Here is a 56,805-nt window from a genome sequence, read left to right as displayed (position 1 = left end):
TTGTTGGTCTGACGCGTGTAGCCGGCTTCCGGCCGGTGCCGTATGGTTTGCCCGTGCACGCCGATTGCCAGTACGTTTTCCGGCCCGACTTTCGCTTCGCGCAACAGTGTACTTACGCATTCCGCATAGTATTCGGCCAACTGATGGGCCGCCAGGGCTTCGCGATGGATTTCATCCGGCCCTGCAGTTTGCAGGGCCATCAGTTCGGCGCGCAAAGAGTCTGAAAACGCGACGTAGGCAGCGGCCAGAGTTTGTTGCGGCATGCCATCGGGGGAAAATGCTGTCAGTACGCCATCGACGCCATCGAGGCTGGTGCCGGACATCAAGCCGATGAAAAGAGCGGGGCGGGTATCAGGAGTGGACATAAAAAAACCGTTCGTCGAGGAAAAGTGATTTTAAGTCACTCTGCACCGAACGAACGGTTTTTTGCTGCAGTTTTACGCAGTGGGAGTGTTTTGCTTACTTCGCCGCCAGTCGGGTATTGCTGTTTTCCGGAACCAGCAGCGCAAAGCGGTGCGACATATCGCCAGCGACGTTGCGGAAACGCTGCATTTGCGCCGCAGTCAAAGGCGCCGCATTCGGGATATCAACCGACATGGGGTCGCGTGCCTCGTTGTTGACGCGGAATTCATAATGCAAATGCGGGCCGGTCGACCAGCCGGTGGTGCCAACATAGCCGATTACCTGCCCCTGGCTGACTTTGGTGCCTTTGCGCATATTGGCGGCGAAGCGGCTCATGTGGGCGTAGGCGGTGGAATATTTCGACCAGTGCTTGATAACGACCACATTGCCGTAGCCGCCCTGTTTGCCGGCGAAATCGATGACGCCATCGCCGGAAGCGCGGATGGCGGTGCCAGTCGCGGCGGCGAAATCAACGCCCTTATGTGCTTTCCACTTGCCGGAAATCGGATGTTTGCGCAGCGAGAAGCCGGATGAGATACGCGAAAATTCAAGCGGCGATTTCAGGAAAGCTTTTTTCAATGATTTGCCGTCGAAGCTGTAATAGCCGCCGCTTTGCGTGTTGCCTGGCTCTTCAAACCAGACCGATTGATACGTTGCCGGGCCGTTCATGAATTCGCCCGCCAGCACGCGGCCGGCGTGTACGTACTCGCCGTTTTGCCAAAAGGTTTCATAGACCACGTTGAAGCGGTCGCCGCGGCGCAGATCGGAACCGAAGTCGATGTTGGTGGAAAACATGTCAACGATTTGCGATGCAATGTTGTCGGGAATTTGCGCAGCATCGGTCGCGGCAAACAGCGAGGAGCGGATGGTGCCGGAGCGCATCTCGATGCGCTTTTCCATCGCGACCGGCATTTCGGCTGCCTTGAGGCGATTGCCTTCGCGCGTGATCACGATATTCGTGAGCGCTTCGTTGCGGCCGCCGGAAACCGTGCTGCTGAGCCAGTTCAATTCACCGTTTGCGTCGGTTTGCGCCTGCACGCGTTTGCCGGCTTTCAACTGCATGACGCTGCGGGCAATCGGGTCTGACTTGATGAAGGCGGCGGCCTCGTTGTCGTCTACACCCAGGCGATCGAGCAAGGTGGCCAACGTATCGCCGGAACGCACCCGTTCTTCGCTGATATAGTTTTGCGGCTTGGCTTCCAGCGCAGCAATTTGCTCGGCCAGATGCGGCAAGGCTAATTCCTGCGTAATGGATTTGATCGGCAAATCGTCTGCGTCGGGCGCCATAGGCGCCACGCCTGCGGCGCCAAAAGCGCATACTGCCAGCACCAGTGCGGAGCCGGAAATGACGCGTGTCTTGCGAGAGGAGCCGAGTAAAAGACTTTTGTAACGGGAGCTTGCGCTCAGGAATTTATTTAATGTGAACATGCAATAAGTTAAAATCTGCCGCTTGTTCAGTGCTCTTGCTTTTATTGTTGATGAACGGCAAGGTTATAAGTGCCTGAAAATCATATCGAAAAGCATTGTAACCACTTCTGCTTTTCTTACCTCTATTTCTTACACTTTTTTTCCAAAACATGGACGTTTCTTCAAGTAGCAAAGCGACACTATTGCCTCTCTCCGACGCAGTGCAGGAGGCCTTGACGGTCGCCAAGCGCGGTGTTGAAGAATTGTTAATCGAGACCGAGTTCGCGCAAAAACTGGCGCGCTCCGAACAGAGCGGCAAGCCTTTGCGCATCAAACTCGGTCTGGACCCTACCGCACCGGATTTGCACCTTGGGCACACTGTCGTGCTGAACAAGATGCGTCAGTTGCAGGATCTGGGCCATCAGGTGATCTTTTTGATCGGCGATTTTACCTCGATGATAGGTGACCCGTCCGGGCGCAATATCACGCGTCCGCCATTGACGAAAGAGCAGATCAGCGAGAACGCGAAAACCTATTTTGCACAAGCCAGCCTGGTGCTGGACCCGGCGCGCACCGAGATCCGTTACAACTCCGAATGGTGCGATCCGCTGGGCGCACGCGGAATGATTGAGCTGTCGGCGAAATACACGGTGGCGCGAATACTGGAGCGCGAAGATTTCACCAAGCGTTTTCAGTCGAATACGCCGATTTCACTGCATGAATTCCTGTACCCGCTGATGCAGGGCTACGATTCGGTGGCGCTGAAGTCGGATCTGGAACTGGGCGGCACCGATCAGAAATTCAATTTGCTGGTCGGTCGCGAATTGCAAAAGAGTTACGGTCAGGAGCAGCAATGCATTTTGACCATGCCTTTGCTGGAAGGTCTGGACGGCGTCGAAAAGATGTCCAAATCGAAAGGCAATTACATCGGCATCACCGAGCCGGGCAACACGATGTTCGCCAAGCTGATGAGTATTTCTGATGTGATGATGTGGCGTTATTACGAGTTGTTGTCCTTCCGTTCGCTGGCTGAGATTGCGCAGTTCAAGCAGGAAGTCGAGGGCGGCCGCAATCCGCGCGATATCAAGGTCTTGCTGGCGCAGGAAATCGTTGCGCGCTTCCACTCGGTGCAGGCCGCTGAAGATGCGCTGGCCGATTTCGTCAATCGCTCCAAGGGCGGTATTCCGGACGATATTCCCGAGCTGGCTTTGAGTGGTGCGCCGCTCGGTATCGGCCAATTGCTGAAGCAGGCGAATCTGTGCGCTTCGACGTCGGAAGCCTTGCGCATGGTCGAGCAGGGTGGTGTGCGTATCGATGGCACGGTGATTAGCGACAAGGCCTTGAAAGTGGAAGCGGGCACCGTCGTGGTGCAAGTTGGCAAGCGTAAATTTGCGCGCGTTACCTTGTCGTAATCAAACAGGTGTTCATGAACTGCTTTTGTAAAGATTCTGCATGATTGCCTTGTTGCAGCGGGTGACGTGCGCCAGCGTCGTGGTGAATGACGCCACGATAGGCGCCATCGATGCGGGTTTGATGGTGTTGCTATGCGCAGAGCGCGGCGACACGCAGAAGGAGGCAGATGCCTTGCTGGGCAAGTTGTTGGCGTATCGCGTGTTTGCCGACGATGCCGGCAAGATGAATCGCAGTGTGATGGATGTTGCCGGCGGTTTGCTGCTGGTGCCGCAATTCACACTGGCCGCCGACACCTGCTCCGGCACGCGCCCGTCTTTCACGCCGGCAGCCGCGCCGGAACTGGCGCGCAAGCTGTTTGATTATTTCGTTGCGCAGGCCGCACAAAGACATGCGCAGGTCGCGACCGGAGAGTTCGGCGCCGACATGCAGGTATCATTGACCAACGATGGGCCGGTGACATTCTGGTTGCAGGTCAAGCCGGCGATTTGACTTGCCGCTGTGTTGATGCAGCGGCCGGTAAAATAGCGTCACAGAAAACAGGTGGGCACATGATGAAGTTATGGAGTGATGATTTTGAGGACGGCGCTGCGATTCCTGGTGAGTACGCATTTTGCGTGATCGATCCGGTGACGCATGTCGCCTTGTCCACCAATAAAAATCCGCATCTGGCGTGGAGTGATGTGCCCGCTGGTACAAAATCGCTGACCTTGATCGTGCACGATCCCGATGTGCCTTCGCGCGGCGACGACGTTAATCAGGAAGGCAAAACCGTGCCGGCCGATTTGCCGCGTGTCGATTTCTTTCACTGGGTGCTGGTCGATGTGCCGCCCGGTATTGCGCAGATTGACGCCGCGTCATTCAGTGACGGCGTCACGCCGCGCGGCAAATCCGGCCCGGCGATTACTGCCTCGCCGATAGACGGCGCGCAGATTAATCCACGTCAGGGCCTCAACGATTACACCGGCTGGTTTGCGCAGGATGCACAAATGGCGGGCGATTATTTTGGTTATGATGGCCCGTGCCCGCCGTGGAACGATGCGATCGTGCATCGTTATGTATTCACCTTGTACGCACTGGATATTGCACAGGTTCCAGTCGATGGTAAGTTCACGGGTGCGCAAGTACGCGATGCGATTGCCGGACACGTGCTGGCGCAGGCCAGCCTCTGCGGATGGTATGGATTGAATCCGGCTGTGTTGCCGACAACGAAATAAAACATGACTGAAATACTGTTGATTCGCCACGGCGAAACCGATTGGAATGTCGAGAAGCGGCTGCAGGGGCATACCGATATCGATTTGAATCGTGAAGGTGTGCGGCAAGTTGCGGCGCTTGGCCGTGCTTTGCTGGATGAACCCTTGGATGCCATTTTTTCCAGCGACTTGAAACGCGCATTGGGTACGGCGCAGGGAATTGCGATACCGCGCGGCATGAGTGTGCAACTGCACAAGGATTTGCGCGAGCGCTGTTTTGGCGCCCTGGAAGGTTTGTTGCATCCGGAAATCCATGCGCGCTATCCGGACGAATATACGGCCTGGAAAGGACGCGATATCGATGCGCGTTATCCGCCAGGTGAGTTTCATGCAGAAACGCTGCGTGAATTTTCAACGCGTGCCATTGCAGCCATTGCCGGCCTGGCTAATACGCCCGGCTACCGGAAAATTGCCATCGTCACGCATGGTGGCGTGCTGGATTCCGTTTATCGTCATGCAAAGAGCATGGGTTACGAACATCCGCGCGATTTCGATGTACTTAATGCCAGCATCAATCGCGTCAGTTGGGATGGTGCGCATTTTCAGATACTGAAATGGGCTGATGTTGCACATCTTGCGCATGCCACGCTGGACGAAAGCGATAACGCGGCATAAGCAGATTGATAACAAAAGCGCCATGAAATACAACGTTTGCCCTATTTCATTGCTTTTAATCTAAAACGCGACTGGCCCGCTGGCAGATGCAGATAAAATAGCGCTTTCTCCCACTGTCAGCCTGCGTCGTGAACATCGGCCCTTATTCCCTACCGAACAATGTGTTTGTCGCCCCGATGGCGGGGGTGACCGATAGACCGTTTCGCCAATTGTGCAAGCAACTGGGCGCCGGTTATGCGGTGTCCGAGATGGCGGCCTCCAATCCGCGTTTGTGGGCGACCGACAAATCCACGCGCCGGACGAATCACGATGGCGAAGTGGAGCCGAAGGCGGTGCAGATCGCCGGTGCCGATCCGCTGATGCTGGCTGAATGTGCAAAATTCAACGTCGATCGCGGTGCGCAAATTATCGACATCAATATGGGTTGTCCGGTCAAGAAAGTCTGCAACAGCTGGTGCGGTTCTGCCTTGTTGCAACACGAATCGCTGGTGGCGGACATTCTCGAAGCCGTGGTTGCCGCAGTCGATGTACCGGTCACGCTGAAGTTTCGCACCGGTTGGGATAGGGCGCACAAGAATGCATTGAACATTGCACGTATTGCCGAGCAGAGCGGTATTGCGATGTTGACTTTGCATGGTCGCACGCGTGCCGATGGTTACAGTGGCGAAGCAGAGTACGAGATGATTACTGCGGTCAAGGCAGCGGTATCGATCCCCGTTGTGGCAAACGGCGACATTACGACGCCGGAGAAGGCGAAGTTCGTGCTGGAGGCCACGGGTGCCGATGCGATTATGATAGGTCGCGCTGCACAGGGGCGACCGTGGATATTTCGCGAGATCGTGCATTACCTGCATACAGGCACGTATTTGCCGGCGCCGCTGATTTCTGAAGTGCGGTCCCTGATGGATGAGCATTTGCGCGCACACTATGCTTTTTACGGCGAGTATCTGGGCGTACGTACGGCGCGCAAGCACATAGGCTGGTATGTGCGCGAGCTGATAGGCGGTGAAGCATTTCGCCAGCAGATGAACCGCCTGGAAGACTGTGAACAGCAACTGGCGGCCGTGAATGAATTTTTTGAGTTGCAGCTGACCCATGGCGAACGGTTACAATATCGTCCGACTGAAGAAAAGTTGGCCGCCTGATAACCGGTCCGTTATTGTCATTGACATGGCGATAGCCGGCTCCGGAAATTTATAAAAACGATTATAAAAACGCGCAATCAACGAACACATGAGCAAAGATAATATTCAAGACGTCGTCAAGAAAAGCCTGGAAAAATATTTCAGGGATCTGGGCGAGCAAATGCCATCGAATGTTTACGAGATGGTGGTATTTACTGTCGAAAAGCCGATACTGGAAGCAGTCATGGAGCGTGCCGAAGGTAATCAGTCGCACGCCGCCGACATGCTGGGCATCAATCGCAACACCCTGCGCAAGAAGTTGCAACAGCACGACATGCTGTAAGGCGCGGGTAGAATTCATTGTCAAAGTAGTGCAAACGTCTGCTGCAATACCTTTCTTCCTGTTATTCGCGCAGGAAGTAAATAAGGCAAGGGCAACAAGCCCGCGAAGATAGATTGCCTTGCGCCTTTACCTTATTTAAATTAGTCCACCTATCCCATCATGATCAAACAAGCTCTCATCTCAGTTTCCGACAAAACAGGCGTACTCGATTTTGCACGCGCCTTGTCCGCCATGGGCGTTAACATTCTGTCGACCGGCGGCACTGCAAAATTGCTGGCGGAAAACGGTATCAGCGTGACGGAAGTTGCCGATTACACCGGCTTCCCGGAAATGCTGGACGGCCGCGTCAAGACGCTGCATCCGAAAGTGCATGGCGGCATTCTGGCGCGCCGCGATTTCCCCGAGCATGTTGCTGCGCTGAGCAAACACGACATTCCCACCATCGATATGGTGGTCGTCAATCTGTATCCATTCCAGCAAACTGTTGCGCGGGCCGAATGCTCGCTGGAAGATGCAATTGAAAATATCGATATCGGCGGCCCCGCCATGCTGCGTTCGTCCGCCAAGAATCACAAGGATGTGATCGTCATTTGCGATCCTTCCGATTACAGCCTGGTGTTGCATGAATTGAACACCAACAACGGTGAAGCAACGTACGAAACCAAATTCGCGCTGGCGAAAAAAGTGTTCGCGCATACTGCGCAATACGATGGTGCGATCACCAACTATTTCACTTCGCTGGGTGCGGACAAGCAGCACGCAACGCGCAGTTCCTATCCGGCTACGCTGAACCTGCATTTTGAAAAAGTGCAGGAAATGCGCTATGGCGAAAACCCGCATCAGTCGGCAGCCTTCTATCGCGAAAGCAATCCGCAGGTCGGCGCACTGGCGAACTACACGCAATTGCAGGGCAAGGAACTGTCGTACAACAATATCGCCGATGCAGATGCTGCATGGGAATGCGTGAAGACTTTTGATGAAGCAGCTTGCGTCATCATCAAGCACGCTAATCCTTGTGGCGTGGCAGTCGGCATTACGCCGTTCGAGGCTTACAGCAAGGCATTGCAAACCGATCCGACTTCAGCCTTTGGCGGCATCATCGCCTTCAATCGCGAAGTCGATGGCAATGCGGCGGAAGCGGTTGCCAAGCAATTTGTCGAAGTGCTGATTGCGCCATCATTTACCGAACAGGCGAAGAAAATATTCGCCGCGAAACAAAACGTCCGCTTGCTGGAAATCCCGCTCGGCGATGCAGTCAACAGTCACGACTTCAAACGCGTAGGCGGCGGCTTGCTGGTGCAATCGCCGGATGCGAAAAATGTCGCGCTGGCCGAATTGAAAATCGTCAGCAAGAAGCAACCGACGCCGCAGCAATTGCAGGATCTGATGTTCGCGTGGCGCGTTGCCAAGTTCGTCAAATCGAATGCGATCGTGTTCTGCGCCAATGGCATGACGATGGGCGTGGGCGCTGGCCAGATGAGCCGTATTGATTCGGCGCGCATCGCAGCGATCAAGGCGCAAAATGCAGGTTTGTCGCTGGTCGGCACCGCTGTTGCGTCGGATGCATTCTTCCCGTTCCGCGATGGTCTGGATGTCGTGGTTGAAGCGGGTGCAACCTCGGTGATCCATCCGGGCGGTTCGATGCGCGATCAGGAAGTCATCGACGCAGCTGACGAACACGGCATCGTGATGATGCTGACCGGTACCCGGCATTTCCGTCACTAAACAATAAATTAAGCAAAAAGCTTGATGCGACCAAGGTCGCATCAACCTAACTCTACCCATATATCCCATGAAAATTCTCGGCATCGATCCCGGCTTGCGTACTACCGGTTTCGGCGTGATCGAGAAGCAGGGCAACAAGCTCAGCTACATTGCCTCGGGCACCATCAAGACGCCGGATGCCGATTTGCCGCAGCGTCTCAAAACCATACTTGTCAGTGTTGCGGAAGTAATCGCAACCTACAAACCGGATTGCGCGGCGATAGAAAAAGTTTTCGTCAACGTCAATCCCCAATCGACTCTCTTGCTTGGACAGGCACGTGGTGCTGCGATTTGCGCATTAGTGGGCGCTGACTTATTTGTGGCCGAGTACACGGCCTTGCAGGTCAAGCAGGCGGTGGTGGGGCAGGGCAAGGCGCAAAAAGCGCAGGTGCAGGATATGGTGCAACGCTTGTTGAAGCTATCCGGTTTGCCCGGCACCGATGCGGCCGATGCGCTGGGCGTGGCAATCTGTCATGCGCATAGCGGTGAAACTCTGAGTATGCTGGGCGCTCTGGCGCCGGAGCTGGCGAAAAAAGGCTTGCGCGTGCGCGGCGGCCGCCTGGTCGGATAATGCACGCTTACGCATTTAGCAATTTACAACCCTTATTACCAAGGTCGTCACGATGATAGGTCGTCTCTCTGGAACTCTGCTCGAGAAAAATCCGCCGCAATTGCTGGTTGATTGCAATGGTGTTGGTTATGAAGTCAACGTGCCTATGAGCACCTTCTACAATCTGCCCGGCCTGGGTGAAAAAGTCGCCCTGCTGACGCATCTGACGGTACGCGAAGATGCGCACATTCTGTTCGGCTTCGGCACTGCGGAAGAACGCAATGTGTTCAAACAACTGGTCAAGATCACCGGCATAGGCGCACGTACCGCCTTGTCGATTTTGTCCGGCATGTCGGTGGCCGATTTGTCGAATGCCATCACCTTGCAGGAAGCCGGACGCCTGACCAAAATTCCCGGTATAGGCAAGAAAACTGCGGAACGTCTGCTGCTGGAATTGAAAGGCAAACTCGGCGCCGATCTGGGCGCCGCCGGCGGTGCGATTCACAGCGATGCTACATCCGATATTCTGAATGCACTGCTGGCGCTGGGTTACTCCGACAAGGAAGCGCTGCTGGCGATGAAGCAGGTGCCGGCCGGTAGTGGTGTTTCCGACGGCATCAAGCTGGCGCTGAAGGCACTGTCAAAAGCCTGAGTGCAAATGCTCTGTGACTAAATTCCGCTGCCCTCACGCTACAATGCGACCATGAGTATTCAAACCGACGATTTCAGCGAACAACGCATCATTGCCGCCACGCCCGCTTCCGCCAATGAAGAGGCGATCGAGCGCGCACTGCGCCCCAAACACCTGGACGAATATGTGGGGCAGGAAAAAATCCGCGGCCAGTTGGAGATATTCATTACCGCCGCGCGGCAACGGCGCGAAGCGCTGGACCACACCTTGCTGTTCGGCCCGCCGGGTTTGGGCAAGACCACATTGGCGCACATCATCGCGCGCGAAATGGGCGTCAATCTGCGCCAGACTTCCGGCCCGGTGCTGGAACGCGCCGGCGATCTGGCTGCGCTGCTGACCAATCTCGAAGCCAACGACGTGCTGTTCATCGACGAAATCCATCGCCTGTCGCCGGTGGTCGAAGAAATTTTGTATCCTGCGCTTGAGGACTATCAGATTGACATCATGATAGGCGAAGGTCCGGCAGCTCGATCGGTGCGACTCGACCTGCAACCATTCACATTAGTCGGCGCCACGACGCGTGCCGGCATGCTGACCAATCCCTTGCGCGATCGTTTCGGCATCGTGGCGCGGCTGGAGTTTTACACGCCGCTGGAATTGACCAAGATCGTCACACGCAGCTCGTCATTGTTGAATGCACCTATCGATGAAGACGGTGCATTCGAGATCGCCAAGCGCAGTCGCGGCACGCCGCGTATTGCGAATCGCCTGCTGCGCCGCGTGCGTGATTATGCGGAAGTCAAAGGCAATGGCGACATTACCAAGGCCATGGCCGATGCTGCGCTGGTGATGCTGGATGTCGATCCGGTCGGTTTCGATGTGATGGATCGCAAGTTGCTGGAAGCGGTGCTGTTCAAATTCAACGGCGGTCCGGTCGGTCTCGACAATCTGGCTGCCGCAATCGGCGAAGAGCGCGATACCATCGAAGACGTACTGGAGCCGTATCTGATCCAGCAAGGCTTTTTGCAACGTACGCCGCGCGGCCGCATCGCAACGCCAGTGGCCTACGCGCATTTCGGTGTCACGGCGCCGCAAACCGGCCCTAACGGTGAGTTGTGGGGCGGGCAATAAGCCCGCATAGCAGCCATTCCATCTGAAAGAATTCCATGCAAATCTGGGTTGATGCCGACGCCTGTCCCAGTGTGATCAAGGATGTGCTTTTTCGCGTTGCTGACCGGCTGGAAGTGCAGGTCACACTGGTGGCGAATAAACTATTGCGCACGCCGCCCTCGCGTTTCATCCGGGCGATACAGGTACCGGCCGGCTTCGATGTGGCCGACAATGAAATCGTGCGTCTGGTGCAGGAAGGCGATCTGGTCATTACCGGCGATATCCCGCTGGCTGCCGATGTGCTGGAAAAAGGCGGCTTGCCACTGAATCCGCGCGGCGAGTTTTATACCAAGGACACGATTCAGCAACAACTGACAATGCGTACCTTTATGGATGAATTACGCAGCAGTGGCGTCGACACTGGTGGCCCGGCTGCGTTCAGCCAGAGTGACACGCGCAATTTTGCCAACCAGCTGGATCGTTTTTTGACCCGAATAGGAAAGTAATTCCTGTCGACTGGTCGAAATGGCAATATATTGCCGCCGGTATTGTTCAATGCCAGGCGCTTCCGGCAATCCCATTTTTTTATACTTGCAGATAGCTTGCAGCTTTGCAGGAGATGAACCTTATGTAAGAATGTTGCGTCGAATGCAATTCGTTTGCTTCATTTATTTCTCTGCGCGAGCCCCTCATGTTGATGTCTACCCAAGCCAACCGCTACGCGCACCAGTTACTGGCCGCCCGAGCGAGTTCGCAGCAAATTCCCTGTATCAGCAAGGAAACCGCCTTGTCGATTGCCGACGGTTACGATATTGCCAAATGCATAGTCGATATTCGCATTGCGCAGGGTGAAACGCCGATCGGTCGCAAGATCGGTTTCACCAATCGCAAAATCTGGCCCAAGTACGGTGAACAAGAACCCATCAAGGCACCGATCTGGGCGCACATCTATGACGATACCGTGCGTTATGCCGACAACAATCAGGGCGTGCAAAGTCTGACGGGAGCCGTACAGCCGCGCATCGAACCGGAGATCGTATTCAAACTGCGCCGGGCGCCGAAGAAAAATGCGACGCTGAACGATATCGCCGATTGCATAGAATGGATGGCGCATGGCTTTGAACTGGTTGACTGCCCGTTTCCCAACTGGAAATTTGAAGCCGCCGATGCCGTTGCCGCTTTCGGCTTTCACGGCAGTCTGATCGTCGGCGAACCGCATATGCTGTCAGCGGCGACGCGACGCAACCTGGCGGACATCCTGACCGCAGCCAGCGTTTCCCTGTCGTACAGCGAGGGCGCAGAGTTCACTTTGCATAGCGCGGGTTACGGCAGCAATGTACTGGATAGCCCGCTGCATGCACTGTTGAACCTGCATGAAACCCTGAAGATGCAAGCGCAGTTTGCGCCGCTGGCGGCAGGTGAAATCATTGCCACCGGCACACTGACGGATGCATATCCAGTCAAGCCCGGACAAACCTGGTCGACCGCTTTTTCCGGCGTTGCCTTGCCTGGCATGACGCTTTCGTTTGTGTAATGCATGTAGATGGATTCTTGAGATAGCGCCGTTCATTCAGCGCGCTGAATAATAAAAAACGCCTGACTTCTTTGACGAAGTCAGGCGTTTTTTCTTGCCGGTTAAATTGGCCGGCAACGTGCAGCTTGCGCGTTACAGCTTGGCAAATTGTTCGCGCAGTTTTTCCAGTGTGGCGGAGAAGTTGGCAACGCGTTCCTTCTCTTGCGCCACCACTTGCGCCGGTGCGCGGGCAACGAAACTTTCATTGCCGAGCTTGCTGTTGGCTTTGGTGATTTCGCCATCCAGACGTGCAATCTCCTTGCTCAGGCGTTCGCGTTCGGCGGCCACATCGATTTCCACTTTCAGCATCAGCTTGGCAGCACCGACGATGGACACTGGCGCCGGCGATTCCGGCAACTGCTCGGCAACATTGACTTCCGACAGTTTCGCCAATGCCTGCAGATACGGTGCGAACGATTGCAGACGCGCAGCCTGTGCGGGATCGCCGGCTTCCATGATCAGCGGCACGCGCAAGGCCGGCGACAACTGCATTTCGCCGCGCAGATTGCGGCAGGCGTCGGTCATGGATTTCAATTCCGCCATCCAGCTTTCCGCCTGCTCATCCAGCTTGCCGGGCTGTGCTTCCGGATAAGGCTGCATCATGATGGAATCACCCGCCGGATTCATTTTGTGACCGGCCAGCGGTGCCACGGTTTGCCACAGCTGTTCGGTGATGAATGGAATGATCGGATGCGCCAGACGCAAGATGGTTTCCAGTACGCGCAATAGCGTACGGCGTGTCGCGCGTTGCTGCGCTTCGGTGCCGGTCTGGATCTGCACTTTCGCCACTTCCAGATACCAGTCGCAATATTCATCCCAGATGAACTGGTACAGCGATGACGCAATATTGTCGAAGCGATAGTCGGCAAAGCCCTTGGCGATATCCGCCTCGGTGCGTTGCAGCTTGGAGACGATCCAGCGATCCGCTTGCGAGAAATCGGTATAGCCGCCCGCTTCTCCGTTCGTTGGGCAATCGCCGGGTGCGCATGGTCCCGCTTTGTCGAAGCCGCAATCCTGGCCTTCGCAATTCATCAGCACGAAGCGGGTGGCATTCCACAGCTTGTTGCAGAAATTGCGATAGCCTTCGCAGCGATGCAAATCGAAATTGATGTTGCGACCCAGCGAGGCATAGCTCGCCATCGTGAAGCGCAGTGCATCGGTGCCGTAGGCGGCAATGCCGTTCGGATATTCCTTGCGCGTGGCTTTTTCGATACTCGCAGCCTGCTTCGGATTCATCAGGCCGACCGTGCGTTTGGCGACCAGGTCTTCGACGCTGATGCCGTCGATCAGATCGATAGGATCGAGCGTGTTGCCTTTCGACTTCGACATTTTCTGCCCGCTGCTGTCGCGGATCAGGCCATGCACATACACGGTGTTGAATGGCACCTTGCCGGTGAAGTGCGTGGTCATCATGACCATGCGTGCAACCCAGAAGAAAATGATGTCGAAACCGGTGACAAGTACCGACGATGGCAGGAAGTTTTTGAAGTCCGGCGTTTCTTCCGGCCAGCCCAGTGTGGAAAACGGCACCAGTGCGGAAGAGAACCAGGTATCGAGTACGTCTTCGTCGCGTGTCAGCGGGCCGTTATAGCCCAGTGCTGCAGCCTTGGCCTTGGCTTCTTCTTCATTGCGTGCGACGTAGACTTTTCCTTCGCTGTCGTACCATGCCGGGATCTGATGGCCCCACCACAATTGTCGTGAAATACACCAGTCCTGAATATTGTTGAGCCACTGGTTGTAGGTATTGGCCCAGTTTTCCGGCAGCAGTTTTACTTCGCCGCTGGCGACTTTTTCCAGTGCCACTTCTGTAATCGATTTGCCCGGGAAGTGCGTGCCTTCCGGTGCGGGTTTGCTCATCGCCACAAACCATTGATCGGTCAGCATTGGTTCGATCACGGCATTCGTGCGATCGCCGCGCGGCACCATCAGTTTGTGCGGCTTGACCAGCTCCAGCAAACCTTGCGCATCGAGATCGGCGACGATCTGTTTGCGTGCGACGTAACGGTCCATGCCTTGATACGCGACTGGTGCGAATTCATTGATCTTGGCATCCAGCGTCAGGATGCCGATCTTGTCGAGGTTGTGGCGCTGGCCGACAGCGTAATCGTTGAAGTCATGCGCAGGCGTGATCTTCACGCAGCCGGTGCCGAATTCCTTGTCGACGTAATCGTCGGCAATGATGGGAATGGCGCGATCGCACAGCGGCAAGGTCAGCAGCTTGCCGACCAGATGTGTATAACGTTCGTCGTCAGGATCAACGGCAACCGCGACGTCGCCCAGCATTGTTTCCGGACGCGTGGTGGCGACGACGATGAAGTTGCGTTCTTCCCATTCGGTCGCATTGCCGGCTTCGTCGTATGCAATCGGGAACTTGTAGCTGGAACCGTCCGCCAATGGATAGCGGATATTCCACATATGGCCGTCTTCTTCTTCCGAGATGACTTCCAGATCCGAGACGGCAGTGCCGAGCACCGGATCCCAGTTGACCAGACGTTTGCCGCGATAGATCAAGCCTTGTTCGACCAGACGCACGAATACTTCCGTCACCACTTTCGAGCGCGGTTCATCCATCGTGAAGTATTCACGGCTCCAGTCCGGCGAGGTGCCGAGGCGGCGCATCTGGCCGGTAATGATGGAGCCTGATTTTTCCTTCCACTCCCAGACTTTCTCGATGAATTTTTCGCGGCCCAGATCGTGGCGCGTAATTTTTTGTGCATCGAGCTGGCGTTCCACCACGATTTGCGTGGCGATGCCGGCATGATCCGTGCCGGGTATCCATGCCGTGTTGAAGTTGCGCATGCGATGGTAGCGCGTCAAACCATCCATGATGGTCTGATTGAAACCGTGCCCCAGATGCAGGGTGCCGGTTACGTTAGGCGGCGGTAACTGTATGCTGAAGGATGGTTTGTCGGCGTCGGTGGTGGCGGTGTAATATCCGCGTTTTTCCCATTCTGTGCGCCAGAACGCTTCTATATCGGCAGGATCGAAAGACTTGGCTAATTCCATGATTTTGAAAGAATTGAATCGAATCAAGCATTATAAGTGACGATGCGCCATGCATCGCCCGGGATGCAGGTAAATGGTAGAATTCTGACTCCTCCGATGGATACCAGCCTTGATTTTTATGCAAGAGATGGCTGTTCCTGCAGGATGGCGATTGCCCTGCAAGGCAAAACGGGCGGCGCAGACGGACATTGCGGACGTTGCTGTGCGGCGGAATACAATTTTTTGCTCCGATTTGTTTCAAGTCAGGCGAGCAGCATGCACCCCATTGGAAATAGTGAAGCGATGATGGAAATCGAACTAAACGGAGCTGCGCATCAGTTGCCAGCGAACCAGAACGTGGAAGAGTTGATTGCCGGCTTGTCGCTGGCCGGTAAGGCTGTGGCGGTAGCGATCAACCGTGAAATCGTGCCACGCAGCGCCTGGGCGCAACGACAGTTGCAGGCAGCCGATCGCGTCGATGTTGTACGCGCTATCGGTGGCGGTTGATTGCATGGGCGCAGTCCAGGGTTTTCATCCGCGCTGAAATGAATATGGGGAACAACTGTTCCTGCAATATTTAAGATTGTTTACTTTAATTTGAATGCGGTTTGCGTCGCTCTGCACGACGCTCGACCGCCTCGGCATCCCGATATCAGAAATCCCCATGACCACATCAACATTCACTGACGCACCATTCGTCATCGCCGGCACCACCTATCGCTCACGCCTGCTGGTCGGCAGCGGCAAATACAAAGACCTGACGCAAACGCGTGAAGCCAGTCTGGCCAGCGGTGCACAAATCGTCACCGTCGCGATCCGTCGCGTCAATATCGGGCAAGACCCAAATGCACCGAGTTTGCTCGATGTCTTGCCGCCATCCGAATTCACCCTGTTGCCCAACTCTGCCGGCTGCTACAACGCCGCCGATGCGGTCTATACACTGCAACTGGGCCGTGAAATCCTCGGCGGTCACAAACTCTGCAAGCTGGAAGTGCTGGGCGATGAAAAGACTTTATTCCCGAACATGCCGGAAACCCTGAAAGCGGCAGAAACGCTGGTCAAGGATGGCTTCGACGTGATGGTCTATTGCAGCGACGATCCGATCCAGGCCCGCATGCTGGAAGACATAGGCTGTGCCGCCATCATGCCGCTGGCTTCGCTGATCGGCTCCGGCATGGGCATACTCAATCCGTGGAATCTGTCGCTGATCATCGAACAATCCAAGGTGCCTGTCATCGTCGATGCCGGCGTCGGTACCGCATCAGATGCGGCGATCGCCATGGAGCTGGGTTGCGATGGCGTCTTGATGAACACCGCGATTGCCGGTGCGCAAGATCCGGTACGCATGGCGCATGCGATGAAGCTGGGTATCGATGCCGGCCGCAACGCCTATCTGGCGGGCCGTATCGCCAAACGCTTTTCTGCTTCGCCGTCCTCGCCTATGGCGGGACGCGTGGTTAAGTAAACATTCAATAGAATTCATCAGGAAGAATAGTATGCAAGGTTTGTATCTCGTCACCCCGGATTGGGACGACACCCGCAAGTTGCTGGAAATCACCGAACTGGCGCTGAAAGGCGGCGTCACGCTGCTGCAATATCGCCATAAAACGGCCGATGCCGTTTTGCGTCGTGAACAGGCTGAATGTCTGCAGGCACTCGCGAAAAGTTATCAATGCCCGTTCATCATCAATGACTATATCGATCTGTGCATGGAGCTCGATGCCGACGGCATCCATGTCGGCGGTACCGATATGGCGGTGGCCGATGTACGCAAGGCGATCGGCCCGCAAAAGATACTCGGCGCATCCTGTTACGGCAGCCTCGAAATGGCGCATGCAGCAGAAGCGGCAGGCGCCAGCTATGTGGCTTTCGGCGGCTTCTATCCATCGAAAGTGAAGAAATATCCGGTCACGACAGACCCCATGATCGTCGCGCACTGGAAAGAGCAAGGCAAGGTGCCTAGTTGCGTGATTGGCGGCATGACGAAAGAAAATGCGGCACCGCTGGTCAAGAATGGTGCGGATATGGTGGCCGCCATCAGCAGCATCTATCTCGCTGGCGATCCGCAGGCTGCGGCGCGCGCTTTCGTCAATTTATTTGCCGAGTAATTTTTATCTCCGTGCGCATGCGTCGCACGGCAAGCATGCAGATTGCCGGTCTTTCTTCGACATAGTGTGTCGGTTGAGGGGCCGGCAATTTTTTTGCGTCAAGAATGTTGCTTGTCTGCAGAGTGAGTGCGTTATTACTAACAGTGTGACTGCATGTAATCAGCGGCGCATCAGCACCTCGCGACAGCTATAATCGACAGATGCAAAATCTTCTTCACAATCTCAATCCCGAACAACTCGCCGCTGTTACCTTACCCGCTCAACCCGCTCTGATTCTGGCCGGTGCCGGATCGGGCAAGACGCGCGTACTGACGACGCGTATCGCATGGCTGATTCAAACCGGGCAGGTATCGCCAGCCGGCATACTCGCGGTGACTTTTACCAACAAGGCGGCGAAGGAAATGATGACGCGCCTGTCGGCAATGATGCCGATCAACACGCGCGGCATGTGGATAGGGACGTTTCACGGTTTGTGCAATCGCCTGTTGCGCGCGCATTACCGCGATGCGGCTTTGCCGCAGACTTTCCAGATTCTGGATTCGCAGGATCAACTGTCGATGATCAAGCGTTTGCTGAAGGCGAACAATATCGACGATGAAAAATATCCGCCGCGCAATCTGATGTACTTCATCAATGGTGCCAAGGATAACGGCTTGCGTGCGCAGGATGTCGAAGCGCACGACGATTACAACCGCAAGATGGTCGAGTTGTATGAGATCTACGATCAGCAATGCCAGCGCGAAGGCGTGGTCGATTTTGCCGAACTGTTGTTGCGCACCTATGAATTGCTGAGCCGGAATCAGCCCTTGCGCGAACATTATCAGTCGCGCTTCAAGCATATTCTGGTCGATGAATTTCAGGATACGAATAACCTGCAATACAACTGGCTCAAGTTGATGGCCGGCACGCAAGGCGCAGTGTTTGCCGTCGGTGACGACGATCAAAGCATCTACGCTTTCCGCGGTGCGAACGTGGGCAATATGAGTGCCTTCGAGCGCGAGTTCAAGGTGGAAAACCTGATCAAGCTGGAGCAGAACTATCGCTCGCACGGTCATATACTCGATACCGCCAATACGCTGATCGCCAACAACACCAAGCGCCTGGGCAAGAATCTGCATACCGATGCAGGTCATGGCGAACAGGTAAGAATTTTTGAGTCCACCAGCGATCTGCAGGAAGCGCAATGGATCATCGAAGAAACGAAAAGCCTGATTGCAGAAGGCGGCACGCGTAGCGAGATTGCCGTGCTGTATCGCTCGAATGCGCAATCGCGCGTGATCGAGCATGCATTGTTCTCGGCCGGCATTCCGTATCGCGTATATGGCGGGCAGCGCTTTTTCGAGCGTGCCGAAGTCAAGCATGCGATCGCGTATCTGCAGTTGATGGACAATCTGCACAACGACTCTGCTTTTTTGCGTGTGGTGAACTTTCCGACCCGGGGTATAGGCTTGCGTTCGCTGGAGCAATTGCAGGATGCGTCCAAGCAGTATGGCATTTCACTGTATGCCGCCGTGCCGTATGTCTCGGGCAAGGCGGGCACTTCGCTCGGCGCCTTCGTTAAATTGATAGAGGGCGCGCGCTTTGAAACGCAGCATCTACCCTTGCCGGAAATGGTGCAGGTGGTGCTCGATGCCAGCGGCTTGATCACGCATTATCAGAAGGAAAAAGAAGGTGCCGACCGGATAGAAAATCTGGAGCAGCTGGTCAGCGCGGCAACCTTGTTTGTTTCGGAAGAAGGTTTCGGTCACGATGCGCCCGCATTGATGGGGCCGACCAGCGAACAGATGGCTGGTCCGGCCATTACCACGCAGGACGACATTGAAGTACTGGATGCGGATGCGCCCTTGCCGGCGGTGATGTCGCCTTTGTCGGCCTTCCTCTCGCATGCGTCGCTGGAAGCGGGCGACAACCAGGCGCAGGCCGGGCAGGATGCATTGCAATTGATGACCGTGCATTCGGCCAAGGGTCTGGAATTCGATGCGGTGTTCATCACCGGGCTTGAAGAAGGTTTGTTCCCGCACGAAAATTCGCAGAAGGAAGAGGGCGGAGTCGAGGAAGAACGGCGTTTGATGTATGTAGCCATCACGCGTGCCAAGCGCAGGCTGTACATCAGTTTTTCACAAACGCGCATGCTGCACGGCCAGATGCGTTACAACATGAAATCGCGCTTCTTCGATGAAATGCCGGAAGATTCATTGAAATGGCTGTCGCCCAAAGTGCAGCCGCCGGCGCATCAATGGTATGCGCATCCCAAGGCGGCGTGGGAAGATGCGCTCGGTGCAGGTTCCAACAGGATTGCGCAAAACATCGTCAAGAGCGATATCGGCTGGCGCATAGGCGAGTCGGTTGCGCATGCCAAGTTTGGCGAAGGAGTGATCGTCAATATAGAAGGGAGCGGCGGCAGTGCCCGTGCGCATATCAACTTCGGACGGCACGGAATGAAATTGCTGGATTTGAGTATCGCCAAGCTGGATAAAGTACCTGGCTAAAAACAAAAAACCTGCGCAGGAATTGCAATTCGGCGCAGGTTTTTTTCGAGTAGAGCGGAAAACGCGTGCTTGCTGCTCTCAAGCTTTCAAGTACAGTGTTTTTTATGGCAGCGGTTCCGGTGCGGGGCCGAACAGGTGCGTATAGGTGGGATAAAACGAGCAGTACATGATGACCGTCAGCACCAGCGACATCGGCAACAAGAGAAAAATGGAAGCGGTGGACGAGTTCAGCAGCATGCCGATGAGAGAGCTCACGATCACCGGTAAAATCATGCCGATGGTCACCCAGGCCAGACCGTAAACCAGAAACGCCTTGCCGGCCCGACGCACAGCGAAGAAGCTGTAAAAAATCGCCTTTCCCACCCCCATGTTTTGCCATGCGATCAGCGGCGCGGCGTACCAGAATGCCATCGCAGCCGGCGTGTACACTGCCGCCGAAAAAAGCATCGCCAGCGTCATGTTGGAGTCTCGCACGGTTTCCGTATCCAGCGCGATCTGTCCGGTGATTGCCTGCCAGAATACGCCACCATCAATCAGGCTGGAAGCGCCGACTGCAATGATCGCCGCCACCAGATACAGCGTACCGAGTTTGATCAGATTGCGTACAGCCGGCGAACGGAAGCCGACCAGCAGCAGATTCGGATACACGCGTTTGCCGGTTTCTATATGCACGCAGGCATGCATGAAGGTCATGGAAAATAGCGGCACCAGAATCAGCGGCAGCAATTGGCCGATGACCGGGATGATGCCGAGCGCCAGCATCAGAAACATGTAGCCGAAGAACAGCGTAGACAGTTCGGCCGGTTGCTTGCGGAACAGGGCAAAACCTTCCTTGACCCATAACCAACCGGTGCTTGCAGGTAGTTTTTCCATCATCCAGCCGTTGTGAAAAGTGCAGGTGCAGTCTGTGCGATGCGCAGGCGCAGTATGCGTTCAAAGTGTGCGGGATCGTGCGCCGTCAGCATTTCGGCATCGCGCGGCATATGGAAATCATACAGGCGCGACAGCCAGAAGCGCAATGCACTGGCCCGCAACATGGTTTGCCATGCACCTTGCTCTTCTGCCGTAAATGGGCGTATCTCGTGATAAGCATCCAGCATGGCGCGTACCCGGTCCTGATCCAGTTCTCCGCTTTCTACATCGATGCACCAGTCGTTGACGGTGACGGCGACGTCGAACAGCCAGGTATCGCAACCGGCGAAATAAAAATCGAAGAATCCGGTCAGTTGCTCGCCCTCGAACATGACATTGTTGCGGAACAGATCGGCATGGATAGGGCCGTTAGGCAACTCCCTGAAAACATCGCTATCGGCAAATGCATTCTGGAAAATGATTTCTGTCGCCAGCAACTGCTTGTTGCTATCGGAAAGGTAAGGCATGACGATAGGCGTGGCTTCGTTCCACCACTCCAGCCCGCGCAGATTCGGCTGGCGTATCTCGAAATCTTCTGCCGCCAGATGCATGCAGGCGAGCATGGCGCCGACTGCAGCGCAATGCACAGGCTGCGGCGCAAGCTGGCAATGCCCTTCCAGTTTGGTCACAATCGAGGCGGGTTTGCCATGCAGCGCATTGACGATGGAGCCGCTGCGATTGGCGACAGGTGCCGGTACCGCGACGCCGCCTTCGGCCAGATGACGCATCAGGTTCAGATAAAACGGCAGTTGTTCAAACGTGAGTTTTTCAAACACTGTCAGCACATATTCGCCGCGCTCGGTGGTGATGAAAAAGTTGCTGTTTTCGATGCCGGATGAAATGCCCTTGATCGCCAGCGCGCGGCCGAGATCAAATTGCGCTATCCACGTAGTGAGGTCATCCAGACTGACCGGAGTAAATACTGCCATGAGGAAATAAGAGAAAAATACCTGTGATCAAAAAACAAAAAATAACGCAGCTGCGTTATTTTTGAACGGATTGTATGCAAAAACTTACTTGGCGGGTGCCGGTGCGGGCTGCAAAGTCTGCACGGGATCGGCTGCTGGAATGCTTTTCGGTGGGCCGAATTCGCCGATTTGAAATTGCACCGGACGCGTGGTGTCGCTTTGTCCGTCGCCACGCATCGCGCTGCCGGCGGGATCATTCGGTTTTGCGTAGTAGGTGGTGCGGCCGGTTTGCACTTTCACTTCAGTGACTTTGCCCTGCGATTTTTTTTCGGTGATTTTCTTTTGCGTGTCTGGCTGACGTATCGTCACTGCAGGCGCTTCGCCTTCTTCCAGGCGCTCCATTTGCGGCGGTGCTGGCGCGAAAGCCTTGTTTGGCGGCGTGCTTTGTGCGCTGACAATCAGAGGCATTGCGATTGCCGCTGCGGAAATCGTAACAAGAGACCAAAGTTTGGATGTGCGCATGATGTTTTATAGAAGCCGACGTTGAAAGGAAACCAATGTAGTTCATTGTAGCAAACCGGCCCATACCTGTAGAAAATAGTTCTGTCTGCATGTCGCCATCCATCGGGATTGCGCAGGCATGTTCATAATGCCAATCTTCTCGAGACAGGCGCTTGCTCATTGTGCCGCATCCGAAATGGCGAGGCTGAATATTCGGCCGCACAAACTCTGCCATAATCGTAGCCGTTTGCCATGAACACTCCTGTTTCAGTCGGCCGCCCTTCTTATCGAACTACCGAATTCCTATGAATAAAACCCTGTTGTTAGTCGATGGTTCCAGCTATTTGTATCGCGCCTTCCATGCGATGCCGGATTTACGCGGGCCCCAAGGGGCCCCAACGGGCGCCATCTACGGCATGATCAATATGCTGCGCCGCCTGCGCAAGGATTATCCGGATGCCGAATATATGGCGTGCGTATTCGATGCCAAGGGCAAGACCTTTCGCGACGACCTGTACGCTGAATACAAGGCGCAGCGCGCCTCGATGCCGGACGACCTGGTGCGGCAGATCGAGCCGATACACGAAGCGGTGCGCGCGATGGGTTGGCCCATCCTGATGGTGGACGGTATCGAGGCCGATGATGTGATCGCCACACTGGCGGTGGCGGCGGTCGGGCACGGCATGAATACGGTAATCTCGACCGGCGACAAGGATCTGGCGCAACTCGTCAATGAGCATGTGACGCTGGTCAATACGATGAGCGGTGAAATACTCGATCGTGACGGCGTGCTGAGCAAATTCGGCGTGCCGCCGGAACGCATCGTCGATTACCTGACCCTGATAGGCGATACCGTCGATAACGTGCCAGGTGTGGAAAAAGTCGGGCCGAAAACGGCAGTCAAATGGCTGACGCAATACGGTACGCTGGACGGCATCGTCGAACACGCGGCGGAAATCAAGGGCGTGGTGGGTGAAAATCTGCGACGCGCGCTGGATTGGCTGCCGCAAGCCAAGGTCTTGATCACCGTCAAGACCGATTGCGACTTGTCCGCGCACATGACGGACATCCCGGAATCCCTGACGCAAAAACCGGAAGACATCGAAGCCATGGTCGCCTTCTTCAAACGCAATGGTTTCAAGAGCTGGTTGCGCGAGTTGACGGAAACAGGCGACGCGCCCGCGCTGGCAAGCGCAACGGCGCCGCAAGGCGCACTGTTCGGCGAAGATACGCCTGAAGTAGAGAAGCACTACGAAACAGTATGGACGGAAGCCGACCTGGATCGCTGGCTGCAGAAAATCAATGCTGCCGAACTGACCGCCATCGATACCGAAACGACATCGCTGGAGCCTATGCAGGCGCAGCTGGTGGGTATTTCATTGTGTTGCGAGCCGGGTGTCGCCGCATACATCCCGGTGGCGCATCGCTATCAGGATGTGCCATTGCAATTGTCGCGCGCATCAGTGCTGGAAAAGTTGCGCTCCTGGCTGGAAGACGACAGCAAACCGAAAGTCGGGCAAAACCTCAAATACGACAGCCATATCTTCGCCAATCACGGTGTGACTTTGTGCGGCATCGTGCATGACACCTTGCTGCAGTCGTATGTATTTGAATCGCACCGCAGTCACGACATGGACAGTCTCGCCCTGCGTCACTTGAATCGCAAGACGATTACGTTCCAGGACGTGTGCGGCAAGGGCGCATCGCAACTGTGTTTCGATCAGGTCGACATTGCGCGCGCAAGCGAGTACGCGGCTGAAGATGCGGACATTACGTTGCAACTGCATCAGCGCATGTTCCCGCATGTGGCGGAAGATGCAGGCCTGCGTTTCGTTTATGAAAAAATAGAATTGCCGACGGCAGTCGTGTTGCAGAAGGTGGAGCGCAATGGCGTACTGATCGATCCGGCCTTGCTCGCCACGCAATCGCATGAACTCGGCAAGCGCATGCTGGAGATCGAACAGCAGGCATATGAACTGGCAGGCCAGCCTTTCAATCTGAGCTCGCCCAAACAGATAGGTGAAATTTTCTTTGAAAAGATGAAGCTGCCGGTCGTCAAGAAAACGCCATCCGGCTCCCCGTCCACCGATGAGGAAGTGCTGCAAAAGCTGGCGGAAGATTACCCCTTGCCCAAGCTCTTGCTCGAGTATCGCGGTTTGTCGAAATTGAAATCGACTTATACCGACAAGCTGCCGAAAATGATCGATCCGACTACCGGTCGCGTGCATACGAATTATGCGCAGGCGGTGGCAGTGACCGGACGCTTGTCATCGAACGATCCCAATCTGCAAAACATCCCTATCCGCAATGCGGAAGGGCGCCGCATACGCGAGGCATTTATCGCGCCGCCCGGCAGTGTGATCGTATCTGCCGATTATTCGCAAATCGAATTGCGCATCATGGCGCATATATCGGAAGATGAAAACATGCTGCGCGCGTTTGCCGAAGGCGAAGATATTCATCGCGCGACTGCCGCCGAAATTTTTGGCGTTGCACGTGGTGATGTCAGCAGCGAGCAACGCCGCTATGCAAAGGTGATCAATTTCGGTTTGATCTATGGCATGAGTGCATTCGGGCTGGCCGGCAATCTCGGTATCGAACGTTCGGCGGCGCAAAGTTACATCGAAAAATATTTTTATCGTTTTTCCGGCGTCAAGCGTTACATGGATGACACGCGGCTGGAAGCAAAAGCGCGCGGTTATGTGCAGACGGTATTCGGCCGTCGTTTGTGGCTGCCGGAAATCAATTCGCCCAACGGCCCGCGTCGCCAGGGGGCCGAACGCGCTGCGATCAACGCGCCCATGCAGGGCACGGCAGCCGATTTGATCAAGCTGGCAATGATCGCCGTGCAGGATTGGCTGGAGACAGAAAAGCTGCAGACTAAAATGATCATGCAGGTACACGATGAACTGGTGCTCGAAGTACCGGAAACAGAATTGGCTTTGGTGCGTGGGAAGTTACCGGAGTTGATGCGCAATGTCGCGCAACTGAAAGTGCCTTTGATTGCCGAGGTGGGTGTCGGGAAGAATTGGGATGAAGCACATTGATTTCACGATATGCATGTGGGCCGCAGCCAATATTGTTGATTGAACCGTAACGATGCACAGGAGATTTCCATGAAAAACTTGCAGGAAGATTTCGATAGTCTGGTTGCCAAAACCCCTTTGTCCGATGGCGTGAACAGACGCGGATTTATCAAGACGGCATTGGGTACCGGCTTTGCTGCGGCAGTGCTGCCGGTCAGTGCGCAACATGTTGTCAAGACCGATGACGCCGGTTTGACTGCGGGTGAAATTACCGTCAACGTCAATGGTCAGGCAGTGCCGGTGTACCGTGCGCAGCCCAAGGGGAAAACCAATCTTCCGGTGATTCTGGTCATCTCGGAAATTTTCGGCGTACATGAGTACATAGCCGATGTGACGCGCCGTTTTGCCAAGCTAGGCTATCTGGCGCTGGCGCCTGAATTGTTTGTGCGTCAGGGCGACCCGAGTTCCTACGGCACTATAGCGGAACTGCAGAAGGAAATCATTTCCAAGGTGCCGGATGCGCAGGTCATGACGGATCTGGATGCGGTCGTGGCATGGGCCAAAGCCAATGGCGGCAATACGAACAAGCTCGGCATCACGGGCTTTTGCTGGGGCGGTCGCATTACCTGGCTGTACGCTGCGCACAATGCGCAGGTCAAGGCCGGCGTGGCGTGGTACGGTCGTCTGGTTGGTGACAGCACACCGCTGACGCCGAAAAATCCGATCGACATTGCGGCAAAACTGAAAGCGCCGGTACTCGGTTTGTACGGCGCGCAGGATGGTGGCATCCCGGTTTCCACCGTGGTGCAGATGAAAGATGCCTTGGCCAAAGGCAGCAGCAAATCGGAATTCATCGTGTTCAAGAATTCCGGCCATGCATTCCATGCCGATTATCGTTCGAGCTATGTCGAGGCGGATGCGAAGGAAGGCTGGCAGCATGCGCTGGCCTGGTTCAAGACGCACGGCGTGGGCTGACGCGTTTTAGCCTTGCCAAAAACGCGATAGTGCGTGTCACTATCGCGTTTTTTATTGCTCAATTGGATTCGATATGTTCTAATTTGCAACCTTGTTGCATCTAATCGAGATTCAAAATTAATTCCACGCTCGTTTCCATTTTGCTGACTACCGCCATTTCGGGGGTGTTCAGCATTTCCGCTGCAGCGCTGTTTTCCTTTTCGCTGTTGTCGAAACTGGTCGATCGCATGGTCAGCCTGTCGGTAGGCATTCTGCTGGCGACCTCCCTGTTGCACGCCTTGCCGGAGGCATTTGAGTCTGAGGCCAATACGCACACGCTGTTTGCCGTCTTGCTGGGTGGTTTGCTGGCTTTTTTCCTGCTTGAAAAACTGGCGATTCTGCGTCACTCGCATCATCACGAACATGACGGTCATGGCCATCATCACGGGCATGATGCACATGAAGCCGGTACGGCAGGCTGGATGATACTGGTGGGCGACAGCCTGCACAATTTCACCGATGGCATTCTGATCGCAGCTGCTTTCCTGGCTGACCCGCATCTCGGCATCATGACTGGGCTGGCAATTATTGCGCATGAAATTCCGCAGGAAATCGGCGATTTCATCGTGCTGTTAAACGCCGGTTTTACGCGCCGGCGCGCTTATGCGTACAACCTTATTTCCGGCTTGATGGCGATCGTGGGCGGTGTAGTCGGTTACCTGTTGCTGGACCAGGCGCAATCATGGATACCCTACGTTCTGGTATTCGCCTCATCGGGATTTATTTACATCGCGGTCAGCGATTTGATGCCGCAGATGCAGCGTCGCGCATCAATGCGCGAAACGATACCGCAAGTGCTGTTGATCGCACTTGGCGTCGGTATCGTTTTATTCCTGACGGGCAATGCGCATACGCACTGAGTTGCGACGCAGCGTTTCTAGACAGTTTGTGCGACCGGCCGGGATGGATCGGCGCACCATTCACTCCACGAACCGGGATACAGTGCCGCGCCGGGCAATCCTGCCACTTCCAGCGCCAGCAGATTGTGGCAGGCGGTAACGCCTGAGCCGCATTGCATGATTGCCTGTTCCGGATTCTTGATGAGTTCACTGAATTCGCTACGCAGTTGATCCGCAGATTTGAAGCGGCCATCGGCTTGCAGATTTTCCTTGAAGAAACGATTTTTCGCGCCCGGAATATGGCCGCCGACCGGATCGATGGTTTCATTCTCGCCGCGAAAACGATCTGCGGCACGCGCATCGACCATGGTGTGCGTGCATTCGGCCAGATTTTTCAGTACATCATCGACGCCGACCACTGCCACCAGCGATGCTTGGTCGGTCAAGGTACCCAGCATGCGCGACGTAGTTTCGGTCGAGACAAACATGCCTTGCGCCAGCCAGGCCGGCAAGCCGCCGTCGAGTACGGCGACGGCATCGTGTCCTACCCATTTCAGCATCCACCACAAGCGTGCAGCGAACATGCCGCCGTGTGCATCATAGGCGATGACTTGCGTGTCGTCGTCGATACCCCAGCGGCGCAAGGTGGCAATGAAGTTCGCGCGATCCGGCAAGGGATGGCGGCCGCGGAAAACCTTGTCCGCACCTGATTTTTCGCCGGCCAGTTCGGTATCCAGATGGGCGAATTGCGCGTTGGGAATATGGCCCTCCGCAAAAGCCTGGCGGCCGAAATCCGGATTCGCCAGATCGTGACGGCAATCAAGTACGACCCAGTTCGATGCAAAAACGTGTTCCGCCAGATCGGCGGCGGAAATCAATGTCGTATATGCCATGTTCTATCCTTGTATGTGTAGCGATGATTGTGCCATCACGCGATGGCGGCAAAGCGAGAAAAACCGATATTTAAAGCTCTGCCGCAATCGGATCAACCGGCGGCATGGTTTTGCTCGCTGTCGTGTTGCGGATATTGTAAAACGTGGCGACGATGCCGCTCGCCAGAATCATCACGATGCCGAGCCAGCCAAACCAGCCCAGCACATCGTCCCAGATCAGGATGCCCCATATGCTGGCAAACACGATGCCCGTGTATTGCAGATTGGCGGTAACCAGTGCATTGCCGAGCCGGTAGGCACGTGTCATGGCCATCTGCGCCATCGCGGCCAGCACGCCTATGCCGAGCAGCAATATCAGGCCGTAGCTGGTGTGCGGACGCAGTAGCGTGAATGTTGTTCCACCGGTCATGGCGTCGAACAGGCAGCCGGCCAGGCCGGCGACAAAGCCGGTTGCGGAAAAATAAAATACGACGCGCGATTCCGGTTCGCCCAATTGGCCCAGGTGACGTACTTGCAGGTAGGCCAGCGCCGACAGAATGCCCGAGCACAAGCCGAGCAATGCGCCTATCAATTGTTCTTCATGTATCGATGGGCGCAGCAGCAAGGTCAGGCCGGCGAAACTCATGAAGATGGCGGCGACCAGGCCCCACTCGAAGCGCCGTTTGCCGCTGCGCCAGGCAACTACGAACAGTATTCCGGAGATCCAGATCGGCGCCATGTAATTGAGCGTCATTGCGGTCGCCAGCGGCAGCAGCGCAATGGCGCAAAACCATAGCCACAATGAAGTGACGCCCACCACGCAACGCCATAGATGTTGCCACGCCAGTCGGGTTTTCAGCGTGCCGCCCTGTTGCAGGATCAGCGCATAGATGAAGATGATGCCGATGAAGCCGCGATACATGACGATTTCGGCGACGGTATAGGTTTCCGATGCGAGCTTGACACATACGCCCATGATCGAAAAGACGAAGGTGGCAAAGAGCATCCAGAGTGCTTGCATGATTGATGATGTGAGAGTGTTGCGGGTTGAGGCTGCGGCGGAATGGCGAGGTGTTCATGCGTGATGTGCGCGCCGCACGCATCACGCAGTTTTATCATGCATTTTTCAAACGTCTAGCTGGCGGCGATACCATTCATGGAAATGCTGCATGCCGTCTTCCATCGGCGACTGGTACGGGCCGACTTCATTTTCGCCGCGATCCAGCAGGATCTTGCGGCCGGCATCCATGCGCAAGGCTATCTCGTCGTCTTCTTCGCAGGTTTCCATATAGGCGGCGCGTTCGGCGGCGATGAATTCGCGCTCAAACAAAACGATTTCTTCCGGGTAGTAGAACTCGACCACGTTGCGCGTTTTCTGCGGGCCGTCCGGCCACACGGTAGAGACGACCAGTACGTGCGGATACCACTCAACCATGATGTTCGGATACAGCGTCAGCCAGATCGCTCCGTATGGCGGTGCTTCGCCTTTGCGGAATTGCAGAATCTGCTCCTGCCATTTTTGGTAAGCCGGTGAACCGTGCTTGGCCAGCGCATTGTGCACACCGACGGTTTGCACGCTGTACTGATCGCCGAATTCCCATTTCAGATCGTCGCAACTGACGAAGCTGCCGAGGCCGGGATGGAAAGGTTCGACGTGATAATCCTCCAGATAAACCTCGATGAAGGTTTTCCAGTTGTAGTTGCAGTCGTGCACTTCGATGTGATCCAGCATGTAGCCGCTGAAATCGAGATCTTTGGTGACGCCGAGATTGCCGAGGATTTTTGCGACGTCGACGCCATTGCGTTCGAACAGCAAGCCGTTCCAGTTTTGCAGCGGTGTATTCGACAGGTTCAGGCAAGGCGTTTCGCCGAAATGCGGCGCGCCTATCAATTCACCCTTGAGATCGTACGTCCAGCGGTGCAGCGGGCAGACGATGTTGCTCGCATGGCCGCGGCCATTGAACATTTTCGCCTGGCGATGACGGCAGACGTTGGACAGTAATTCGATACCTTGCGGATTGCGCACCAGCATGCGGCCTTCGTTTTCCCACGCGAGCGTGGCAAAGTCGCCGACATTCGGCACCATCAATTCATGCCCCGCATAACGCGGGCCATCGCGGAACAATTGCTGAATTTCCTGCTTCAACAGCGCTTCGTCAAAATAGACGTTGACTGGAAGTTGCGCGTTTGAACGCGCGAGTTTGGCGAGATTAGCCAGATCGGACATCCCCACCCCCAAATTAATTTGCACCCCCTGTGTCCCTATAGGGAGGGAGCATCCGCTTGCAGGCGGATGCTGTTACGCAGGCTATGAGCTTTGCTCATCGCATTCCCTGCTGCACCCTAAGAGGAAAGAATCCGCAAAAACCTTAATCAAACGAGATAAAGAGGCAATTTTGGACAGAACCGAGGATTATACCCCAGAGTCCCGCCTCCGACGAGCCGCCAAACCACCAGTGCGCGCCATATTTCGATGATTAATAAAAAGAAAATGTTTCTCGCCCGTGCCGCTATGGAGCGATAAAAAGCTGGGGAACAGGCGTCATTTGCGCTTTTTTTCGATAAAAATCGGGTTTTCCGTATTTGAAACGGGTGGATATTCTGCGTTTATCAACAGTGCAGGGTGGTTTGCTCTAAAATAACGGGCTAAACCTTTTACCAGTTCTTATGTCAAAAAAATCTACCTCTGCCGCCTTGCCTTCGTCGTTTGAAGAAGCGATGGCAGAACTCGAACAGTTGGTCGCGCGCATGGAAGCGGGCGAGCTGCCATTGGAAGCATCGGTGGCGGCCTACAAGCGCGGCTCCGAGCTGGTGAAGTATTGCGCCGCGCAACTCGAAAAAGTCGACAGTCAGGTCAAGGTACTGGAAGGCGATATGCTCAAACCATTCAACGCCGATCGTGCAATCGAGGCGGATGAATGACGACTATGCAATCGTTTGACGGCTGGATGAAAGCTACGCAGGCAGAAATGGAATTGGCACTGGTGCAGCATTTGCCGCCGGTGGCACTAACGCCCGCTCGCCTGCATGAAGCCATGCATTACGCAGTACTGGATGGCGGCAAGCGTGTACGGCCTTTGCTGGTGTATGCGGCCGGTGCCTTGTTCGATGCGGATGCCGCTGAACTGGCGCGTGCTGCGGCTGCGGTTGAAATGATTCATGCGTATTCGCTGGTGCATGACGATATGCCGTGCATGGATGACGATGCCCTGCGTCGCGGCAAACCGACCGTGCATGTGAAATACGACGAAGCATGTGCCTTGCTGGTCGGTGACGCCTTGCAATCGCAGGCGTTTGACGTATTGGCAGATGGCGGACTTGATCCTGTACGGCAATTGGCGATGGTGCGCCTGCTGGCCAAAGCTTCCGGTTCGCTCGGCATGTGTGGCGGGCAGGCAATCGATCTGGCGAGTGTGGGTTTGAATTTGTCGCTGGAAGAATTAGAGCAAATGCATCGCTTGAAAACCGGTGCCTTGCTGCGCGTATCGGTATTGCTGGGCGCGCTCGCCGGCAAATCTTTATCCGCAGAAGAAACACAGGCGCTGGATAGTTATGCGGCTGCCATCGGTCTGGCATTTCAGGTGGTGGATGACGTGCTGGATGCGACTGCAGATTCAGCCACGCTGGGTAAAACCGCGGGCAAGGATGCGGCAGACAACAAGCCGACTTACGTATCTATTTTGGGTCTGGAACAATCGCGGACCCTGGCAGAAAAATTGCGCAACGATGCTCATCGTGCGCTGGAGCAGTTTGGAGAAAAAGCACGACGCTTGCGAGAACTCGCAGATTTGATCGTGCAGCGGAAGGCCTAGGATGAATTTGCTTGAAACAATTAATGACCCTGCCGATATGCGGCATTTCACACGCCAGCAGCTCAAGCAGTTGGCGGATGAATTGCGCGCGTTCGTGCTGGAATCCGTGTCGGCAACCGGCGGTCACTTGTCGTCCAATCTCGGCACTGTCGAATTGACGATTGCCTTGCACAATGTGTTCAATACACCGGAAGACCGCATCGTCTGGGACGTCGGTCATCAAACCTATCCGCACAAGATATTGACCGGACGGCGCGACCAGATGCACAGCTTGCGTCAGCGCGATGGCATCTCGGGTTTCCCGCGGCGCGATGAAAGTCCTTACGACACCTTCGGTACCGCGCATTCGTCGACTTCGATTTCCGCTGCATTGGGGATGGCGCTGGCCGCCAAAACCAAGGGTGAAAACCGGCACGCGATTGCCGTCATTGGTGATGGCGCGATGACCGCCGGCATGGCGTTTGAAGCGTTGAACAACGCCGGCATCCACGATGACATCAATTTGCTGGTGATATTGAACGATAACGATATGTCGATCTCGCCGCCGGTCGGCGCCTTGAATCGCTATCTGGCGCGTTTGATGTCGGGGCAGTTTTATGCGGCCGCAAAAAACGTCGGCAAAACCGTATTGCCTGCTCCTGTGCGCGAGTTGGCAAAACGCTTTGAAGAGCATGCGAAGGGCATGATCGTGCCTGCCACCATGTTTGAAGAATTCGGTTTCAACTATATCGGGCCTATCGACGGCCACGATCTGGATTCGCTGATCCCGACCTTGCAGAATTTGAAGAATCTGAAGGGCCCGCAGTTCCTGCACGTGGTGACCAAAAAAGGGCAGGGCTACAAACTGGCGGAGGCCGATCCGGTGCTGTATCACGGCCCCGGCAAGTTCGATCCGGCGGAAGGCATCAAGCCCGCCGCGGCATCCAAAGTGACCTACACTAGCGTCTTCGGCGACTGGCTGTGCGATATGGCGGCGGCCGATGACAAGTTGATCGGCATTACGCCGGCGATGCGCGAAGGTTCCGGCATGGTCGAGTTCGAGCGTCGTTTCCCTGGCCGTTATTACGATGTGGGCATTGCCGAACAGCATGCAGTGACCTTTGCCGCCGGCATGGCATGCGAAGGCCTGAAACCGGTAGTGGCGATTTATTCGACTTTCCTGCAGCGCGCTTACGATCAGCTGATCCATGATGTGGCGTTGCAAAATCTGGATGTGACCTTTGCGCTGGATCGCGCCGGCCTGGTCGGTGCCGATGGCGCCACCCACGCCGGAAATTACGATATCGCCTATTTGCGTTGCATTCCCAACATGGTGGTAATGGCGGCATCGGACGAAAACGAGTGCCGTCAGATGCTCTCCACCGGTTTCCACTACAATGGGCCTGCTGCAGTGCGATATCCGCGTGGTGGCGGCATCGGCGTCAAGGTAGAAAAGAATCTGGCAACGATACCGCTCGGCACTGGCGAGATTCGGCGCGAAGGTAAACGAATCGCAATCCTGGCGTTTGGCTCCATGGTCGCACCTAGTTTGCGCGCTGGTGAAGAACTGGATGCAACAGTGGCCAATATGCGTTTCGTCAAGCCGCTGGATGTTGATTTGCTGAAACGTCTGGCCGCCACGCATGAAGCTATCGTGACGGTGGAAGAAGGTTCCATCATGGGCGGTGCGGGTGCCGCAGTGGCAGAAGCACTGGCCGCAGCCGGCATCGTCAAGCCGCTATTGAATCTGGGTTTGCCGGATCAATTTATCGATCATGGCGACGCACAGCAGTTGCTGGCCATGTGCGGTCTGGATGCCGCCGGTATAGCGGCGACGATACGCCAGCGTTTCGGCAAGGGCGAACCGCGCCTGGTGGTCAATAACTGACCGTAAGTTTTTTTAGCGGCGGCATATGCAGATGTGCGCCGCCCACTTTATAGGTTTTGCAATGAATACTCGCGATCTCGGTATGAGCGCCATTCCCGATGTACAAAGCACGCCGGACACCCGGAACATCGTCATTCAACGCGTAGGCGTCAAGGGTGTGCGCTATCCGATCACGGTTAAAACACCGTCGGGTGTGCAGCCGTCGGTGGGCAGCTGGAATATGTATGTCCGTCTGACCGAAGAACAAAAAGGCACGCACATGTCGCGCTTCATCGCGCTGCTGGAAGAAAACAATCAGCCGCTGGATGTAGCCGTATTTAGCGCCTTGATGCGCAAGATGCTGGCCTTGCTGGATGCCGATGCCGGTCGTATAGAAGTGTCTTTCCCGTATTTCATCAACAAGACGGCGCCGGTGTCGGGTGTACAAAGTCTGATGGATTACGAAGTCGGCCTGACTGGAGAAATGAAAAACGGCGAGCTGGAAGTGACCTTGAAGGTCCTGGTGCCGGTTACCAGCCTGTGCCCATGCTCGAAAAAAATATCTGCCTACGGCGCGCACAATCAACGCTCGCACATTACCGTGCATGCGGTATTGAATGGCGATCTTGTGGTGGAAGAGTTGATTGCGAAAATCGAAGAGCAGGCTTCATGTGAGCTGTACGGTTTGCTGAAGCGGCCGGATGAGAAATACGTGACGGAACGTGCGTATGACAATCCTAAATTTGTCGAAGATCTGGTGCGCGATGTGGCTGGGATGCTGAACAAGGATGAGCGGGTGCTGGCGTATACGCTGGAGGCCGAGAACTTTGAGTCGATCCATAATCATTCGGCTTATGCGTTGATTGAGAGTGATAAGCGGGTGAAGTAGGTTTTTTTTACCTGTTTGAATGAGGAGCCGTTCAGTGTTTGCTGGGCGGCTTTTTTATTTGTGTTTTTGTTTTCTGTAATTGATGTTGTTTTTTCTTCGATGAAGCCCAGTTGCCGGGAGTGGCCCGGCGGCCACCTTCTTTCTTTGCTTCGCCAAAGAAAGAAGGCAAAGAAAGGCGACCGCACAGCCGCTGGCCCTGCGGGCTCCCCAGTGCTGCGCCGCCAAAAATGGGGAGTGAACGAAACTCGCTGCGCTCAGACAACGTTCACTTCTTGATCCATTTTCGGCATCGCATCACTGGCAGCGTCACAGCGGGACGACACGCTTCCTCGCCTGCGGCATCGGGCGCTTGATGCACGGGTGCTGAAGAATAAGCCAATATTTTTTAACTCTTAAAACTCCACCATCTATTAATTCATTGCCATCACGACTTTGGTTCGGCAATGCCGAAGGCGAGCCGGACCTGCCCCTCCGCTGTGACGCTGCCGTTTGTGACGCGCAGAAAATGGAATGAGAAATGGGCGCTGTTTGAGGTGAGGCAGGGGTTTCGCGGAGCACTGCTCCGCGCCTGCTGAACGGTAGCCGCTTGCAAGCGGCGGGGCGCCCTGCAAGGGGAGCGAGTTTCGCCCGTTTCCCATTTTTTGCGTGGCATAAACGGGAACCCGAAGGGCAGCGGCTGTGCGGTCGCCTTTTTTGGATTACCTTTTTTGGCGAAGCAAAAAAGGTAACTGGCTGCCGGGCCACTCCCGGCAACTGAGCTTCATCGAAGAAAACCCAGTATCAATAAAACCCAAAATAAAAACCTATCAGGATTCAATATCCCGAACCCTATCCTTCTCCCACAACACATCCCCACCACCACCCGCATGCCGATTCAACACCCGCGATAAAACAAACAGCAAATCCGACAGGCGATTCATGTACTGGCGCGGATTGTCATTCATTTTCTCTGCCTTGCCGAGACTGACGATCGTGCGTTCCGCACGCCGGCATACGGTACGGCACACATGCGATTGCGATGCCGCGCGCGAGCCGGCCGGCAGGATGAATTCTTTCAGCGGCGGCAAGTCTGCGTTGTATTTCGCCAGCAGCGCATCCAGGCGCGCAACCTGCGCGTCGTGGATCATCGTGTAGCCGGGGATGCACAGCTCGCCGCCCATATCGAACAGGTCATGCTGGATGGAGATCAGTTCTTCGCGCAATGCCGGCGGCAAGTCTTCGCACAGCAGCAAGCCGATATGCGAATTCAATTCATCAACGTCGCCCATTGCGTGTACGCGTAGCGCGTCCTTGTCGATGCGGCTGCCGTCGCCCAAGCCTGTGGTGCCGTTATCGCCGGTACGGGTGGCGATTTTTGAGAGTCTGTTGCCCATGGAAGTATTGAAAATAAAGAGGGTGGAGAAGTAGCGAGGATACGACAAAACAGTTCGGCCGTCGCGATGCGGCCGAACCCGGTAAAATCACGGCTTGATAACGGACGATAGATTGATGCAATGGCAAGTAGACTCCCCCCTGTGCACGCCCTTTCCGCCTTTGAGGCCGCTGCGCGTCATGGCTCGTTCGCGGTTGCAGCGGAGGAGCTATGTATTACGCCATCGGCGTTTTCGCACCGTATTCGCCTGCTGGAGGATTTTGTCGGCGAGCGCCTGTTTTTGCGTGACGGGCGCAGCGTCAGCCTGACTGAATTCGGCCGTCGTTATCTGGATGTGGTGCGCGGTGCGCTGAGCTCGCTGGCCGATTTCCCCTTGCCGCATCGATATGCGTCTACCCAGTTGAAGGTCAAGGTGACGGTGCCGCCCACTTTTGCGCGCTATCTGTTTTTGCCGCATTTGCATGAATTCATGGCCTTGCATCCGGAGATATCGATTGAAACCTATCTGTCGGTGCCGCTGTATGACATGAGCCTGTCGGAAACCGATATTGAAGTGCGTTTCGGCGCCGGCAAATATCCGGACATCGTTACCGAAAAATTGTTCAGGGAACCGGTATTCCCGGTCGCCAGCCCCGCCTATCTGGAGCGGATAGGCAAATTGAATGTGCCGGCCGATTTGCAAAAAGCGCAATTGTTGCGTTCCGCGCTGGAGCCGTGGCAGCCGTGGTTTGAAATGGCGGGACTGGATTGGCAGGAACCGTCAACCGGCCTGCGTATCGATGATCTGGGTTTGTTGCTGGAGGCGGTAAAACATGGTTATGGGGTGGCATTGACGCGGCAGCATTTTGCCGCCGACATGATCGCCAAGGGGGAGATTGTTCCCTTGTTCGATCTGCAATTGACGACGCCGCAACATGCGTATTACCTGGTATATGACCGCCATGTGCGCGAACGGCCTGAGGTCGCGCTGATGCTGGACTGGATGATGGAGCGTTTCAGTACGCAGCGACTCAGCCTGTAAGTCAGATACATTTTCTTGAAAAGCGTATAAATATCGTTGTTTTGACGGTAGTTATACGCTTTTTGCATATCAGTTGAATATTTTTCACGGGCAAGGGGAAAGCTTTCAGTCTTAGGGGCGCCGGTATTGGCTACACTGTGCTTAAACGATATAAGTGTTATTCGATAGTGCAATGGACGCAGGATTGATAATGAATACGATTTCGGCAGCACCCGCTTCTACAGCGCCTTTTACAGCAGCGCATCAACGCACGGTGGTGAACGCCTTGCGCGCCGTACTCCCGGAGCAGTGCGTGCTCTTCAATGAGGAAGATACGCGTCCCTACGAATGCGACGGCTTGGCAGCGTATGCCCAGTTGCCCATGGTGGTGGTGTTGCCCCTGAATGAAGCGCATGTCATTGCCGTGCTTAAAGTCTGCCGCGATCTGAGCGTGCGTGTCGTACCGCGCGGCGCCGGCACCGGTTTGTCCGGCGGTGCCCTGCCGATTGCCGATGGCATCGTATTGTCGACCGCAAGACTGAACAAGATCGTCAAGGTGGATGCCTATGCGCGCACGGCGGTGGTACAGCCGGGCGTACGCAATCTGGCTATCTCCGAAGCGGTCGCTTCCCTCGGGCTGTATTACGCTCCCGATCCTTCTTCGCAGATTGCCTGCACGATAGGCGGCAACGTTGCTGAAAACTCCGGCGGCGTGCACTGTCTCAAATATGGTTTGACCGTACATAACGTGATGCGCGTACGCGTGGTCACGATAGAAGGCGATGTGATCGAGCTTGGCAACGCCGCTCTCGATGCGCCCGGACTGGACTTGCTGTCGGTATTCGTCGGCTCGGAAGGCATGCTCGGAATCGTGACTGAAGTCACCGTCAAGCTGATTCCGAAACCGAAACTGGCACGCGTGATTCTGGCTTCCTTCGACGACGTGGTCAAAGGCGGCAATGCGGTGGCCAGCGTGATCGCCGCGGGCATTATTCCTGCCGGACTGGAAATGATGGACAAGACGTCCACCCGCATGGTCGAGCCCTTCGTCAAAGCCGGCTACGACATCGATGCCGAAGCGATCCTGCTGTGCGAGTCGGATGGCATTCCGGAGGAAGTCGAGGAAGAAATCGCACGCATGACGGAAGTATTGAAACATTCCGGCGCAACGGCGATTGCCGTTTCGCAGGATGAGGCGGAGCGCCTGAAATTCTGGTCGGGACGCAAGAATGCATTCCCGGCAGCCGGTCGCATTTCTCCTGATTATTACTGCATCGATGGCACGATTCCGCGTCGTCGTCTGGCAGAAGTGTTGCAGGGTATTGCGCAAATGGAAGTCAAATACGGTTTGCGTTGCGCCAACGTGTTTCATGCTGGCGACGGCAATCTGCATCCCTTGATTTTGTTCGATGCCAATCAGGAAGGCGAATTTCACCGTGCCGAATTGTTCGGCGCTGAAATTCTGGAAATGTGCGTAGCCTTCGGCGGCACGATTACCGGCGAGCACGGCGTAGGTCTGGAAAAAATCAACCAGATGTGCGTACAGTTTTCACGCGCGGAAATGGATGCATTTCTCAGCGTCAAGCGCGCTTTCGATCCGCTGTCGTTGCTGAATCCGGACAAGGCCATTCCCACGCTGCAGCGCTGTGCCGAGTACGGCAAGATGCACGTCAAGCGCGGCATGCTGAAATTCCCGGATTTACCACGCTTCTAATATTTTTCAGGATGAACATGGAAGAAGTAGTCGAACAATTCAAGGAAACCATTCTTGCTGCCGGACGTCAGCGGCAGGCCCTGTGCATACGCGGCGGCGGTACCAAGGACTGGTACGGCCAGACGCCGCGCGGCGATATTCTCGATACCCGCGTTTATAGCGGCGTGGTGGAATACGACCCGACCGAGCTGGTGATTACCGTGCGTGCCGGTACGCCGCTGGCAGAAGTGGAAGAAGTGCTGGCGCAGCAAAACCAGGCGCTGGCATTCGAGCCGCCGCATTTCGGCCCCGGCGCAACGATAGGCGGCATGGTGGCTTGCGGCCTGTCCGGCCCGCGTCGTGCGGCCGTCGGTGCGGCGCGCGATTTTGTGCTGGGCGCCGTGCTGATGGATGGCAAGGGTGAAGCGCTGCATTTCGGCGGGCAGGTGATGAAGAACGTCGCCGGCTACGACGTATCGCGTCTGCTGACCGGTTCGCTGGGCACGCTGGGTTTGTTGCTGGAAGTATCGCTGAAGGTATTGCCGAAACCATACGCGGAAACAACCCTGCGGCTGGAAATGCCGGAAGAAGAAGCGATACGCCGTTTGAATGAATGGGGCGGCCAGCCTTTGCCGATTTCAGCCAGCGCATGGTGCGATGACACGCTGGTGTTGCGACTGTCGGGCGCGAAAGCGGCCGTTGCCGCTGCGCAGCAAACCATAGGCGGCGAAGAGGTTGAAGGCAGCGATTTCTGGCTCGCGATGCGCGAACAGAGCAATGAATTTTTCACGCAATCGAATGTGCTGTGGCGTTTGTCCGTGCCTTCCACCGCGCCATCGCTTGCACTGGGCGAACAATTGATCGAGTGGGGCGGTGCGCAACGCTGGCTGCGTTCGGATGCTAGCGCAGAAAGCATACGTGCAGCTGCTGTCGAGGCGGGCGGTCATGCAACGCTGTTCCGCGGCGGCGACAAGAATGTCGGTGTATTCCAGCCATTGGCGCCTGCGCTTGGCAAGATTCATCAAAACATGAAGAAGGCCTTCGATCCTGATGGCATCTTCAATCCGGGCCGGATGTACCCACAGTATTGATGCGCAGGCATTCATTGCCGCTAATGCAGTAAAGACTTCAGAGATTATTCATGCAAACCAATTTAGCTGATTTCATCAAGGACACGCGCGAAGGTCGGGAGGCAGATGCCATTCTGCGCAGCTGCGTGCATTGCGGATTTTGCACGGCGACTTGTCCGACCTATCAATTGCTGGGCGATGAGCTCGATGGGCCGCGCGGCCGCATCTATTTGATCAAGCAGGTGCTGGAAGGAAAAACGCCGACCGCAAAAACCCAGTTGCATCTGGATCGCTGCCTGACGTGCCGCAATTGCGAAACGACTTGCCCTTCCGGTGTGCAGTATGGCCGCCTGATCGATATCGGCCGCAAGGTGGTGGAAGAGCGCGTGCCGTATTCGTTTGCGACCAATCTGAAACGTACGGTATTGAGAGAACTGCTGCCGCGCAAGTGGCTGTTCACCCCCGCCATGAAAACCGGCCAGCTGTTCCGTCCGCTGTTGCCGAAGTCGCTGCAAAACAAGGTGCCGCGCAAGGAAAATGCAGGCGCCTGGCCGACACGTGCGCATGCGCGCAAGATGCTGCTGCTCGACGGTTGCGCGCAGCCGGCGATGTCGCCCAATATCAATGCTGCAACGGCGCGCGTGTTCGATGCGCTGGGGGTGCAGCTGGTCGTCGCATCCAAGGCCGGTTGCTGCGGCGCGATTCGTCATCACTTGAACGATCACGATGGTGCACTGGACGATATGCGGCGCAATATCGATGCATGGTGGCCGTTGGTGGAGGCCGGTGCGGAAGCGATTGTGATGACGGCGTCCGGTTGCGGCGTGATGGTCAAGGATTACGGACATTTGCTGGCGCACGATGCGACGTATGCAGAAAAAGCGCAGCGGATTTCCGACCTGACCAAAGACCTGAGTGAAATCCTGCCGGCGTTTGAGCTTGAACTGCAAAACCGTCTGCATGGAAAAATCAGCAAACGTGTCGTCTATCATCCGCCTTGCACTTTGCAGCACGGTCAGCAGATACGCGGCAAGGTTGAAGGCGTATTGCGCGCTGTCGGCGTGGATGTGCAATTGTGCAAGGACAGTCATTTGTGCTGCGGTTCGGCCGGCACTTATTCGGTCTTGCAGCCTGAACTGTCGTATCAGTTGCGCGACCAAAAGCTGGCGAATCTGGAAGCCAGTCAGCCGGAGATGATTGTCTCCGCCAATATCGGTTGTCTGACGCACCTGCAATCAGGTACCGATACACCGGTGAAGCACTGGATAGAACTGATAGACAAGGCTTTGTCCGCCGCGCATTAAGTAAATCACTCTCGAAAAAAACGCTGGCGTACTTTCAGGTACGGCCAGCGTTTTTTTCTGCTGCGAATTTATTCGGCCAGCAGTGTGTTGATGTCCCCGATCAGTTCTTCCGGTTTGGTTTGCGGTGCATAGCGCTTGTAGACGGTGCCGTTTTTTCTGATCAGGAATTTTGTGAAATTCCATTTGATCGCTTCGCTGCCGAGCAGGCCGGGCGCAGCATGTTTCAGATATTGGTAGAGCGGATCGGCATGGTCGCCATTCACATTGATCTTGGCGAAGAGCGGAAATGTCACGGCGTAATTTTTTTCGCAGAATGCCCCGATGGCTTCTGCGTCGCCGGGTTCCTGTCTGCCGAACTGATTGCAGGGGAAGCCAAGCACTTCCACGCCCTGCTCGCGGAATTGTCTATACACTGCTTCCAGTCCTTCGTACTGCGGCGTGAAGCCGCATTTGCTCGCGGTATTGACGATCAACAAGACCTTGCCGCGATACTGTGCCAGATCGACAGCCGCACCGCCCAGACTGTGCGTCTTGAAATCGTAAACGGTCTGCGCACTCATCTTTATACGATGCCGAGATGCTCGGTGCCCTTGCTCAAATCGCGGTTTTTCGCTTCATTGCCATGCAGCTTGATGGACAGGCGCAGATCGTTGACCGAATCGGCGTTGCGCAAGGCATCTTCGTAGGAAATTTTTCCTGCCTCATACAAATCGAACAGCGCCTGGTCGAAAGTCTGCATGCCGAGCTCGCGCGACTTCTTCATGATTTCCTTGATCTCATGCACATCACCCTTGAAGATCAAATCGGATATCAGCGGTGAATTCAGCATGACTTCCACGGCCACACAGCGGCCTTTGGTATCTTTCAGCGGAATCAGGCGCTGCGAAATCATGCCCTTCAAATTCAGCGACAAATCCATCAGCAGTTGCTGACGACGTTCTTCGGGGAAGAAGTTGACGATACGGTCCAGCGCCTGATTCGAGCTGTTTGCATGCATGGTGGCCAGGCACAAGTGGCCGGTCTCGGCAAAGGCGATCGCGTAATCCATGGTTTCGCGGTCGCGGATTTCGCCGATGAAAATGACATCCGGCGCCTGGCGCAGGGTGTTCTTCAGTGCGACACCCCAGCTCTCTGTATCGACGCCGATTTCACGTTGCGTGATGACGCAGTTCTTGTGTGGATGTACGTACTCGACCGGATCTTCGATCGTGATGATGTGGCCGTGACTATGTTCATTACGGTAGCCGAGCATGGCTGCCAGCGTGGTCGATTTGCCCGAGCCGGTGGCGCCGACCATGATGACCAGCCCGCGCTTGGTCATCACGACATCCTTCAATGTTTCCGGCACGCCCAGATCTTCGATTTTTGGAATCGCGGTGGTGATGGTACGCAGCACCATGCCGACGCGTCCCTGCTGTATGAATGCCGAGACGCGGAAGCGGCCGATGCCACCGGGACTGATTGCAAAGTTGCATTCCTTCGTCGCCTCGAATTCTGCCGCCTGCTTGTCGCTCATGATGGCGCGCGCCAGTTCGATCGTATGCGTGGCATTCAGCGGCTGGTTCGAGACTTGCGTCATCTTGCCGTCGATCTTGAACGCGGGCGGAAAATCGGCAGTGATGAAAAGGTCGGAGCCGTTCTTGCTGAGCATCAGGCGCAGCAAGTCGTACATGAATTTGGTGGCCTGATCGCGTTCCATGCTTTTCCTTTGTTTATTCGATTCTTTTAGCCGTATGGGCTATCGTGCATTCTTCAACTCGCGGCGCACCTTGCGGCTTGCAAGCTGCCCGGATTCATCCCCGCCGTTCATCCCGGGAAATTATCCGGCGTCTTGGCGGCCGAACGTGCCGTTGCATTTGAAATCACATTGCGTTTTACCAGCTCGGTCAGATTGCTGTCCAGCGTCTGCATGCCGACATTGGAGCCGGTCTGAATGGCCGAATACATTTGTGCAATTTTTGCTTCACGTATCAGATTGCGAATTGCCGGTGTGCCGAGCATGATTTCATGTGCGGCCACGCGACCGCTGCCATCCTTGGTTTTCAGCAGCGTTTGCGAAATGACGGCCTGCAGTGATTCGGACAGCATCGCACGCACCATTTCCTTTTCATCGCCAGGGAAGACGTCGATGATACGGTCTATGGTTTTTGCGGCAGAGGAGGTGTGCAGGGTGCCGAACACCAGATGGCCGGTTTCCGCTGCAGACAGCGCCAGGCGTATGGTTTCCAGATCGCGCAACTCGCCGACCAGCACCACGTCTGGATCTTCACGTAGCGCCGAGCGCAATGCGTTCTCGAAGGAGTGCGTATGCGGTCCCACTTCGCGCTGGTTGATCAGGCATTTTTTCGAGTCGTGCACGAATTCGATCGGATCTTCAATCGTCAGGATGTGTGCGTATTCGTTTTCATTGACGTGATTGACCATCGCTGCCAGCGTGGTTGATTTGCCGGAACCGGTCGGGCCGGTCACCAGCACCAGGCCGCGCGGTTTGAGCGAGAGCTCGGCAAAAATCTTTGGCGCATGCAGATCTTCCAGACTCAGGATTTTGGATGGAATGGTACGCAGCACCGCCGCGGCACCGCGATCCTGATTGAAGGCATTGACACGAAACCGCGCCAGGCCGGGAATGGCGAAGGAAAAATCGATTTCCAGACGTTCTTCATACACCTTGCGCTGACCGTCGTTCATGATGTCATAGATCATGCTGTGCACATCCTTGTGCTCCAGCGGCGGCAGGTTGATGCGGCGCACGTCGCCGTGCACGCGTATCATCGGCGGCAGGCCGGCCGACAGATGTAAATCGGAAGCTTTATTCTTGACCGAGAACGCGAGTAGTTCTGAAATGTCCATTTATAATCCCTGAGCCTGCAAAATAAAAGGTGAAGCAAGAGGTGGAGCAAAAAGGTCTGGCACCGATGCACGCGACCGAAAGGTGGCGTGAATGTTAAATAATGTCTTAAAGAACTTTGATTATGTCTGTAATAAGGCAAAACTTGCAAGCTGTGCGTCAGCGTATTACCGACGCTGCGAACAGCGCGCAACGCGACGTGCACGAGGTCGAACTGCTGGCGGTATCCAAGACGTTTGGCGCGGATGCGGTGCTGGCTGCGGCAGAGGCCGGGCAGCGTGCATTCGGTGAAAATTATTTGCAGGAAGCGTTGGATAAAATGGACGCTGTCCGTGCGATGCGGCCCGATCTGACGCTGGAATGGCATTTCATCGGACCGATACAGAGCAACAAGACGCGGCCGATTGCCGAGCATTTCGATTGGGTGCATGCGGTCGATCGTGAAAAGATCGCACACAGGCTGTCCGAACAAAGGCCGGCCATGCTGCCGCCCTTGAATATCTGCCTGCAAGTCAACATCAGCGGTGAAGCGAGCAAGAGCGGTGTGCTGCCTGCCGATGCGGCAGAGGTGGCGAAGGCCATCGCCAAGCTGCCGCAATTGCGCTTGCGCGGCTTGATGGCGATTCCCGAGCCGGAAGACGATGAGGTGCGGCAGCGTCTGTCTTTTCATCAGCTGCGTGTTCTGTATGAACAATTGCGTGCTGAAGGTTTGCCGCTGGATACCCTGTCTATGGGTATGTCGGCCGATATGCCGGCGGCGATTGCCGAGGGCGCTACAATCGTGCGGATAGGCTCCGCCATATTTGGAACAAGGAATTATGCAAAATAATCTGAAAATATGCTTTATAGGCGGCGGCAATATGGCTGCTGCACTGATCGGCGGCCTGGCCGGGAAACTGACTGCGGCACAGAATATTCATGTGGTCGATATCAGTGCCGATGCGCTGGCCAAATTGCATGCGCAATTCGGCGTCACGACTGCGACGGAGATCGATGCAAGGATAGTCGACAGCGATGTGGTCGTGCTGGCAGTCAAGCCGCAGCAAATGAAAGGTGTGGCGACGCAAATTCTGCCGCATATCGGCACGCAACTGGTGCTGTCTATCGCCGCCGGCATACGCGCAGCCGATTTGTCGCGCTGGTTGAATGGTCATCAGGCTATCGTGCGCACGATGCCGAATACGCCGGCCCTGATCGGCAAGGGCATCACCGGCATGGTGGCGACTGCCGGCGTAAGCGATGCGCAGCGTGCGGCCGCAGATGCCATCCTGCGCGCGGTGGGCGAGACGGTATGGCTGGACGATGAAAAACTGATCGATCCAGTGACAGCGGTCTCCGGCAGCGGCCCGGCCTATGTGTTTTACTTTATCGAAGCGATGCAGCAGGCCGCGCAGGAAATGGGTTTGACCGCAGAGCAGGGCAATGCGCTGGCAGTTTCCACCTTCGTCGGCGCCGCACAGCTGGCGGCACAGGCGTCCGATCCGGTTTCTGTCTTGCGCGAACGGGTGACATCCAAAGGCGGTACTACTTATGCTGCGCTGACCAGCATGGAAGAGAGTGGTGTCAAGCAGGCCATCATCAACGCAATGAAAGCCGCCGCCGCACGCGGACAAGCGCTGGGTGAGGAATTCGGACGCGACTGATCTGTTCCTGCGATAGCGAGCCAGCGATTGCAGTGCATCGCAGGCAGGCGTAAAAGTAGGAAGAAAAACGATAAAGGCCGAATGTTCTTCTGGAACATTCGGCCTTTAGGCTATCTGGAAACGCAAGTCGTCTAGTTGCCGAGAATTATCTGCGCAATGATGCCTGTGGCGACCGCGATCAGTACATAATCGGGGCCGGTCTGCACCCATTGATAACCGCGTGGAGGTGCGTGCAGATGATGGCCGCGCCAGTCGTTCACCACATATTGCCTGCTGCGATATTCATATGGAATACGGCTGCCTTTGTAGAAATCGTGGCGCGGACCTGCGCCGCGGCCATTATGTTTTCCATTGTCATGTGCGCCAACATGGTTGTTGCGATTGTTGCGATGATCGTTGCGACTGTCATGTCCTCTGTTGCCGCCTTTTCCGTCGCGCTGACCGTGTGCATTGTGACCACGATCATTGCGGTGATCGTCACGTTGTGCGAAAGCGGAACCGCCGGCCAGCAGGCTGACTGCCATGATGGTGGAAATAACGATTTTCTTGTTCATATGTGCTCCTTGTGACAGTGAAACTGCATGACATGCTGTTAATCAGCTTAGTCATTCCTTCAGCGTTTGGTAGCAGTATCTTTCGTGTTGCTGAACGATAATCTCATTACATACGAAATAAGTTTTCAGAACCAGCCTGATTTGGTAAGGCGCGTAACCAGATGTATCCACACGGAAAACATTTCAAATCGCGGATGCGATCTGGGGAGATTACTCCACAGAATGAGTCTTGTGGAGATATGCGTGGAATATGAGCGCTAGCTCAAATCAATTTCAATCCGATTGCGTCCTGCTTGTTTGGCGCGATAAAGCGCCGCGTCGCTACGGCATAGCGATACGTCGATGTTTGCATCGCTTGCATGCATCATGGCAATGCCGATGCTCACGGTCACATTGATATCCTGATTGAGTGCAATGAGTGGTATTTCAGCGAGTTGGGAGCGAACGCGTTGCGCAAAAATTTCTGCCTCGGCGATACCTGCATCGAATAGCACGACGGCAAACTCTTCACCTCCGACGCGACCTACCGTATCGTTTCTGCGCAATGCGTTGCGCAGAATCACGGCGAAATGCTTGAGCACCAGATCGCCTATGGCATGACCGTAACTGTCATTGATTACCTTAAAATGATCAAGGTCGCACATCAGAACGGCTGTCCGCGCACCAGCGACGCGCCGGGTACGCGCCAGCTCTTCGTCCATGCGCGTCATGAAATAGCGTCGATTCGGCAGTTGCGTCAAAAAGTCGATGGTGGCAAATCCCTGCAATTCAATTTCGATGCGTTTGCGCTCGGTGATGTCCGTGATGAAGCCGTGCCACAGTGTGCTGCCATCCGGCAATCTGCGTGGCCGCGCCTCGCCTTGTCGCCAGCGCAAACCTTGCCGGGGCAAGACGACACGATATTCGAGATGCCAGGGCAGCAGGCTGCTGGCGGACGCATTGAGTGAAGCGCTGTAATTTGCAACATCATCCGGATGAATGATTTGATGCACGGGAGTGCTTGTGCTGGCGACCTGGTCCGGCGTGAGCTCGTAAATGTCCTTGATTCCCTCGCTGGCATACGGGAAAAATGCCTGGCCATCCGGCAGCACCTGATACTGATACACCAGCCCAGGTACTTCATTCGTCAGGGAGGTGATCAGATCGACGCTTTGCTGAAGCTGCTCGGACAGAGAATGCATGGACGTGATGTCTGTCGTTGTGCCTAGCATGCGCAGCGGATTGCCTTGCGCGTCGCGACTGACAACCTTGCCGCGGCTCGATATCCATTTGTAGCTGTTGTCCTTGCAGCGGATGCGGTGTTCCACTGCATAGCTTTCTGTTTTCTGATCGAAGTGATCCTGTATCGCGGCCTGGACATAAGCAAGGTCATCAGGATGAACGCGCGTGTAACTGTCGGTGATCCGATTGCCAATTTCCGCATCCGTGTAACCCAGAATGGCCTTCCAGCCAGATGAGTAGCTGATTTCTCCGGTAGGGACATTGCGATCCCAGATACCTGTTCCACTTCCCTCGATGGCGAGCGCCAGGGTTGCCTTGCTATGGAGTAGCGTATCTTCGGCTTTCCTGATTCTGGCTTCAGCGTCATGGCGTACGATGGCAATGGATGCCATGACCGCAAAGTCGGCAATTGCTTGCTGACACTCATCACTTGCAGTGCCTTCTTTTCGTGAATAGGCAACGAACATTCCGGACATGCAGTTTGCCGTAGACCGGATCGGCGTCATTGAACATACATGCAAGTCATGTTGCAGGGCCAGATGGTGAAGGCGGGAGCAAAATCGATTTGCTTCGATATCCTCTGCAGTGATTTGCAGTTTGCTGTCCATCGTCATGCCGTCAATTGCGCGACAGTAGTCGGGAGGCAGGCTGGGTGCTGCACCCAGACGTAGACAGTTGCCTGCTTCCAGCAGCAGAACGGCAATCATGATTCCGGGATTCTGAGTCTCAATGTCGCAGGCAATGCAGTTGAGCGTCTGGGTCAAAGGCGCATCGTGTGCAATATGCGCCAGCGTCAAATTATTCACTTTCAACGATCTTTGATGCAAATTGAAATCCATGGCGGTCGCAGAAATATTAATATTTGTTCGTACACATGATTGTCCGCACAAGGATAATCATGTGAAGCGATGATGGGTGATTGAAAGCCAAGACAGCCAGCGTTACTTATTATTGCATCAAACATCTGGATGATGCCTGAATGGCAATGTTAAATTTATCTGGATGTCCTGCCATGGCAGTGGCCGTTTGTCGCGCTGAATCTTTGCACATGTCGGCTGAAAATCGTTGCCGAATCAAGGATGAAAACAAGAGAGCACAGCGCAATATGATCGATACGATTTGTATCGCTTACACAGAGGGATGATTTGTGTCGACTACCTCGATCACCTTTTTGCTTGTGATCCCTTTGCTGACGGTTTCGCCATCATTGGCTCGCAAGGCCCAGAACGACAGTGACGATAGAATCGTCAAGCCGCCCAGTGTGAGAAAAGCATGATGCAATGCGCCGACAACTGCGGTGCGATCGGATTGCGGTAAATCGCCCAGATACCAGGCTGCGATAAGCGAGCCGAACGCCAGCCCGAAACTCATGGACATCTGCTGCATCGAACTGGCAATGGTGCTGGCCATGCTGGAATCTTCCGTCTTGACATCCGCGTACGCCATCGAATTCATGCTGGAAAATTGCAGCGAGTTGAAGAAGCCTTGCGCCAGTCCGAGCAGCAGGATTACCCAGATCGGTGTTGTTGACGTAATGATGGAGAACAGGCAGATGGTGATGCCTATCATGACTGTATTGACGATCAATACCTTGCGGTAACCGAAGCGCCGCAGTACCTGGACTGAAATCAGCTTCATCACCATCGCCGCGGCTGCAGTCGGCATCATCAGCAATCCTGATTGCCAAGCCGGCAGACCCAATCCTAGTTGGTAAAGCAGTGGCAACAGGAAAGGCAGACCGCCTACACCCAGGCGTGTGATGAAACCGCCGGCGACAGAAATACGAAATGTGCGTGTTTTGAATAGCGCAAGCTGCAGCAACGGATGCATCGCATGTCGCGCATGCCATACATAGGCAGCCAGCAGGCCCAGTGACAGCAGGAACAGAATGGCGGTCGATGTCACATCGAGATAGTGTTCGCCGAATATTTCCAGTATCCATGAAAGCAAGGCGACGCCTGAGCCGAACAATGCCAGTCCGACGACATCCAGCGGTCGCGCTACATCCGAGCGATAGTCGGGCATGTGGCGATGAATCAGCCATTGCGCGATCAGACCGATCGGCACGTTGACGAAAAAAATCGCCTGCCATGGCAACCAGTGCACGATCAGGCCGCCGAGGGTCGGACCCAGCAAAGGGCCGATCAATGCAGGGATGATGACGAAGTTCATCGCCGCCAGTAATTCCGATTTGGGGAAAGTGCGTATCACGGTCAGTCGTCCAACCGGCATCATCATCGCGGCACTGAAGCCCTGCAGCGTGCGCGCCGCCACCAGCATCGGAACATTGACGGACAGGCCGCACAAGATGGATGAAAAAGTGAACAGGCCGACGGCCGTGCTGAAGACGCGTCGGGTGCCGAAACGATCCGCCATCCAGCCGCTGATCGGAATCGACACGGCCAGGCTCAGAATGTAGCAGCTGACAACTGCCTTCAGGCTTAATGGCGTGACGTTGAGACTGGCTGCCATCGAAGGGATGGCGGTGTTGATGATGGTTGAGTCCAACTGCTCCATGAACAGTGCAATCGCCACCACCCACGGCAAGTATCGTTTGACCTTAGGATTGTCGGCCTGGATGAGGGGTGAATGTGGTGAAGACATTTCCCTTCCTTGGAGTCATGTATCAGCGCAGCAGATAATCGAGCACAACGCCGCCGAAAATCGCGGCTCCCAGCCAGTTATTATGCAGGAAGGCTGCAAAGCAGCCGCCGCGTTCGCGCTTGCGTATCAGCGTGTAGTGATAAATCGCGCAAGCTGCTGCAATCAGCATGCCGATCGTGAACCATGTACGCAGGCCGAGCTGCCAGCCGACGATAAAGATCAGTCCCAGCGTCACCGCATAGCAAAACATCACGGCGGCGACATCGTAGCGGCCGAAGGTGATGGCTGAAGTTTTCATGCCCAGCTTCAAATCGTCTTCGCGATCGACCATCGCGTATTCGGTATCGTAGGCAACCGCCCAGAACACATTCGCCACCAGCAGCCACCACGCGGCTGCCGGTACCGTGTTTTGTACCGCAGCAAATCCCATCGGAATACCGAAACCGAAAGCGATGCCGAGATAGGCTTGCGGGATCGCAAAGAAGCGTTTGAAGTAAGGATAAGTGCCGGCGATGATGACGGCCGCAATCGATAGCTGTTTGGTCAGCGTATTGAGCGGCCAGATCAATGCAAAAGAAAGCAGCGCCAGCGCCAGTGCCACCAGCAATGCTTCGCGCGGCTGGATTTTGCCGCTGGTAACCGGGCGATCTACCGTGCGTTGTACATACTTGTCGAAATCGCGATCAGCGTAGTCGTTGATGGCGCAACCGGCCGAGCGCATCAAGATCGTGCCCAGGGTGAAAATCGCGACCAGCGTCCAGTCTGGTTTGCCGTCCGACGCCAGCCAAAAGGCCCACAAGGTGGGCCATAGCAGCAGCAATATGCCTATGGGTTTGTTGAGACGAACGAGCCGGAAATACAGTTGCAGACGATTCATGAGGCGATGTTTATTGTGTAATGGAGCAGGGCATGGTTGATTGCGCAGGAGATCAGCCTTCAGACAGCGGTTCGTCGGGCAGCATCGTCACGCCGGACAAATCGCAGGACAGCAAGGCTTGTCTCACTTCCTCGATGGCGACGCCGCGCGTAAAACTTTTACGCCATACCAGCACCACGCGACGCGACGGACCCGGCTGTACAAACGGGATGTAACGCAGCATGCCATCTGTCGTATGCATGTCCGGTACCGATGCCTGCGGCAAGACAGTGATGCCGATGCCGGAGGCGACCATGTGACGTATCGTCTCCAGCGACGAGCCTTCAAAGGTGCGCGCGATACCGTCGCCACTGGTCGAGAAGCGTGACATCTCCGGACATACTTCCAGCACCTGGTCGCGGAAGCAGTGACCGTTGCCGAGCAGGAGCATGGTTTCGGATTTCAAGCTGTCGGTCGTGATACTGCTGCGAGATGCCCATGCATGCGATTTGGGTACGGCGACGACAAACGGTTCGTCGTACACAGGCTGCACCAGCAAACCCTGGTCGGGGAAAGGCAGAGCGACAATCGCTGCATCGATTTCGCCCTGACGTAACTGCTCAAGCAATTTGACGGTGAAATTTTCCTGCAGCACCAGCGGCATTTGCGGCACGCGCTCTATCATCGCCTTGACCAGGGGCGGCAGTAGATAGGGGGCGATGGTGTAAATGATGCCGAGGCGGAACGGGCCGACCAGCGGGTCCTTGTTCTGCTTGGCGATTTCCTTGATGGCGGCGGTTTGTTCCAGCACGCGTTCGGCCTGCGCAACGATTTGCACACCCAGCGGCGTCATCGATATTTCGCTGCCGCCACGTTCAAACAGCGTGACGCCCAGTTCATCTTCCAGTTTCTTGATGGCGACCGACAAGGTTGGTTGTGCGACGTGACAGGCTTCGGCGGCATGGCCGAAATGTTTTTCACGGGCGACAGCGACGATGTATTTGAGTTCGGTAAGAGTCATGTTCTGGCCAGGCTGATGCAGTGGACTTGCGAAGCGTTCATTCTATACCTTCAGGTAATCTTCGCGCGCCCCCAGCCAGCGCGCCAGATGCGCCCCTACTGTGGCCGGATCGTCGCGCAACAATGTCTGCGCTACATCGCGTGCACGATCAACCAGCCACTGATCGGTTTCCAAGTCGGCAAAACGCAGCATCGCCTGACCGGACTGGCGTGCACCGAGAAATTCGCCGGGACCGCGTATTTCCAGATCCTTGCGCGCAATTTCAAAACCGTCGGTCGATTCGCGCATGATGCGCAGGCGCTGCCCGGCGATCATGCCGAGCGGGCCCTGATACAGCAGCAGGCAGACGCTGGCTGCGCTGCCGCGCCCGACCCGTCCGCGCAATTGATGCAATTGCGACAGGCCGAAACGTTCTGCATGTTCGATCACCATCAGCGATGCATTCGGGACATCGACGCCGACTTCGATCACGGTCGTGGCGACCAGCACGTGCACTTCGCCGCGCGTGAATGCGTCCATCACTTCCTGTTTTTCCATCGACTTCATGCGGCCATGCACCAGACCGACGTTCAGATCAGGCAAGGCTGCGACCAGAGTCTGATGCGTATCGGTGGCGGTTTGCAGTTGCAGCGCTTCCGATTCTTCAATCAAGGGACAGACCCAGTACACCTGCCGTCCTTCGAGTGCGGCGGCGTGTACGCGCGCGATGACTTCATCGCGACGATTCTGATCGATTACGCGTGTGACGATGGGGGTGCGTCCCGGCGGTAGTTCGTCGATGACGGATACTTCCAGATCGGCGTAGTAGGTCATCGCCAGCGTGCGCGGAATCGGCGTGGCCGACATCATCAGTTGATGCGGGATCGTTTGTTTGGTCGACGCAAGATTATTGTCCAAACCCTTGTTGCGTAATACCAGTCGCTGGCCGACGCCGAAGCGATGCTGTTCATCGACGATGACCAACCCCAGCTTTGAAAACTGCACGTCTTCCTGTATCAATGCATGCGTGCCGATGATCAATTGCGCTGCGCCTGATTCGATGCGCGCCTTGGCTTCCAGCTTTTCTTTTTTCTTCAGACTGCCGGTCAGCCAGGCAACGTTCACGCCCAGCGGTTCCATCCAGCCGGCAATCTTGCGGAAATGCTGATCGGCCAGAATTTCTGTCGGCGCCATCAACACAGCCTGAAAGCCGCTGTCGATTGCCTGCGCTGCGGCAAGTGCGGCGACCACGGTTTTGCCGCTACCTACGTCACCCTGCAACAGTCTTTGCATGGGGAAGGATTGCTGCAGGTCGGCGCGAATTTCTTCAAGCACGCGCTGTTGCGCACCTGTGAGTGCAAACGGCAGCTGTTTTAAAAAGGCCTTGGACAGTTTGCCTATTGTGGGCAAGACCGCCGCACCTTTTTCGCGGCGCGCGATTTGCGCGCGCTTCATCGACAATTGCTGCGCCAGCAATTCGTCGAATTTCATGCGCACCCAGGCCGCATGCGAGCGGTCGGCCAATGCGCTTTCATCGATATCGGGTGGCGGATTGTGCAACAGGCGCACTGCCGGTTCGAAGGGCATCAGATCGAGCGAGGCGCGCAATGGTTCCGATAATGTATCGCGCCATTCGATGCGCGCCATCGCATCGATGATGGTTTTGCGCAGCAGGGTTTGTGACAGGCCTTCACCGGCCGGATAAACCGGTGTCAATGCCGATGGCAAGGGTGCGCCTTCTGTCACCATTTTGTAGGAAGGATGTACCATCTCTGCACCGAAGAAACCATGTCGTACTTCGCCGCGTGCACGCACGCGATTGCCTTCGGCCATCTGCTTGACCTGGCTGCCGTAAAAATTCAGGAAGCGCATCACCAGTTGGCCGGAGTCGTCCGCAATCGTCACGACCAACTGGCGACGCGGGCGGAAAGCGACTTCGCAGGAGGTGACTATGCCTTCTACCTGCACTGCGCGACCGAAGATGAACCCGGCTTCACCGATGGTCTTGATCTCGGTTTCATCTTCATATCGCGCGGGCAGGTGCAAGACTTTATCCATGTCTGAGCGCAGGCCGAGCTTGATCAGTTTGTCGTCGATTTTGGCGGCGCGAGTGGGTGCTGCCGCCTTGCTTGATTGGGCAGTAGTTTTGGCAACGGATGCGGGCTTTTTCTTCAGTACAGGCATATCGGGCCGAAAATGGGCGGCAGGGCGTAAAATAGCGGGTTTTGTGATGACTGCGGCGATGGCTTCATGACTTGCGTATTGCATCACATGAAAGTGCCGATCCGGCAAGCTTTGCAACCATAGCAGTTCTGCCGCGCGATTGCATGCAAACAGATTAAATTTGTCTGCATCACACCTCGGACAGTAAAACCGATGTCTTCAAACTATTAAGCGCATGTATTCACTTTCCGATTTTGATTTCGAACTGCCGCAAGAGTTGATTGCGCAAACGCCGCTGGCCGAACGCAGCGCATCGCGCCTGTTGCAGGTGCTGCCGGATGCGATGATCGATCGCTCATTTGCCGATATTGTCGATTTGCTGGCGCCTGGCGATCTGCTGGTCTTCAACGATACCCGTGTATTGAAAGCGCGTTTCTTCGGCGTCAAGGAAACCGGCGGCAAGGTCGAAGTATTGATCGAGCGCGTGATCGACTCGCGTCATGTGCATGCACAAATCCGCGCCTCGAAGTCGCCGGTCGCCGGCATGTCCATTCGTCTGGCCGATGCCTTCGATGTGATCGTCGGTGCACGCGTTGGAGAATTTTACGAACTGCAATTCCCAGGCGATGTATTCGAGCTGATAGAAGCACACGGCCGCCTGCCTTTGCCGCCATATATTGAACATGCGGCCGATGCCTACGACGAAACGCGTTATCAAACTGTGTACGCCAAAACGCCGGGCGCGGTTGCGGCGCCGACCGCAGGTTTGCATTTCGATCAGACCTTGCTCGATATCTTGAAAGCCAAGGGTGTGCAGTTTGCGTATGTAACCTTGCACGTAGGTGCCGGCACTTTCCAGCCGGTGCGGAATGAGAATCTGGCCGAGCATAATATGCATAGCGAGTGGTATACGATTTCGCAACAGACGGTGGATGCGGTGCGCGCCACGCAGGCCGCAGGTCACAATATTGTTGCAGTCGGCACCACCAGCATGCGCGCACTGGAATCGGCATCACAAAGCGGCAGCCTGCAGGCAGGCAGCGCTGATACGCGTTTGTTTATTACTCCCGGCTACACCTTCAAGACGGTGACGCGCCTGATCACCAATTTCCATTTGCCGAAATCCACGCTGCTGATGCTGGTGTCGGCCTTTGCCGGTTACGATGCAATCCGCGCCGCTTATCAACACGCCATTTCACAACGCTATCGCTTCTTCAGTTACGGCGATGCGATGTTTTTAACCAGAATGCCACCATGCTGAATTTCAAATTACTTAATACCGATGGCAATGCGCGACGCGGCCAACTGACCGTCAATCATGGCGTGATTGAAACGCCTATCTTTATGCCGGTCGGTACCTACGGTTCGGTCAAGGCGATGTCGCCGCTGGAATTGAAAGAGATCGATGCGCAGATCATTCTCGGCAATACCTTCCATCTGTGGCTGCGTCCGGGCAATGACATCATCGCCAAATTTGGCGGCCTGCATGAGTTCATGGGTTGGGACAAACCTATCCTGACTGACTCCGGCGGCTTCCAGGTATTTTCGCTTGGTGAAATGCGCAAGATTACCGAAGAGGGCGTGCATTTTTCCTCGCCTATCAATGGTGATAAATTATTCCTGTCGCCGGAAGTATCGATGCAGATTCAGCGCGTATTGAATTCCGATATCGTCATGCAGTTCGATGAATGCACACCGTATGAAATCGATGGTCGCCCTGCGACTGCCGATGAAGCGGCCAAGTCCATGCGCATGTCCCTGCGCTGGGCCCGGCGTTCGCTGGATGAGTTCAACCGGGAAGAAAATCCGAATGCGTTGTTCGGCATCGTGCAGGGCGGCATGTTCGAACATTTGCGCGACGAGTCGCTGGCCGGGCTGGAAGAGATCGACTTCCACGGCGTCGCTATCGGCGGCTTGTCGGTAGGCGAACCGAAAGAAGACATGATGCGCGTGCTGGAACACGTCGGCCCGCGCCTGCCTGCCAATAAGCCTCATTACCTGATGGGCGTCGGTACGCCGGAAGATCTGGTGGCGGGCGTATCCAACGGCATCGACATGTTCGATTGCGTGATGCCGACGCGGAATGCGCGCAACGGCTGGTTATTTACGCGCTTTGGCGATATCAAGATCAAGAATGCGCGTTACAAGGATGACAAGCAGCCGCTGGATGCAAGTTGCGGCTGTTACGCCTGCCGCAACTTTTCGCGTGCTTATCTGCATCATTTGCATCGCACCGGCGAAATTCTGGGTGCGCGCCTGAACACGATACACAATCTGCACTACTATCTGGACCTGATGCGTGAAATGCGGGAAGCCATCAGCGAAGGGCGTTTCCAGCTGTTTGTGAGGCAATTCCATGCGGATCGTGCACGCGGCACCTAGACCGTATTTCGCTAATTCCCATGGAGCACTGGAAACTATTCTTCCAATGCTAGAATAACCGACTTATTTATTACAACTACCTGGAGCATTCCGTGTTTATTTCCAACGCATACGCAGCAGCACCAGCCGCCAGCGGCATCATGGGCAGCCTGACTCAGTTCGTACCTATTCTTTTGATGTTTGTCGCACTGTACTTCCTGATGATACGTCCTCAGATGAAACGTCAGAAAGAACACAAGCTGATGGTAGAAGCGGTCACGCGCGGCGATGAAGTCGTTACCTCCGGCGGCGTACTGGGCAAAGTTACCAAGGTATCGGATGTCTACGTGTCGATCGAAGTCCAGGAAGGCACCGAATTGGTCCTGCAAAAAAGCGCGATCACGACTCTGTTGCCAAAAGGTACGATCAAATCGCTGTAATGGGTTAACTGCCCCACCTCCGCTCGCCGGATGTGGGGTTGATTTTTGTCTGACGTTCCACCCTGAACCCTGAAACAATATGAATCGCTATCCCCTCTGGAAGTACATTACGATCGTCATCGCTCTGCTATTGGGCGCGTTGTACACGATACCGAACTTCTTCGGCGAGTCGCCGGCTGTGCAAATCAGCAGCGCCAAAGCCACTGTCAAGGTAGACAGCTCCCTGATGACGCAGGTTGAGCAAGTGCTGCAAAAGGCCGGTCTCCAGTCCGATGGGATGGTGTACGAAA

Annotated in this window: 53 protein-coding genes (2 of these 53 only partly in view); 33 read left to right on the top strand and 20 right to left on the bottom strand. The window is 55.5% G+C overall.

Annotation, left to right across the window (positions count from 1 at the left end; genetic code table 11):
- Together ACIQW9_RS14530 and ACIQW9_RS14525 are read right to left on the bottom strand one after the other, a co-directional pair.
- Positions 1-365: the 5' end (the start) of an anhydro-N-acetylmuramic acid kinase gene (locus ACIQW9_RS14530; protein ID WP_402338552.1), read on the bottom strand. The gene continues 775 nt to the left of window position 1, outside the view; 365 of the gene's 1,140 nt are visible here — the first part of the coding sequence; the start codon lies at positions 363-365; the stop codon falls past the left edge of the window.
- Between the two features lie 94 nt (positions 366-459).
- Positions 460-1,830, bottom strand: a complete 1,371-nt coding sequence (locus ACIQW9_RS14525) for a peptidoglycan DD-metalloendopeptidase family protein (RefSeq protein ID WP_402338550.1) — start codon at positions 1,828-1,830, stop codon at positions 460-462.
- Positions 1,831-1,979: 149 nt separating this feature from the next.
- Here ACIQW9_RS14525 and tyrS point away from each other — a divergent pair, with 149 nt between their 5' ends.
- From tyrS to ACIQW9_RS14465, 12 genes are all read left to right on the top strand, one after another.
- On the top strand, positions 1,980-3,221 hold the full coding sequence (gene tyrS, locus ACIQW9_RS14520; protein ID WP_402338548.1) for a tyrosine--tRNA ligase: 1,242 nt from the start codon (positions 1,980-1,982) through the stop codon (positions 3,219-3,221).
- A 40-nt stretch (positions 3,222-3,261) separates the two neighbouring features.
- Positions 3,262-3,711 (top strand): D-aminoacyl-tRNA deacylase, encoded by a 450-nt coding sequence (gene dtd / locus ACIQW9_RS14515; protein WP_402338546.1) that lies wholly within the window; start codon positions 3,262-3,264, stop codon positions 3,709-3,711.
- Between the two features lie 62 nt (positions 3,712-3,773).
- A complete protein-coding gene (locus tag ACIQW9_RS14510; protein ID WP_402338629.1) occupies positions 3,774-4,436 on the top strand; it encodes a YbhB/YbcL family Raf kinase inhibitor-like protein in 663 nt (220 codons plus the stop codon).
- Between the two features lie 3 nt (positions 4,437-4,439).
- Positions 4,440-5,090 (top strand): histidine phosphatase family protein, encoded by a 651-nt coding sequence (locus ACIQW9_RS14505; protein ID WP_402338544.1) that lies wholly within the window; start codon positions 4,440-4,442, stop codon positions 5,088-5,090.
- 128 nt (positions 5,091-5,218) lie between these two features.
- Positions 5,219-6,235 carry a tRNA dihydrouridine synthase DusB gene (gene dusB, locus ACIQW9_RS14500; protein WP_402338542.1) on the top strand — a complete coding sequence of 339 codons (1,017 nt, stop codon included), beginning with the start codon at positions 5,219-5,221 and terminating at the stop codon, positions 6,233-6,235.
- An 88-nt stretch (positions 6,236-6,323) separates the two neighbouring features.
- The gene (locus ACIQW9_RS14495) at positions 6,324-6,557 is read left to right on the top strand and encodes a Fis family transcriptional regulator (RefSeq protein ID WP_011869828.1); all 234 of its coding nucleotides are present in this window, start codon (positions 6,324-6,326) and stop codon (positions 6,555-6,557) included.
- 159 nt (positions 6,558-6,716) lie between these two features.
- Positions 6,717-8,282 carry a bifunctional phosphoribosylaminoimidazolecarboxamide formyltransferase/IMP cyclohydrolase gene (gene purH, locus ACIQW9_RS14490; protein ID WP_402338540.1) on the top strand — a complete coding sequence of 522 codons (1,566 nt, stop codon included), beginning with the start codon at positions 6,717-6,719 and terminating at the stop codon, positions 8,280-8,282.
- A 67-nt stretch (positions 8,283-8,349) separates the two neighbouring features.
- A complete protein-coding gene (gene ruvC / locus ACIQW9_RS14485; protein WP_402338538.1) occupies positions 8,350-8,892 on the top strand; it encodes a crossover junction endodeoxyribonuclease RuvC in 543 nt (180 codons plus the stop codon).
- Between the two features lie 52 nt (positions 8,893-8,944).
- Positions 8,945-9,523: a Holliday junction branch migration protein RuvA gene (gene ruvA / locus ACIQW9_RS14480; RefSeq protein ID WP_402338536.1), complete on the top strand. Its 579-nt coding sequence runs from the start codon at positions 8,945-8,947 to the stop codon at positions 9,521-9,523.
- A 51-nt stretch (positions 9,524-9,574) separates the two neighbouring features.
- Positions 9,575-10,633, top strand: a complete 1,059-nt coding sequence (gene ruvB / locus ACIQW9_RS14475) for a Holliday junction branch migration DNA helicase RuvB (protein WP_402338534.1) — start codon at positions 9,575-9,577, stop codon at positions 10,631-10,633.
- Between the two features lie 35 nt (positions 10,634-10,668).
- Positions 10,669-11,118, top strand: a complete 450-nt coding sequence (locus ACIQW9_RS14470; protein ID WP_402338531.1) for a YaiI/YqxD family protein — start codon at positions 10,669-10,671, stop codon at positions 11,116-11,118.
- A gap of 185 nt (positions 11,119-11,303) precedes the next feature.
- Positions 11,304-12,146 (top strand): 2-keto-4-pentenoate hydratase, encoded by an 843-nt coding sequence (locus ACIQW9_RS14465; RefSeq protein ID WP_402338528.1) that lies wholly within the window; start codon positions 11,304-11,306, stop codon positions 12,144-12,146.
- A 132-nt stretch (positions 12,147-12,278) separates the two neighbouring features.
- Here ACIQW9_RS14465 and ACIQW9_RS14460 read toward each other — a convergent pair whose 3' ends face one another.
- Positions 12,279-15,191, bottom strand: coding sequence for a valine--tRNA ligase (locus ACIQW9_RS14460; RefSeq protein ID WP_402338525.1), 2,913 nt, complete (start codon positions 15,189-15,191; stop codon positions 12,279-12,281).
- Positions 15,192-15,476: 285 nt separating this feature from the next.
- Between ACIQW9_RS14460 and thiS the strand changes: the two genes are divergently transcribed.
- The 4 genes from thiS to ACIQW9_RS14440 all read left to right on the top strand — a co-directional run bounded on the left by thiS (position 15,477) and on the right by ACIQW9_RS14440 (position 19,767).
- Positions 15,477-15,677 carry a sulfur carrier protein ThiS gene (gene thiS / locus ACIQW9_RS14455; protein WP_083781032.1) on the top strand — a complete coding sequence of 67 codons (201 nt, stop codon included), beginning with the start codon at positions 15,477-15,479 and terminating at the stop codon, positions 15,675-15,677.
- Between the two features lie 157 nt (positions 15,678-15,834).
- Positions 15,835-16,635 (top strand): thiazole synthase, encoded by an 801-nt coding sequence (locus ACIQW9_RS14450; protein ID WP_402338523.1) that lies wholly within the window; start codon positions 15,835-15,837, stop codon positions 16,633-16,635.
- A gap of 31 nt (positions 16,636-16,666) precedes the next feature.
- Positions 16,667-17,278, top strand: coding sequence for a thiamine phosphate synthase (gene thiE / locus ACIQW9_RS14445; RefSeq protein ID WP_402338521.1), 612 nt, complete (start codon positions 16,667-16,669; stop codon positions 17,276-17,278).
- A gap of 200 nt (positions 17,279-17,478) precedes the next feature.
- The gene (locus tag ACIQW9_RS14440; RefSeq protein ID WP_402338518.1) at positions 17,479-19,767 is read left to right on the top strand and encodes a UvrD-helicase domain-containing protein; all 2,289 of its coding nucleotides are present in this window, start codon (positions 17,479-17,481) and stop codon (positions 19,765-19,767) included.
- Positions 19,768-19,869: 102 nt separating this feature from the next.
- On the opposite strand, the gene ACIQW9_RS14435 is transcribed toward ACIQW9_RS14440, so the two are convergent.
- The 3 genes from ACIQW9_RS14435 to ACIQW9_RS14425 all read right to left on the bottom strand — a co-directional run bounded on the left by ACIQW9_RS14435 (position 19,870) and on the right by ACIQW9_RS14425 (position 22,055).
- Complete coding sequence (locus ACIQW9_RS14435) at positions 19,870-20,640, bottom strand: BPSS1780 family membrane protein (RefSeq protein ID WP_402338515.1); 771 nt, start codon at positions 20,638-20,640, stop codon at positions 19,870-19,872.
- Positions 20,640-21,608 (bottom strand): homoserine kinase, encoded by a 969-nt coding sequence (locus ACIQW9_RS14430; RefSeq protein WP_402338513.1) that lies wholly within the window; start codon positions 21,606-21,608, stop codon positions 20,640-20,642. Before ACIQW9_RS14430 ends, ACIQW9_RS14435 begins: the two co-directional genes overlap by 1 nt.
- An 84-nt stretch (positions 21,609-21,692) precedes the next feature.
- Positions 21,693-22,055, bottom strand: coding sequence for a DUF2782 domain-containing protein (locus tag ACIQW9_RS14425; RefSeq protein ID WP_402338511.1), 363 nt, complete (start codon positions 22,053-22,055; stop codon positions 21,693-21,695).
- Positions 22,056-22,393: 338 nt separating this feature from the next.
- Between ACIQW9_RS14425 and polA the strand changes: the two genes are divergently transcribed.
- The 3 genes from polA (at position 22,394) to ACIQW9_RS14410 (ending at position 26,988) form a co-directional block, all read left to right on the top strand.
- Complete coding sequence (gene polA / locus ACIQW9_RS14420; RefSeq protein WP_402338508.1) at positions 22,394-25,135, top strand: DNA polymerase I; 2,742 nt, start codon at positions 22,394-22,396, stop codon at positions 25,133-25,135.
- 69 nt (positions 25,136-25,204) lie between these two features.
- On the top strand, positions 25,205-26,089 hold the full coding sequence (locus ACIQW9_RS14415) for a dienelactone hydrolase family protein (RefSeq protein WP_402338505.1): 885 nt from the start codon (positions 25,205-25,207) through the stop codon (positions 26,087-26,089).
- Positions 26,090-26,316: 227 nt separating this feature from the next.
- On the top strand, positions 26,317-26,988 hold the full coding sequence (locus tag ACIQW9_RS14410; protein WP_402338627.1) for a ZIP family metal transporter: 672 nt from the start codon (positions 26,317-26,319) through the stop codon (positions 26,986-26,988).
- Positions 26,989-27,005: 17 nt separating this feature from the next.
- Here the strand turns inward: ACIQW9_RS14410 and ACIQW9_RS14405 are convergent, their stop codons facing one another.
- The 3 genes from ACIQW9_RS14405 to ACIQW9_RS14395 form a co-directional block, all read right to left on the bottom strand.
- Positions 27,006-27,860 (bottom strand): sulfurtransferase, encoded by an 855-nt coding sequence (locus ACIQW9_RS14405; protein WP_402338502.1) that lies wholly within the window; start codon positions 27,858-27,860, stop codon positions 27,006-27,008.
- Positions 27,861-27,930: 70 nt separating this feature from the next.
- Positions 27,931-28,860, bottom strand: coding sequence for a DMT family transporter (locus ACIQW9_RS14400; protein WP_402338499.1), 930 nt, complete (start codon positions 28,858-28,860; stop codon positions 27,931-27,933).
- A gap of 105 nt (positions 28,861-28,965) precedes the next feature.
- A complete protein-coding gene (locus tag ACIQW9_RS14395) occupies positions 28,966-30,066 on the bottom strand; it encodes an aromatic ring-hydroxylating dioxygenase subunit alpha (protein WP_402338496.1) in 1,101 nt (366 codons plus the stop codon).
- Between the two features lie 440 nt (positions 30,067-30,506).
- Here ACIQW9_RS14395 and ACIQW9_RS14390 point away from each other — a divergent pair, with 440 nt between their 5' ends.
- From ACIQW9_RS14390 to folE2, 4 genes are all read left to right on the top strand, one after another.
- Positions 30,507-30,761: an exodeoxyribonuclease VII small subunit gene (locus tag ACIQW9_RS14390; protein ID WP_011869850.1), complete on the top strand. Its 255-nt coding sequence runs from the start codon at positions 30,507-30,509 to the stop codon at positions 30,759-30,761.
- Positions 30,762-30,766: 5 nt separating this feature from the next.
- The gene (locus ACIQW9_RS14385; RefSeq protein ID WP_402338625.1) at positions 30,767-31,651 is read left to right on the top strand and encodes a polyprenyl synthetase family protein; all 885 of its coding nucleotides are present in this window, start codon (positions 30,767-30,769) and stop codon (positions 31,649-31,651) included.
- A 1-nt stretch (position 31,652) separates the two neighbouring features.
- The gene (dxs, locus tag ACIQW9_RS14380; RefSeq protein WP_402338493.1) at positions 31,653-33,518 is read left to right on the top strand and encodes a 1-deoxy-D-xylulose-5-phosphate synthase; all 1,866 of its coding nucleotides are present in this window, start codon (positions 31,653-31,655) and stop codon (positions 33,516-33,518) included.
- Positions 33,519-33,579: 61 nt separating this feature from the next.
- On the top strand, positions 33,580-34,386 hold the full coding sequence (folE2, locus tag ACIQW9_RS14375; protein WP_402338490.1) for a GTP cyclohydrolase FolE2: 807 nt from the start codon (positions 33,580-33,582) through the stop codon (positions 34,384-34,386).
- Between the two features lie 31 nt (positions 34,387-34,417).
- Here folE2 and ACIQW9_RS14370 read toward each other — a convergent pair whose 3' ends face one another.
- The gene (locus tag ACIQW9_RS14370; protein ID WP_402338487.1) at positions 34,418-34,648 is read right to left on the bottom strand and encodes a hypothetical protein; all 231 of its coding nucleotides are present in this window, start codon (positions 34,646-34,648) and stop codon (positions 34,418-34,420) included.
- 544 nt (positions 34,649-35,192) lie between these two features.
- Positions 35,193-35,759: a cob(I)yrinic acid a,c-diamide adenosyltransferase gene (locus tag ACIQW9_RS14365; protein WP_402338484.1), complete on the bottom strand. Its 567-nt coding sequence runs from the start codon at positions 35,757-35,759 to the stop codon at positions 35,193-35,195.
- Between the two features lie 120 nt (positions 35,760-35,879).
- Here ACIQW9_RS14365 and ACIQW9_RS14360 point away from each other — a divergent pair, with 120 nt between their 5' ends.
- The 4 genes from ACIQW9_RS14360 to glcF all read left to right on the top strand — a co-directional run bounded on the left by ACIQW9_RS14360 (position 35,880) and on the right by glcF (position 40,825).
- Positions 35,880-36,779 (top strand): LysR substrate-binding domain-containing protein, encoded by a 900-nt coding sequence (locus ACIQW9_RS14360; protein ID WP_402338481.1) that lies wholly within the window; start codon positions 35,880-35,882, stop codon positions 36,777-36,779.
- 190 nt (positions 36,780-36,969) lie between these two features.
- The gene (locus ACIQW9_RS14355; protein WP_402338478.1) at positions 36,970-38,472 is read left to right on the top strand and encodes an FAD-linked oxidase C-terminal domain-containing protein; all 1,503 of its coding nucleotides are present in this window, start codon (positions 36,970-36,972) and stop codon (positions 38,470-38,472) included.
- A 17-nt stretch (positions 38,473-38,489) separates the two neighbouring features.
- Positions 38,490-39,542 (top strand): glycolate oxidase subunit GlcE, encoded by a 1,053-nt coding sequence (gene glcE / locus ACIQW9_RS14350; RefSeq protein ID WP_402338475.1) that lies wholly within the window; start codon positions 38,490-38,492, stop codon positions 39,540-39,542.
- Between the two features lie 50 nt (positions 39,543-39,592).
- Positions 39,593-40,825: a glycolate oxidase subunit GlcF gene (gene glcF / locus ACIQW9_RS14345; protein ID WP_402338472.1), complete on the top strand. Its 1,233-nt coding sequence runs from the start codon at positions 39,593-39,595 to the stop codon at positions 40,823-40,825.
- A gap of 68 nt (positions 40,826-40,893) precedes the next feature.
- Here the strand turns inward: glcF and ACIQW9_RS14340 are convergent, their stop codons facing one another.
- The 3 genes from ACIQW9_RS14340 to ACIQW9_RS14330 form a co-directional block, all read right to left on the bottom strand.
- Positions 40,894-41,385 (bottom strand): glutathione peroxidase, encoded by a 492-nt coding sequence (locus ACIQW9_RS14340; RefSeq protein ID WP_402338469.1) that lies wholly within the window; start codon positions 41,383-41,385, stop codon positions 40,894-40,896.
- A 2-nt stretch (positions 41,386-41,387) separates the two neighbouring features.
- Positions 41,388-42,524: a PilT/PilU family type 4a pilus ATPase gene (locus ACIQW9_RS14335; RefSeq protein ID WP_402338467.1), complete on the bottom strand. Its 1,137-nt coding sequence runs from the start codon at positions 42,522-42,524 to the stop codon at positions 41,388-41,390.
- 107 nt (positions 42,525-42,631) lie between these two features.
- The gene (locus ACIQW9_RS14330; protein WP_402338464.1) at positions 42,632-43,675 is read right to left on the bottom strand and encodes a type IV pilus twitching motility protein PilT; all 1,044 of its coding nucleotides are present in this window, start codon (positions 43,673-43,675) and stop codon (positions 42,632-42,634) included.
- A gap of 122 nt (positions 43,676-43,797) precedes the next feature.
- On the opposite strand from ACIQW9_RS14330, the gene ACIQW9_RS14325 reads away from it, so the two are divergent.
- Positions 43,798-44,502, top strand: a complete 705-nt coding sequence (locus tag ACIQW9_RS14325) for a YggS family pyridoxal phosphate-dependent enzyme (RefSeq protein WP_402338461.1) — start codon at positions 43,798-43,800, stop codon at positions 44,500-44,502.
- Positions 44,492-45,316 carry a pyrroline-5-carboxylate reductase gene (gene proC, locus ACIQW9_RS14320; RefSeq protein WP_402338459.1) on the top strand — a complete coding sequence of 275 codons (825 nt, stop codon included), beginning with the start codon at positions 44,492-44,494 and terminating at the stop codon, positions 45,314-45,316. Before ACIQW9_RS14325 ends, proC begins: the two co-directional genes overlap by 11 nt.
- Positions 45,317-45,447: 131 nt before the next feature.
- Here the strand turns inward: proC and ACIQW9_RS14315 are convergent, their stop codons facing one another.
- The 6 genes from ACIQW9_RS14315 to recG form a co-directional block, all read right to left on the bottom strand.
- Positions 45,448-45,870 (bottom strand): RcnB family protein, encoded by a 423-nt coding sequence (locus tag ACIQW9_RS14315; protein WP_402338456.1) that lies wholly within the window; start codon positions 45,868-45,870, stop codon positions 45,448-45,450.
- Positions 45,871-46,127: 257 nt separating this feature from the next.
- Positions 46,128-47,930, bottom strand: coding sequence for a diguanylate cyclase (locus tag ACIQW9_RS14310; protein ID WP_402338453.1), 1,803 nt, complete (start codon positions 47,928-47,930; stop codon positions 46,128-46,130).
- Positions 47,931-48,219: 289 nt separating this feature from the next.
- Positions 48,220-49,695 (bottom strand): DHA2 family efflux MFS transporter permease subunit, encoded by a 1,476-nt coding sequence (locus ACIQW9_RS14305; RefSeq protein WP_402338451.1) that lies wholly within the window; start codon positions 49,693-49,695, stop codon positions 48,220-48,222.
- A 22-nt stretch (positions 49,696-49,717) separates the two neighbouring features.
- Entirely contained in the window at positions 49,718-50,572 is an 855-nt protein-coding gene (gene ubiA / locus ACIQW9_RS14300; RefSeq protein WP_402338449.1) for a 4-hydroxybenzoate octaprenyltransferase, read from the bottom strand.
- 52 nt (positions 50,573-50,624) lie between these two features.
- Positions 50,625-51,572, bottom strand: a complete 948-nt coding sequence (locus ACIQW9_RS14295; RefSeq protein WP_402338446.1) for a LysR substrate-binding domain-containing protein — start codon at positions 51,570-51,572, stop codon at positions 50,625-50,627.
- 42 nt (positions 51,573-51,614) lie between these two features.
- The gene (gene recG, locus ACIQW9_RS14290; RefSeq protein ID WP_402338623.1) at positions 51,615-53,735 is read right to left on the bottom strand and encodes an ATP-dependent DNA helicase RecG; all 2,121 of its coding nucleotides are present in this window, start codon (positions 53,733-53,735) and stop codon (positions 51,615-51,617) included.
- Between the two features lie 214 nt (positions 53,736-53,949).
- On the opposite strand from recG, the gene queA reads away from it, so the two are divergent.
- From queA to secD, 4 genes are all read left to right on the top strand, one after another.
- Positions 53,950-54,975 carry a tRNA preQ1(34) S-adenosylmethionine ribosyltransferase-isomerase QueA gene (gene queA / locus ACIQW9_RS14285; protein ID WP_402338443.1) on the top strand — a complete coding sequence of 342 codons (1,026 nt, stop codon included), beginning with the start codon at positions 53,950-53,952 and terminating at the stop codon, positions 54,973-54,975.
- A complete protein-coding gene (gene tgt / locus ACIQW9_RS14280) occupies positions 54,969-56,096 on the top strand; it encodes a tRNA guanosine(34) transglycosylase Tgt (protein ID WP_402338440.1) in 1,128 nt (375 codons plus the stop codon). Before queA ends, tgt begins: the two co-directional genes overlap by 7 nt.
- A 140-nt stretch (positions 56,097-56,236) precedes the next feature.
- The gene (gene yajC / locus ACIQW9_RS14275; protein ID WP_050756741.1) at positions 56,237-56,515 is read left to right on the top strand and encodes a preprotein translocase subunit YajC; all 279 of its coding nucleotides are present in this window, start codon (positions 56,237-56,239) and stop codon (positions 56,513-56,515) included.
- A 79-nt stretch (positions 56,516-56,594) separates the two neighbouring features.
- Positions 56,595-56,805: the start of a protein translocase subunit SecD gene (gene secD, locus ACIQW9_RS14270; RefSeq protein WP_402338437.1), read on the top strand. Its footprint extends 1,649 nt past the window's final position; only the first 211 of its 1,860 coding nucleotides appear in the window; it begins with the start codon at positions 56,595-56,597; the stop codon falls past the right edge of the window.

This window comes from Herminiimonas sp. NPDC097707 (genome assembly GCF_044761395.1).
Classification (GTDB): Bacteria; Pseudomonadota; Gammaproteobacteria; order Burkholderiales; family Burkholderiaceae_D; genus Oxalicibacterium.
This window is presented reverse-complemented; position numbering and strand designations above follow the sequence as displayed.

Excerpts from the sequence above, each read along its gene's own strand:
- thiE (WP_402338521.1), top strand. The coding sequence starts at position 16,667 with ATGCAAGGTTTGTATCTCGTCACCCCGGATTGGGACGACACCCGCAAG.
- ACIQW9_RS14410 (WP_402338627.1), top strand. The coding sequence starts at position 26,317 with ATGGTCAGCCTGTCGGTAGGCATTCTGCTGGCGACCTCCCTGTTGCAC.
- ACIQW9_RS14395 (WP_402338496.1), bottom strand. The coding sequence starts at position 30,066 with ATGTCCGATCTGGCTAATCTCGCCAAACTCGCGCGTTCAAACGCGCAA.
- ruvB (WP_402338534.1), top strand. The coding sequence starts at position 9,575 with ATGAGTATTCAAACCGACGATTTCAGCGAACAACGCATCATTGCCGCC.
- ACIQW9_RS14440 (WP_402338518.1), top strand. The coding sequence starts at position 17,479 with ATGCAAAATCTTCTTCACAATCTCAATCCCGAACAACTCGCCGCTGTT.
- ruvC (WP_402338538.1), top strand. The coding sequence starts at position 8,350 with ATGAAAATTCTCGGCATCGATCCCGGCTTGCGTACTACCGGTTTCGGC.
- ACIQW9_RS14355 (WP_402338478.1), top strand. The coding sequence starts at position 36,970 with ATGAATACGATTTCGGCAGCACCCGCTTCTACAGCGCCTTTTACAGCA.
- queA (WP_402338443.1), top strand. The coding sequence starts at position 53,950 with ATGTATTCACTTTCCGATTTTGATTTCGAACTGCCGCAAGAGTTGATT.
- polA (WP_402338508.1), top strand. The coding sequence starts at position 22,394 with ATGAATAAAACCCTGTTGTTAGTCGATGGTTCCAGCTATTTGTATCGC.
- ACIQW9_RS14295 (WP_402338446.1), bottom strand. The coding sequence starts at position 51,572 with ATGACTCTTACCGAACTCAAATACATCGTCGCTGTCGCCCGTGAAAAA.
- ACIQW9_RS14450 (WP_402338523.1), top strand. The coding sequence starts at position 15,835 with ATGACCACATCAACATTCACTGACGCACCATTCGTCATCGCCGGCACC.
- recG (WP_402338623.1), bottom strand. The coding sequence starts at position 53,735 with ATGCCTGTACTGAAGAAAAAGCCCGCATCCGTTGCCAAAACTACTGCC.
- ACIQW9_RS14465 (WP_402338528.1), top strand. The coding sequence starts at position 11,304 with ATGTTGATGTCTACCCAAGCCAACCGCTACGCGCACCAGTTACTGGCC.
- ACIQW9_RS14525 (WP_402338550.1), bottom strand. The coding sequence starts at position 1,830 with ATGTTCACATTAAATAAATTCCTGAGCGCAAGCTCCCGTTACAAAAGT.
- ACIQW9_RS14325 (WP_402338461.1), top strand. The coding sequence starts at position 43,798 with ATGTCTGTAATAAGGCAAAACTTGCAAGCTGTGCGTCAGCGTATTACC.
- ubiA (WP_402338449.1), bottom strand. The coding sequence starts at position 50,572 with ATGAATCGTCTGCAACTGTATTTCCGGCTCGTTCGTCTCAACAAACCC.
- ACIQW9_RS14385 (WP_402338625.1), top strand. The coding sequence starts at position 30,767 with ATGCAATCGTTTGACGGCTGGATGAAAGCTACGCAGGCAGAAATGGAA.
- ACIQW9_RS14425 (WP_402338511.1), bottom strand. The coding sequence starts at position 22,055 with ATGCCTCTGATTGTCAGCGCACAAAGCACGCCGCCAAACAAGGCTTTC.
- yajC (WP_050756741.1), top strand. The coding sequence starts at position 56,237 with ATGGGCAGCCTGACTCAGTTCGTACCTATTCTTTTGATGTTTGTCGCA.
- tgt (WP_402338440.1), top strand. The coding sequence starts at position 54,969 with ATGCTGAATTTCAAATTACTTAATACCGATGGCAATGCGCGACGCGGC.
- dxs (WP_402338493.1), top strand. The coding sequence starts at position 31,653 with ATGAATTTGCTTGAAACAATTAATGACCCTGCCGATATGCGGCATTTC.
- ACIQW9_RS14435 (WP_402338515.1), bottom strand. The coding sequence starts at position 20,640 with ATGGAAAAACTACCTGCAAGCACCGGTTGGTTATGGGTCAAGGAAGGT.
- folE2 (WP_402338490.1), top strand. The coding sequence starts at position 33,580 with ATGAATACTCGCGATCTCGGTATGAGCGCCATTCCCGATGTACAAAGC.
- ACIQW9_RS14405 (WP_402338502.1), bottom strand. The coding sequence starts at position 27,860 with ATGGCATATACGACATTGATTTCCGCCGCCGATCTGGCGGAACACGTT.
- ACIQW9_RS14460 (WP_402338525.1), bottom strand. The coding sequence starts at position 15,191 with ATGGAATTAGCCAAGTCTTTCGATCCTGCCGATATAGAAGCGTTCTGG.
- ACIQW9_RS14360 (WP_402338481.1), top strand. The coding sequence starts at position 35,880 with ATGGCAAGTAGACTCCCCCCTGTGCACGCCCTTTCCGCCTTTGAGGCC.
- ACIQW9_RS14400 (WP_402338499.1), bottom strand. The coding sequence starts at position 28,860 with ATGCAAGCACTCTGGATGCTCTTTGCCACCTTCGTCTTTTCGATCATG.
- ACIQW9_RS14505 (WP_402338544.1), top strand. The coding sequence starts at position 4,440 with ATGACTGAAATACTGTTGATTCGCCACGGCGAAACCGATTGGAATGTC.
- ACIQW9_RS14305 (WP_402338451.1), bottom strand. The coding sequence starts at position 49,695 with ATGTCTTCACCACATTCACCCCTCATCCAGGCCGACAATCCTAAGGTC.
- ACIQW9_RS14510 (WP_402338629.1), top strand. The coding sequence starts at position 3,774 with ATGAAGTTATGGAGTGATGATTTTGAGGACGGCGCTGCGATTCCTGGT.
- dtd (WP_402338546.1), top strand. The coding sequence starts at position 3,262 with ATGATTGCCTTGTTGCAGCGGGTGACGTGCGCCAGCGTCGTGGTGAAT.
- glcE (WP_402338475.1), top strand. The coding sequence starts at position 38,490 with ATGGAAGAAGTAGTCGAACAATTCAAGGAAACCATTCTTGCTGCCGGA.
- ACIQW9_RS14415 (WP_402338505.1), top strand. The coding sequence starts at position 25,205 with ATGAAAAACTTGCAGGAAGATTTCGATAGTCTGGTTGCCAAAACCCCT.
- ruvA (WP_402338536.1), top strand. The coding sequence starts at position 8,945 with ATGATAGGTCGTCTCTCTGGAACTCTGCTCGAGAAAAATCCGCCGCAA.
- ACIQW9_RS14310 (WP_402338453.1), bottom strand. The coding sequence starts at position 47,930 with ATGGATTTCAATTTGCATCAAAGATCGTTGAAAGTGAATAATTTGACG.
- ACIQW9_RS14335 (WP_402338467.1), bottom strand. The coding sequence starts at position 42,524 with ATGGAACGCGATCAGGCCACCAAATTCATGTACGACTTGCTGCGCCTG.
- ACIQW9_RS14365 (WP_402338484.1), bottom strand. The coding sequence starts at position 35,759 with ATGGGCAACAGACTCTCAAAAATCGCCACCCGTACCGGCGATAACGGC.
- glcF (WP_402338472.1), top strand. The coding sequence starts at position 39,593 with ATGCAAACCAATTTAGCTGATTTCATCAAGGACACGCGCGAAGGTCGG.
- ACIQW9_RS14470 (WP_402338531.1), top strand. The coding sequence starts at position 10,669 with ATGCAAATCTGGGTTGATGCCGACGCCTGTCCCAGTGTGATCAAGGAT.
- purH (WP_402338540.1), top strand. The coding sequence starts at position 6,717 with ATGATCAAACAAGCTCTCATCTCAGTTTCCGACAAAACAGGCGTACTC.
- ACIQW9_RS14495 (WP_011869828.1), top strand. The coding sequence starts at position 6,324 with ATGAGCAAAGATAATATTCAAGACGTCGTCAAGAAAAGCCTGGAAAAA.
- tyrS (WP_402338548.1), top strand. The coding sequence starts at position 1,980 with ATGGACGTTTCTTCAAGTAGCAAAGCGACACTATTGCCTCTCTCCGAC.
- ACIQW9_RS14330 (WP_402338464.1), bottom strand. The coding sequence starts at position 43,675 with ATGGACATTTCAGAACTACTCGCGTTCTCGGTCAAGAATAAAGCTTCC.
- ACIQW9_RS14430 (WP_402338513.1), bottom strand. The coding sequence starts at position 21,608 with ATGGCAGTATTTACTCCGGTCAGTCTGGATGACCTCACTACGTGGATA.
- proC (WP_402338459.1), top strand. The coding sequence starts at position 44,492 with ATGCAAAATAATCTGAAAATATGCTTTATAGGCGGCGGCAATATGGCT.
- thiS (WP_083781032.1), top strand. The coding sequence starts at position 15,477 with ATGGAAATCGAACTAAACGGAGCTGCGCATCAGTTGCCAGCGAACCAG.
- ACIQW9_RS14390 (WP_011869850.1), top strand. The coding sequence starts at position 30,507 with ATGTCAAAAAAATCTACCTCTGCCGCCTTGCCTTCGTCGTTTGAAGAA.
- ACIQW9_RS14340 (WP_402338469.1), bottom strand. The coding sequence starts at position 41,385 with ATGAGTGCGCAGACCGTTTACGATTTCAAGACGCACAGTCTGGGCGGT.
- ACIQW9_RS14315 (WP_402338456.1), bottom strand. The coding sequence starts at position 45,870 with ATGAACAAGAAAATCGTTATTTCCACCATCATGGCAGTCAGCCTGCTG.